55 protein-coding genes, 1 pseudogene and 1 riboswitch (2 of these 57 cut by a window edge) are annotated in these 55,226 nt (G+C 71.1%); of the genes and pseudogenes, 23 read left to right on the top strand and 33 right to left on the bottom strand.

Annotation, left to right across the window (positions count from 1 at the left end):
- Positions 1–762 carry the 3' portion of an SDR family oxidoreductase gene (locus tag ACFYV1_RS30055; RefSeq protein WP_389398759.1) on the top strand. It extends 27 nt beyond the left edge of the window, so the window shows 762 of its 789 coding nt (coding positions 28–789); its start codon lies beyond the left edge, outside the window; the stop codon is at positions 760–762.
- A gap of 481 nt (positions 763–1,243) precedes the next feature.
- Here the strand turns inward: ACFYV1_RS30055 and purB are convergent, their stop codons facing one another.
- Positions 1,244–2,686, bottom strand: coding sequence for an adenylosuccinate lyase (purB, locus tag ACFYV1_RS30050; protein WP_389398758.1), 1,443 nt, complete (start codon positions 2,684–2,686; stop codon positions 1,244–1,246).
- A gap of 70 nt (positions 2,687–2,756) precedes the next feature.
- The gene (locus ACFYV1_RS30045) at positions 2,757–3,551 is read right to left on the bottom strand and encodes an SGNH/GDSL hydrolase family protein (protein ID WP_389398757.1); all 795 of its coding nucleotides are present in this window, start codon (positions 3,549–3,551) and stop codon (positions 2,757–2,759) included.
- A 60-nt stretch (positions 3,552–3,611) separates the two neighbouring features.
- Between ACFYV1_RS30045 and ACFYV1_RS30040 the strand changes: the two genes are divergently transcribed.
- Positions 3,612–4,619, top strand: coding sequence for a maleylpyruvate isomerase family mycothiol-dependent enzyme (locus ACFYV1_RS30040; protein ID WP_389398756.1), 1,008 nt, complete (start codon positions 3,612–3,614; stop codon positions 4,617–4,619).
- 68 nt (positions 4,620–4,687) lie between these two features.
- On the opposite strand, the gene ACFYV1_RS30035 is transcribed toward ACFYV1_RS30040, so the two are convergent.
- The 3 genes from ACFYV1_RS30035 to ACFYV1_RS30025 all read right to left on the bottom strand — a co-directional run bounded on the left by ACFYV1_RS30035 (position 4,688) and on the right by ACFYV1_RS30025 (position 7,637).
- On the bottom strand, positions 4,688–5,701 hold the full coding sequence (locus ACFYV1_RS30035; protein WP_389398755.1) for a hemolysin family protein: 1,014 nt from the start codon (positions 5,699–5,701) through the stop codon (positions 4,688–4,690).
- Entirely contained in the window at positions 5,698–7,044 is a 1,347-nt protein-coding gene (locus ACFYV1_RS30030) for a hemolysin family protein (protein WP_389398754.1), read from the bottom strand. Before ACFYV1_RS30030 ends, ACFYV1_RS30035 begins: the two co-directional genes overlap by 4 nt.
- A gap of 170 nt (positions 7,045–7,214) precedes the next feature.
- Positions 7,215–7,637 (bottom strand): GNAT family N-acetyltransferase, encoded by a 423-nt coding sequence (locus ACFYV1_RS30025; protein WP_389398833.1) that lies wholly within the window; start codon positions 7,635–7,637, stop codon positions 7,215–7,217.
- A 212-nt stretch (positions 7,638–7,849) separates the two neighbouring features.
- Between ACFYV1_RS30025 and ACFYV1_RS30020 the strand changes: the two genes are divergently transcribed.
- Both ACFYV1_RS30020 and ACFYV1_RS30015 read left to right on the top strand, forming a co-directional pair.
- The gene (locus ACFYV1_RS30020) at positions 7,850–8,065 is read left to right on the top strand and encodes an antitoxin (protein WP_389398753.1); all 216 of its coding nucleotides are present in this window, start codon (positions 7,850–7,852) and stop codon (positions 8,063–8,065) included.
- On the top strand, positions 8,062–8,433 hold the full coding sequence (locus ACFYV1_RS30015; protein WP_389398752.1) for a fic family toxin-antitoxin system, toxin component: 372 nt from the start codon (positions 8,062–8,064) through the stop codon (positions 8,431–8,433). Before ACFYV1_RS30020 ends, ACFYV1_RS30015 begins: the two co-directional genes overlap by 4 nt.
- Before the next feature lies 1 nt (position 8,434).
- On the opposite strand, the gene ACFYV1_RS30010 is transcribed toward ACFYV1_RS30015, so the two are convergent.
- The 5 genes from ACFYV1_RS30010 to bioB form a co-directional block, all read right to left on the bottom strand.
- Positions 8,435–9,112 (bottom strand): class I SAM-dependent methyltransferase, encoded by a 678-nt coding sequence (locus tag ACFYV1_RS30010; protein WP_389398832.1) that lies wholly within the window; start codon positions 9,110–9,112, stop codon positions 8,435–8,437.
- Between the two features lie 67 nt (positions 9,113–9,179).
- On the bottom strand, positions 9,180–9,533 hold the full coding sequence (locus tag ACFYV1_RS30005; protein WP_389398751.1) for a VOC family protein: 354 nt from the start codon (positions 9,531–9,533) through the stop codon (positions 9,180–9,182).
- 5 nt (positions 9,534–9,538) lie between these two features.
- Positions 9,539–10,252, bottom strand: a complete 714-nt coding sequence (gene bioD, locus ACFYV1_RS30000; protein WP_389398750.1) for a dethiobiotin synthase — start codon at positions 10,250–10,252, stop codon at positions 9,539–9,541.
- A 155-nt stretch (positions 10,253–10,407) separates the two neighbouring features.
- Positions 10,408–11,697: an adenosylmethionine--8-amino-7-oxononanoate transaminase gene (locus ACFYV1_RS29995; RefSeq protein WP_389398749.1), complete on the bottom strand. Its 1,290-nt coding sequence runs from the start codon at positions 11,695–11,697 to the stop codon at positions 10,408–10,410.
- A complete protein-coding gene (gene bioB / locus ACFYV1_RS29990) occupies positions 11,690–12,865 on the bottom strand; it encodes a biotin synthase BioB (protein ID WP_389398748.1) in 1,176 nt (391 codons plus the stop codon). Before bioB ends, ACFYV1_RS29995 begins: the two co-directional genes overlap by 8 nt.
- 145 nt (positions 12,866–13,010) lie before the next feature.
- Here bioB and ACFYV1_RS29985 point away from each other — a divergent pair, with 145 nt between their 5' ends.
- On the top strand, positions 13,011–14,156 hold the full coding sequence (locus ACFYV1_RS29985; protein WP_389398747.1) for an 8-amino-7-oxononanoate synthase: 1,146 nt from the start codon (positions 13,011–13,013) through the stop codon (positions 14,154–14,156).
- A gap of 219 nt (positions 14,157–14,375) precedes the next feature.
- Positions 14,376–14,807: an ATP-binding protein gene (locus ACFYV1_RS29980; protein ID WP_389398746.1), complete on the top strand. Its 432-nt coding sequence runs from the start codon at positions 14,376–14,378 to the stop codon at positions 14,805–14,807.
- A 397-nt stretch (positions 14,808–15,204) separates the two neighbouring features.
- On the opposite strand, the gene ACFYV1_RS29975 is transcribed toward ACFYV1_RS29980, so the two are convergent.
- From ACFYV1_RS29975 to ACFYV1_RS29965, 3 genes are all read right to left on the bottom strand, one after another.
- Positions 15,205–15,681, bottom strand: a complete 477-nt coding sequence (locus tag ACFYV1_RS29975) for a C40 family peptidase (protein WP_389398745.1) — start codon at positions 15,679–15,681, stop codon at positions 15,205–15,207.
- 3 nt (positions 15,682–15,684) lie between these two features.
- Positions 15,685–15,857, bottom strand: a riboswitch (cyclic di-AMP (ydaO/yuaA leader).
- Between the two features lie 328 nt (positions 15,858–16,185).
- Entirely contained in the window at positions 16,186–16,494 is a 309-nt protein-coding gene (locus tag ACFYV1_RS29970; protein ID WP_389398744.1) for a hypothetical protein, read from the bottom strand.
- 7 nt (positions 16,495–16,501) lie between these two features.
- Positions 16,502–17,140, bottom strand: a complete 639-nt coding sequence (locus ACFYV1_RS29965) for an ATP-dependent Clp protease proteolytic subunit (RefSeq protein WP_389398743.1) — start codon at positions 17,138–17,140, stop codon at positions 16,502–16,504.
- Between the two features lie 76 nt (positions 17,141–17,216).
- On the opposite strand from ACFYV1_RS29965, the gene ACFYV1_RS29960 reads away from it, so the two are divergent.
- Positions 17,217–17,498 (top strand): type II toxin-antitoxin system Phd/YefM family antitoxin, encoded by a 282-nt coding sequence (locus tag ACFYV1_RS29960; protein WP_389398742.1) that lies wholly within the window; start codon positions 17,217–17,219, stop codon positions 17,496–17,498.
- A 126-nt stretch (positions 17,499–17,624) separates the two neighbouring features.
- Here the strand turns inward: ACFYV1_RS29960 and ACFYV1_RS29955 are convergent, their stop codons facing one another.
- Entirely contained in the window at positions 17,625–18,608 is a 984-nt protein-coding gene (locus ACFYV1_RS29955; protein ID WP_389398741.1) for an ABC transporter permease, read from the bottom strand.
- A 103-nt stretch (positions 18,609–18,711) separates the two neighbouring features.
- Between ACFYV1_RS29955 and ACFYV1_RS29950 the strand changes: the two genes are divergently transcribed.
- Together ACFYV1_RS29950 and ACFYV1_RS29945 are read left to right on the top strand one after the other, a co-directional pair.
- The gene (locus ACFYV1_RS29950; RefSeq protein ID WP_389398740.1) at positions 18,712–19,332 is read left to right on the top strand and encodes a TetR/AcrR family transcriptional regulator; all 621 of its coding nucleotides are present in this window, start codon (positions 18,712–18,714) and stop codon (positions 19,330–19,332) included.
- A 703-nt stretch (positions 19,333–20,035) separates the two neighbouring features.
- Positions 20,036–21,625, top strand: coding sequence for an alpha/beta hydrolase (locus ACFYV1_RS29945; protein WP_389398739.1), 1,590 nt, complete (start codon positions 20,036–20,038; stop codon positions 21,623–21,625).
- Between the two features lie 61 nt (positions 21,626–21,686).
- On the opposite strand, the gene ACFYV1_RS29940 is transcribed toward ACFYV1_RS29945, so the two are convergent.
- Positions 21,687–22,715: an NAD-dependent epimerase/dehydratase family protein gene (locus tag ACFYV1_RS29940; RefSeq protein WP_389398831.1), complete on the bottom strand. Its 1,029-nt coding sequence runs from the start codon at positions 22,713–22,715 to the stop codon at positions 21,687–21,689.
- 85 nt (positions 22,716–22,800) lie between these two features.
- Positions 22,801–23,526, bottom strand: coding sequence for a lysophospholipid acyltransferase family protein (locus tag ACFYV1_RS29935; RefSeq protein WP_389398738.1), 726 nt, complete (start codon positions 23,524–23,526; stop codon positions 22,801–22,803).
- Positions 23,527–24,381: 855 nt separating this feature from the next.
- On the opposite strand from ACFYV1_RS29935, the gene ACFYV1_RS29930 reads away from it, so the two are divergent.
- Both ACFYV1_RS29930 and ACFYV1_RS29925 read left to right on the top strand, forming a co-directional pair.
- The gene (locus ACFYV1_RS29930) at positions 24,382–25,233 is read left to right on the top strand and encodes a universal stress protein (RefSeq protein ID WP_389398830.1); all 852 of its coding nucleotides are present in this window, start codon (positions 24,382–24,384) and stop codon (positions 25,231–25,233) included.
- A gap of 236 nt (positions 25,234–25,469) precedes the next feature.
- On the top strand, positions 25,470–25,787 hold the full coding sequence (locus ACFYV1_RS29925; protein WP_389398737.1) for a hypothetical protein: 318 nt from the start codon (positions 25,470–25,472) through the stop codon (positions 25,785–25,787).
- A gap of 194 nt (positions 25,788–25,981) precedes the next feature.
- Here ACFYV1_RS29925 and ACFYV1_RS29920 read toward each other — a convergent pair.
- From ACFYV1_RS29920 to ACFYV1_RS29910, 3 genes and pseudogenes are all read right to left on the bottom strand, one after another.
- Positions 25,982–26,284: pseudogene (locus tag ACFYV1_RS29920) on the bottom strand (transposase); the annotation flags it as partial.
- A 245-nt stretch (positions 26,285–26,529) separates the two neighbouring features.
- The gene (locus ACFYV1_RS29915; RefSeq protein ID WP_389398736.1) at positions 26,530–27,180 is read right to left on the bottom strand and encodes a fasciclin domain-containing protein; all 651 of its coding nucleotides are present in this window, start codon (positions 27,178–27,180) and stop codon (positions 26,530–26,532) included.
- Between the two features lie 83 nt (positions 27,181–27,263).
- Complete coding sequence (locus tag ACFYV1_RS29910; RefSeq protein WP_389398735.1) at positions 27,264–28,847, bottom strand: sulfite oxidase; 1,584 nt, start codon at positions 28,845–28,847, stop codon at positions 27,264–27,266.
- 382 nt (positions 28,848–29,229) lie between these two features.
- On the opposite strand from ACFYV1_RS29910, the gene ACFYV1_RS29905 reads away from it, so the two are divergent.
- The 5 genes from ACFYV1_RS29905 to ACFYV1_RS29885 all read left to right on the top strand — a co-directional run bounded on the left by ACFYV1_RS29905 (position 29,230) and on the right by ACFYV1_RS29885 (position 33,121).
- Positions 29,230–30,054 (top strand): hypothetical protein, encoded by an 825-nt coding sequence (locus ACFYV1_RS29905; protein WP_389398734.1) that lies wholly within the window; start codon positions 29,230–29,232, stop codon positions 30,052–30,054.
- Between the two features lie 100 nt (positions 30,055–30,154).
- A complete protein-coding gene (locus tag ACFYV1_RS29900; protein WP_389398733.1) occupies positions 30,155–30,877 on the top strand; it encodes a class F sortase in 723 nt (240 codons plus the stop codon).
- A 34-nt stretch (positions 30,878–30,911) separates the two neighbouring features.
- Entirely contained in the window at positions 30,912–31,856 is a 945-nt protein-coding gene (locus tag ACFYV1_RS29895; protein WP_389398732.1) for a nucleoside hydrolase, read from the top strand.
- A gap of 86 nt (positions 31,857–31,942) precedes the next feature.
- Positions 31,943–32,641 (top strand): class F sortase, encoded by a 699-nt coding sequence (locus tag ACFYV1_RS29890; RefSeq protein ID WP_389398731.1) that lies wholly within the window; start codon positions 31,943–31,945, stop codon positions 32,639–32,641.
- A 129-nt stretch (positions 32,642–32,770) separates the two neighbouring features.
- Positions 32,771–33,121 carry a PRC-barrel domain containing protein gene (locus ACFYV1_RS29885; protein WP_389398730.1) on the top strand — a complete coding sequence of 117 codons (351 nt, stop codon included), beginning with the start codon at positions 32,771–32,773 and terminating at the stop codon, positions 33,119–33,121.
- Positions 33,122–33,137: 16 nt separating this feature from the next.
- Here ACFYV1_RS29885 and ACFYV1_RS29880 read toward each other — a convergent pair whose 3' ends face one another.
- From ACFYV1_RS29880 to ACFYV1_RS29860, 5 genes are all read right to left on the bottom strand, one after another.
- Positions 33,138–33,353, bottom strand: coding sequence for a DUF6381 family protein (locus tag ACFYV1_RS29880; RefSeq protein WP_389398729.1), 216 nt, complete (start codon positions 33,351–33,353; stop codon positions 33,138–33,140).
- Positions 33,354–33,466: 113 nt separating this feature from the next.
- Positions 33,467–34,939, bottom strand: a complete 1,473-nt coding sequence (locus tag ACFYV1_RS29875; RefSeq protein ID WP_389398728.1) for a sialate:H+ symport family MFS transporter — start codon at positions 34,937–34,939, stop codon at positions 33,467–33,469.
- Positions 34,940–34,996: 57 nt separating this feature from the next.
- Positions 34,997–35,677 carry an N-acetylmannosamine-6-phosphate 2-epimerase gene (locus ACFYV1_RS29870; RefSeq protein ID WP_389398727.1) on the bottom strand — a complete coding sequence of 227 codons (681 nt, stop codon included), beginning with the start codon at positions 35,675–35,677 and terminating at the stop codon, positions 34,997–34,999.
- Positions 35,674–36,699, bottom strand: a complete 1,026-nt coding sequence (locus ACFYV1_RS29865) for an ROK family protein (RefSeq protein WP_389398726.1) — start codon at positions 36,697–36,699, stop codon at positions 35,674–35,676. Before ACFYV1_RS29865 ends, ACFYV1_RS29870 begins: the two co-directional genes overlap by 4 nt.
- Positions 36,696–37,655, bottom strand: coding sequence for a dihydrodipicolinate synthase family protein (locus tag ACFYV1_RS29860; protein ID WP_389398725.1), 960 nt, complete (start codon positions 37,653–37,655; stop codon positions 36,696–36,698). Before ACFYV1_RS29860 ends, ACFYV1_RS29865 begins: the two co-directional genes overlap by 4 nt.
- 164 nt (positions 37,656–37,819) lie before the next feature.
- Here ACFYV1_RS29860 and ACFYV1_RS29855 point away from each other — a divergent pair, with 164 nt between their 5' ends.
- The gene (locus ACFYV1_RS29855; protein ID WP_389398724.1) at positions 37,820–38,509 is read left to right on the top strand and encodes a FadR/GntR family transcriptional regulator; all 690 of its coding nucleotides are present in this window, start codon (positions 37,820–37,822) and stop codon (positions 38,507–38,509) included.
- 153 nt (positions 38,510–38,662) lie between these two features.
- Here ACFYV1_RS29855 and ACFYV1_RS29850 read toward each other — a convergent pair whose 3' ends face one another.
- The 4 genes from ACFYV1_RS29850 to ACFYV1_RS29835 form a co-directional block, all read right to left on the bottom strand.
- Positions 38,663–40,129 carry an exo-alpha-sialidase gene (locus tag ACFYV1_RS29850; protein ID WP_389398723.1) on the bottom strand — a complete coding sequence of 489 codons (1,467 nt, stop codon included), beginning with the start codon at positions 40,127–40,129 and terminating at the stop codon, positions 38,663–38,665.
- A gap of 45 nt (positions 40,130–40,174) precedes the next feature.
- A complete protein-coding gene (locus ACFYV1_RS29845; RefSeq protein WP_389398722.1) occupies positions 40,175–41,464 on the bottom strand; it encodes a GDSL-type esterase/lipase family protein in 1,290 nt (429 codons plus the stop codon).
- A 61-nt stretch (positions 41,465–41,525) separates the two neighbouring features.
- On the bottom strand, positions 41,526–42,506 hold the full coding sequence (locus ACFYV1_RS29840) for an acetylxylan esterase (RefSeq protein ID WP_389398721.1): 981 nt from the start codon (positions 42,504–42,506) through the stop codon (positions 41,526–41,528).
- A gap of 233 nt (positions 42,507–42,739) precedes the next feature.
- On the bottom strand, positions 42,740–43,462 hold the full coding sequence (locus ACFYV1_RS29835) for a FadR/GntR family transcriptional regulator (RefSeq protein WP_389398720.1): 723 nt from the start codon (positions 43,460–43,462) through the stop codon (positions 42,740–42,742).
- A 153-nt stretch (positions 43,463–43,615) separates the two neighbouring features.
- Here ACFYV1_RS29835 and ACFYV1_RS29830 point away from each other — a divergent pair, with 153 nt between their 5' ends.
- From ACFYV1_RS29830 to ACFYV1_RS29805, 6 genes are all read left to right on the top strand, one after another.
- Entirely contained in the window at positions 43,616–45,208 is a 1,593-nt protein-coding gene (locus tag ACFYV1_RS29830) for an ABC transporter substrate-binding protein (protein ID WP_389398719.1), read from the top strand.
- A gap of 82 nt (positions 45,209–45,290) precedes the next feature.
- The gene (locus ACFYV1_RS29825) at positions 45,291–46,241 is read left to right on the top strand and encodes an ABC transporter permease (RefSeq protein ID WP_389398718.1); all 951 of its coding nucleotides are present in this window, start codon (positions 45,291–45,293) and stop codon (positions 46,239–46,241) included.
- 1 nt (position 46,242) lies between these two features.
- A complete protein-coding gene (locus ACFYV1_RS29820) occupies positions 46,243–48,219 on the top strand; it encodes a dipeptide/oligopeptide/nickel ABC transporter permease/ATP-binding protein (RefSeq protein ID WP_389398717.1) in 1,977 nt (658 codons plus the stop codon).
- On the top strand, positions 48,216–49,307 hold the full coding sequence (locus ACFYV1_RS29815) for an oligopeptide/dipeptide ABC transporter ATP-binding protein (protein WP_389398716.1): 1,092 nt from the start codon (positions 48,216–48,218) through the stop codon (positions 49,305–49,307). The genes ACFYV1_RS29820 and ACFYV1_RS29815 overlap by 4 nt, the downstream gene beginning before the upstream one ends.
- Positions 49,304–50,284, top strand: a complete 981-nt coding sequence (locus tag ACFYV1_RS29810; RefSeq protein WP_389398715.1) for a dihydrodipicolinate synthase family protein — start codon at positions 49,304–49,306, stop codon at positions 50,282–50,284. Before ACFYV1_RS29815 ends, ACFYV1_RS29810 begins: the two co-directional genes overlap by 4 nt.
- Positions 50,285–50,543: 259 nt before the next feature.
- Positions 50,544–51,011, top strand: coding sequence for an SSI family serine proteinase inhibitor (locus tag ACFYV1_RS29805; RefSeq protein ID WP_389398714.1), 468 nt, complete (start codon positions 50,544–50,546; stop codon positions 51,009–51,011).
- Positions 51,012–51,128: 117 nt separating this feature from the next.
- Here ACFYV1_RS29805 and ACFYV1_RS29800 read toward each other — a convergent pair whose 3' ends face one another.
- From ACFYV1_RS29800 to ACFYV1_RS29780, 5 genes are all read right to left on the bottom strand, one after another.
- Positions 51,129–51,287, bottom strand: coding sequence for a hypothetical protein (locus ACFYV1_RS29800; RefSeq protein ID WP_389398713.1), 159 nt, complete (start codon positions 51,285–51,287; stop codon positions 51,129–51,131).
- Positions 51,288–51,389: 102 nt separating this feature from the next.
- The gene (locus ACFYV1_RS29795) at positions 51,390–52,340 is read right to left on the bottom strand and encodes a cytochrome c oxidase assembly protein (RefSeq protein ID WP_389398712.1); all 951 of its coding nucleotides are present in this window, start codon (positions 52,338–52,340) and stop codon (positions 51,390–51,392) included.
- A 141-nt stretch (positions 52,341–52,481) separates the two neighbouring features.
- Positions 52,482–53,507: a 6-phosphofructokinase gene (locus tag ACFYV1_RS29790; RefSeq protein WP_389398710.1), complete on the bottom strand. Its 1,026-nt coding sequence runs from the start codon at positions 53,505–53,507 to the stop codon at positions 52,482–52,484.
- Positions 53,508–53,694: 187 nt separating this feature from the next.
- Positions 53,695–54,423: a type 1 glutamine amidotransferase gene (locus tag ACFYV1_RS29785; protein WP_389398709.1), complete on the bottom strand. Its 729-nt coding sequence runs from the start codon at positions 54,421–54,423 to the stop codon at positions 53,695–53,697.
- Between the two features lie 29 nt (positions 54,424–54,452).
- A protein-coding gene (locus ACFYV1_RS29780; RefSeq protein ID WP_389398708.1) for a MurT ligase domain-containing protein crosses the window boundary here: on the bottom strand, positions 54,453–55,226 show its 3' portion. It continues 465 nt past the right edge of the window; the window shows 774 of its 1,239 coding nt (coding positions 466–1,239); the start codon falls outside the window, past its right edge — the gene reads right to left on this strand; the stop codon is at positions 54,453–54,455.

Genomic DNA, 55,226 nt, shown 5'->3' with positions numbered 1-55,226 from the left:
GGCGCGACCGGTGTACTCGGCCGTGAGGTCCTGGAGCGGGCACGCCGCACCGAATCGCCGGTGCGCGCCCTCACCCGCGGTTCCGTGCCGCCGGACGACGCGGGGGTGAACTGGTTCACCGGTGACCTGGCGCGCGGCACAGGGCTGGACGAGGCGTTCGCCGGGGTCCGCACGGTCATTCACTGCGCGACCGACGTCCGGCACGTCAAGAACGACATCCCGGCCTTCCGTCATCTGCTGGAGGCCGCGAAGCGTGCCGGGGTCGAGCACGTCGTCAACATCTCCATCGTCGGCATCGACCGGATCCCGTACCCCTACTACCGGATCAAGCTCGAGGGGGAGCGGCTGCTCGCGGCCTCCGGCCTCGGCTGGACCAATCTGCGCGCCACGCAGTTCCACGGGCTGCTCGACTGGGCCTTCACCGCTGTGTCCAGGCTTCCCGTGGTCGTCGTGCCGGCCCGTACCGCCTGTCAGCCGGTCGACCCGGCCGAAGTCGCGGACCGTCTCGTGGAGCTGGCACTGGACGCACCGGCCGGCCGGGTGCCCGACATGGCGGGTCCGACGGTCCACACGGTGGACGAGCTGGCGAAAAGCTGGCTCCGGGCTACGGGCAGGCGTCGGCCGGTCCTGCCGGTGCTCCTTCCGGGGAAGGCGGGCGCGGGCTTCCGTTCCGGGGCGCTGACCGCGCCCGACCACGCGGTCGGCAGGCGCACCTGGGAGGAGTTCCTCACCGGGACCGTCGCGCCCCGGCGCCGGCGCTGAGCGACTCCTCCCACGGTCCCGGAGACATCAGGGCGGTCCGCCCAGGGGCGGGGGCCGCCGCTCTGCCCCGCTCCTGGGCCGTCGTCCGCGCCGCCCGACGCGCGTCCGACGCGCGTCCGGCCCGGGCGGGTCGGGCGGGTCGGGCAGCATCACAGCCGGGCGGTGCCGAACGTCCGTTGCCGCGGGCCGGTCCGGGCGCAGCGCTCGCCGAACGCGGTGCGGCAGGCGGTCACACCGACAACGGCCGGCCACCGGGCTCCAGCCGCTCCACCGCGGACGCCGGCAGCCGTCCGTCCTCGGGGAACCCTGGTCGCCGAGCTCGTCGGTCCGTGCCGTCGTCCGTGCCGTCGTCCGTGCCACCACGTTGGTGATGGCCGGGGCCCCGGAAGTCAGGCCCGGGTGGATGCCCGGAACAGCGCGGAAAGGCCGCCGGCGACCACGTCGTGGACGACGTGGTCGCCGGCGGCCGGAGTGGGGCGGGTCAGAGGATCGCGCCCGGGGTGTAGGCGGCGGCCGCCGGGTGCTGCTTGGCGATCTCCTCGACACGGGAGACCACCGAAGTCACCTGGTCGCCCGCGGCACCCGTGAAGGACAGCTTGTCCGCCATCAGTTCGTCGAGCTGAGCGCGGTCCAGCGGGATCCGCTCGTCGGCGGCCAGCTTGTCCAGCAGCTCGTTGCGCTCCGCGCCCTGCTCACGCATGGCCAGCGCGGAGGCGACCGCGTTCTCCTTGATGGCCTCGTGCGCGACCTCACGGCCCACACCGGCGCGGACCGCGCCCATCAGGACCTTGGTGGTGGCGAGGAACGGGAGGTAGCGGTCCAGCTCGCGGGCGACGACCGCGGGGAATGCGCCGAACTCGTCGAGCACCGTAAGGAACGTCTCCAGCAGACCGTCGAGCGCGAAGAACGCGTCCGGCAGGGCCACGCGGCGCACCACGGAGCAGGACACGTCGCCCTCGTTCCACTGGTCACCGGCGAGCTCGCCCGTCATCGAGGCGTACCCGCGCAGGATGACCATCAGGCCGTTGACGCGCTCGCAGGAGCGGGTGTTCATCTTGTGCGGCATCGCGGACGAACCGACCTGGCCCGGCTTGAAGCCCTCGGTGACCAGCTCGTGTCCGGCCATCAGACGTACGGTCTTGGCCACCGACGAGGGGGCCGCGGCGAGCTGCACCAGGGCGGAGACCACGTCGTAGTCCAGCGAACGGGGATAGACCTGACCGACCGAGGTGAACGCGTTGGCGAAGCCCAGGTGGCCCGCGATGCGCTGCTCCAGGTCCGCCAGCTTCGACGCGTCACCGCCCAGCAGGTCGAGCATGTCCTGCGCGGTGCCGACCGGGCCCTTGATGCCGCGCAGCGGGTAGCGGCCGAGGAGGTCCTCGAGGCGCCCGTAGGCGACGAGCAGCTCGTCCGCGGCGGTCGCGAACCGCTTGCCGAGGGTGGTGGCCTGCGCGGCGACGTTGTGCGAGCGGCCGGCCATGACCAGCTCCGCGTACTCGCCCGACAGCTTGCCGAGCCGCGCCAGCACCGCGACCGTACGGTCACGCATCAGCTCCAGCGACAGCCGGATCTGCAGCTGCTCCACGTTCTCCGTGAGGTCGCGGGAGGTCATGCCCTTGTGCACGTGCTCGTGGCCGGCGAGGGCGTTGAACTCCTCGATCCGTGCCTTCACGTCGTGGCGGGTCACCTTCTCCCGCTCGGCGATCGACGCGAGGTCGACCTGGTCGAGCACCCGCTCGTAGTCGGCGAGCGCCGCGTCCGGCACATCGATCCCGAGGTCCTTCTGCGCACGCAGCACGGCGAGCCAGAGCTGACGCTCCAGCCTGACCTTCTGCTCGGGGGACCAGAGCACGGCCAGCTCCGCGGAGGCGTAGCGGCCGGCAAGAACGTTGGGGATGCGAGGCTTCGCAGACACAGCAGTCACGTGAGGAGATTCTACTGTGGGTTTGCGCAGCTCAGCGCTCCGCCCGTGGTTGTAGCTTGCTACGAGGGGATCAGACGCCGGTCGGCGGGGGCTCGTAGGGCTCGTACGGCAGCAGATCCGGCCGTTTCGCGGGCCGGCCGTCCCCGGAGGACCGTCCGGTGAGCCGTCGGCCGATCCACGGTCCCAGGTGACGGCGGGCGAACTGCGCGTCGGCCACCCGCCGTGTCGCCCAGCTGGTCCGCAGGGCGGGCGGCAGCGGTGCCTGCCAGTCGTCCTCCGCGTCCAGGCCGAGCGTCTGCCAGACCGCCTCCGCCACCCTGCGGTGGCCCTCGGCCGTCAGGTGGAGCCGGTCGACGTCCCACATCCGCTGGTCGCCCAGTGCGGGGGAGCCGTACAGATCGACGACCAGCGCGCCGTGCCGGGACGCCAGCGCGTCGACGTGGGCGAAGAGCTCCTCCATACGCGGGCGGAATCGTTCCATCACCGGCCCCTGGCGACCGGGGCTGCGCATCAGCACGAGCTGCCGGCACGACGGCGCGAGCTTCTCCACCGCCTCCTCCAGGAGATCGCGCACCCGCGGCATGTCGCACTTGGGCCGCAGGGTGTCGTTCAGCCCGCCCACGAGGGTGACCAGATCGGCCCCCATCGAGGCGGCGACGTCCACCTGCTCGGAGACGATCTGGCCGATCAGCTTTCCACGCACCGCGAGGTTCGCGTACCGGAAGTCGGGACCGCGCGCCGCCAGCCGGCCTGCGAGGACGTCCGCCCAGCCGCGGTAGGAACCGTCGGGCAGCAGATCGGACATGCCCTCCGTGAACGAGTCACCGACCGCGACAAAGCTGGTGTAGTTGGCATTCATCTCCATGGCGCAGCGATGGTACCGCGCGGTAGTGTCCCTCGGTTCCGTACCCGGAGGGGAGCTTTCGTGAGTGACGCACTGCTCAACGCGCTGGCCGAAGCGCTGGCCGAAGTGGTGACCCTGATCGACACCTGCGACGACGACGTGCTCGACCCGGACACCGCGGTGAAGTGGCTGGAGTCCACCGGTTTCCTGCTGGACAGACTGCCGCCCTCCGACCGCGGCGAGCTCGCGGAACTCGTCCGCCGGGCGGCCGCCCGGACAGGCGACGGCGGCCTGCGCGACGACCTGCTCCGGGTGCCGGACGGCTTCGGACTGGACGACGACCAGCACGAACGGTACTGCGACGCCATCGAGCACCTGGTGGCGGAGTTCGTCGCGGTGGTACGGGACGCGGACTTGGCCACCCCCGTACCGACCTGCCCCGGCTGGACCGTCGCCGACCTGGTGAAGCACCACGGAACGACCCACCGGTGGGCGGAACACGTGGTGCGGACACGGGCCACGGAACGCGTCTGGGCCCGCGAGGTCGGCCTCGACCTGCCGGACGAGCCGGCGGCGTACCCGGACTGGATGGTGCGCAGCGCCGAAGCCGCGCTGCGCACCGTGCGCAAGACCGACCCGGATCTGCCGATGTGGTCCTACGGGGCGGACCAGCGGGTGGCGTTCTACCCCCGCAGGCTGCTCTTCGAAGGGGTGATCCACCTCGCGGACGCGGAGCTGGCCCTCGGGCACGCGCCCCGGATCGCGCCGGGCACGGCGGCCGACGGGATCGAGGAGTTCCTCGAGAACATGCCGTTCTACTCGTGGATCGTCGAGCCGGTCCAGGCCCTCGAGGACGGCTCGGTCGCGTTCGTCGCCGCGGACACGGGCGCCGCGTGGACGGTCACCTGCGGCGGGGCCGGCTTCTCGTGGACGAAGACGGTGACGGCCGCGCCGTCCGTCACCGTCACCGCGGACACCGCGGACCTGCTCCTGCTCCTCTACGGGCGGCGGGGCGCGGACGAGGACCGCTTCACCGTCACGGGCCGCCGCGAGTTGCTCGACGCGTGGGTGCGCGTGACCGCGTTCTGACGGGGCACGCGGGGCGCGGCACGGCACGCGGGGCACGGCGGGGCGGGTGGACACCCGCCCCGCCGGTCTCAGCCCGGCTTCCCCACGAGCTCCCGCAGGATGTCCTCCATCGTGACCAGACCCTCCGGCCTGCCGTCCTCGTCGAGGACGGCGGCCAGATGCGTACGGCTGCGGCGCATGGCCGTCAGCACGTCGTCCAGCGGAGTCGTCGCCCGCACCCGCGCGATCGGACGCATCGCCGACACGGGGAACGCCGTGTCGCGGGGCGCGGCGTCCAGCGCGTCCTTGACGTGCAGGTAGCCGAGGATGCGCCGGCCGGCGTCCACCACAGGGAAACGGGAGAATCCCGATTCCGCCGAGAGCCTCTCCAACTGTTCCGGAGTGGTGCCGGCCTGGGCGTACACCACCCTCTCGATGGGCATCACCACGTCCCGCACGGGCCTGCGCCCGAGCTCCAGCGCGTCCCGCAGCCGTTCCGCGGAGCGGTCGTCGAGGAGTCCGGCCTCGCCGGAGTCCTGCACCAAGGTCGCCAGCTCGTCGTCGGAGAAGGTCGCGGAGACCTCGTCCCTGGTCTCCACCCGCAGGAGCTTGAGCAGACCGTTGGCGAACGCGTTGATCATGAAGATCACCGGCCGCAGGGCCCGAGCCAGTGCCACCAGCGGCGGCCCGAGCCACAGCGCGCTGCGCAGCGGCTCGGCGAGCGCGATGTTCTTCGGCACCATCTCGCCCAGCAGCATGTGCAGATACGTCGCTACGGACAGGGCGATGACGAACGAGATCGGGTGGACCAGGCCGTGCGGCACGCCCACCGCGTCGAAGGCCGGCTCGAGCAGATGCGCGATGGCCGGCTCCGCGACGATGCCGAGGACCAGCGTGCACAGGGTGATGCCCAGCTGGGCGGCGGCCATCAGCGCCGAGACGTGCTTGAGGCCCCACATGACGCTGCGCGCCCGGCGGTTCCCCGCCTGGGCCTCCGGCTCGACCTGACTGCGCCGCACCGAGATCAGTGCGAACTCCGCGCCGACGAAGAAGGCGTTGAGGACCAGGGTCAGGAAGCCGATGAAGAGCTGGATCGCGATCATCGTCCTGCCTCCTCGATCTCGTCGGACTCTTCTGCGGTCACGAGCGGCGCGTGCAGCAGCACCCTCGCCGCCCGTCGTCCGGAGGCGTCGACGACGTCGAGCTGCCAGCCGGTGACGTCGATCCGGTCGCCCTCGGCCGGGATGCGCCCGAGCTCGGTGGCGACGACCCCGGCCAGCGTCTCGTAGGGCCCGTCGGGCACCTTGAGCCCGATGGCTGCCAGCTGGTCGGTGCGGGCGGCACCGTCGGCGGACCACAGGGCCCGGCCGTCGGCGTCCTCACCGGCGGGCGCCAGATCGGGCGTCTCGTGCGGGTCGTGCTCGTCGCGGACCTCGCCGACGACCTCCTCGACGATGTCCTCCATCGTGACGACACCGGCGGTGCCGCCGTACTCGTCGATGACGACCGCCATGGTGGACCTGCCCTGCAGCCGGTCGAGCAGCCGGTCCACGGTCAGCGACTCGGGCACGAGCACCGGTTCACGCAGCAGCTCCGAGACGCGCAGACGCGGCCGGCGTTCCGCGGGTACGGCCAGTACGTCCTTGATGTGGGCCACACCGACGACGGTGTCCAGGCTGCCCCGGTAGACCGGGAAGCGGGACAGGCCGGTGGCCCGGGTCGCGTTGGCGACGTCCTCTGCCGTGGCGTGCACCTCGAGGGCCGTGACCTGCACTCGCGGAGTCATCACGTTCTCCGCGGTGAGCTCGCCGAGGCCGAGGGTCCGGACGAACAGTTCGGCGGTGTCGGCCTCGAGCGCTCCCTCCTTCGCCGAGTGGCGGGCGAGCGCGACGAGCTCCTTGGGGCTGCGTGCCGAGGCCAGCTCCTCCGTGGGCTCCATGCCCAGGCGCACGACCATGCGGTTCGCCGTGTTGTTGAGGTGGGCGATCAGCGGCCGGAAGGCCGCCGTGAAGATCCGCTGCGGAGTGGCGACCACCTTGGCGACGGCCAGCGGGGAGGAGATGGCCCAGTTCTTGGGAACCAGTTCGCCGACGACCATCAGCACCACGGTCGACATCGCGGTGCCGATGACCAGCGCCGCGGACGACGCCACGGAGGGCGAGACGCCGAGGTCCTCGACGGGCCCGCGAATCAGTTTGGCGATCGAGGGCTCGGAGAGCATGCCGACGACCAGGTTGGTCACGGTGATGCCGAGCTGCGCTCCGGAGAGCTGGAACGTGAGGCTGCGCGCGGCCTTGAGCGCACCGGCCGCGCCGCGTTCGCCGCGCTCCGCGGCCCGCTCGAGATCACTGCGCTCGACCGTCGTCAGGGAGAACTCCGCCGCTACGAAGGCTCCGCAGGCGACTGAGAGCAGCACCGCCACGACGAGCAGAAGCACTTCGGTCATCGGTTCACCTCCGTCCCATGATCGGACAGGGGGAGGAGGATTGCGCGATGTCGGCTATCGGGAGGCTCGCCCATGGGCGGACGCTCACACCTTTCGATACAGAAGTGGACAGTGCATCCATGGTAAAGGACGGGCAAAGCGGCCCGTGCCCGGGCACCTGGGCACGGGTCTCATGCCAAGGGCTTGACCCAGCGCCGCCAGTGGTCCTCGCGCAGATACCCGGCGGACGCCCAGGCCCGGTGCGCCCGCTCGTTGGCCTCGAGCACCATCGCGTCCCCGCGTCGGCCGCCCACGGCGACGAACCGCTTCTCCGCCGCTTCGAGCAGCGCCGCCGAGATACCGCGCCGGCGGAGGGAGGGCAGCACGGCCAGCCGGTACAGGGAGCAGCGCCAGCCGTCGTAACCGGCGATGACGGAACCCACCAGCACGCCGTCCGACTCGGCGAGGATGAGCGCGTGCGGGTCGTGCGTGACGAGCCGTGTGACGCCTTCCACGTCGTCCGTGATGCTGATGCCCTCCGCCGCCTCCTTCCAGAAGGCGAGAACGGCCTCGGCGTCGTCCGGTGCGGCATGGCGGATCTTCAGGTCGGGCAGTTCGCCGGGCACTCGCTCTGTCATGACCACGAGCCAAGCACGCGGGCCGCGGGCTTCGCCATCGACTTCCGCCGTGCGAGACGGTGGGTCATGTCGCGAACCGGTGCCGGGCAGTGCGGCCGCGTCGGCCGGGCGGTGCCGCCTCACCAGGCGACGGGCGCCCGCCGTGCCCCCCCTTGCCGACGCTAGCAATTCTGCGCTAGCTTCGAAGTGTGGCGAAGACCCAGTTGAACGTACGCGTGGACGAGACCACCGCGGAGACCGCCCGGCAGCGGGCGCTGCAACGCGGCGTGAGCGTGAACCGCTACATCGAGGAGCTCGTCAAACAGGACGCGGGCGAGGCAGGACGTACATTCGTCGACGCGGCGGCCGACTTCATGAAGCAGTACGAGTCGGTCTTCGCCGAGGAGTTCGGCGACAAGCGTTGAGCCTGCGGATCGACCTCGCCTGGCTGCTCATGGTCGCCGAGCACAAGACCCCCGGCGACCCGCAGGTCACCGACTGGGGCGCGCTCGTCGCCGCCGTCAGCCGCCACGAGGCGGAGATATTCGGTGTTCCCGTCTACGCGGACCCGGCCTCCCGGGCCGCCGCGCTGCTGCAGCTGCTGCTCCATGTGCCGGCACTCGAACGTTCGAACGCCATGTTCGCCTCGGCCGTCGCGTACGGCTATCTCGTCGCCTGCGGCCTGAAGGTCGTCACCTCGCCCGAACAGGTACGGGACCTGGCCAGGCTGGTCAAGGACGGCAAGGCGGACATCGGACGCATCGCGGAGGAACTGCGCAACTGGAGCGCGTGACTCAGGCGGTTTCCCGCGGACGGCGGGCGACCCCCAGGACACACGGCGACGTGGGCAGCTGCGGTCCGCCGGCCGGTACCCGGAACCGGCGGCAGGGGCCGAGCTCGAAACCCGCGGCCTCGATCGCGCCCACGGTGTCCCGCGCCGTGTGGCAGCCCCCGAACAGCAGCGGCCACACCGTACGGTCCAGCGCCCGCTGGGCACCGGCGAGAGCACGGCCGTCCGCCCTGCCGTGCTCGAAGAACCGCAGCTCGCCACCCGGGCGCAGTACTCTCATGATCTCCGAGAGCGCTCGCGGCAGGTCCCTCACGGTGCACAGCACCAGCGACGCGACCGCCGCGTCGAACCCCTCGCTCTTGACCGGCAGCGCCTCGGCGACACCCGGGACCACGTCCACCGGGACCTCGGCGCGCAGCGCCGCGTCGGCCGCCAACTTCCGCAGCGAGCGCTCCGGTTCGAGCGCGACGACCTCACGGACAGCGGCCGGGTAGTGCGCGAAGTTCAGACCGTTGCCCGCGCCGATCTCGATCACCCGGCCGGACAGTCCGTCCAGCAGCTCGGCCCGGTAGGCGGCGATGCCACCCTTCACGTCCGCGCTCACGCTCATCTTCGCGTAGAAACGGGCGAAGAGAGGGTGGTGGACGGCATCCCCGCGGACCTTCGAGCCGCGCTGATCCATCGAGGCCATCGGTGCCTCCCTGTGAAGGACGGGCCGGACACCGCCATTCTCCCCCGGACGGCGGGAATCAGCCGCCGACCGGCACCACGAAGCAGAACTCGTTGCCCTCGGGATCGCGCAGCACCTGGAAACGGCCGTGGTCGTCGGTGACCGTCGCACCGACCCGCTCGGCCCCCAGCCGTACCGCTTCCCGTGCCGCCGCGTCGACGTCACCCGCGTCCAGATCCAGATGGATCCGGTTCTTGACCGTCTTCCCCTCCGGTACGCGCTGGAAGGCGATGCGTACGAACAGGGGTGGATCGACGTACGACCAGTCGTCGGAGCGGTCCACCGGGTCGCCGCCGAGAAGCTGGGCCCAGAAACGCACCAGCCGGGCCGGGTCGTGGCAGTCGAAGACGATCTCGTCGATCCTGGCGCGCATGGCCGTCAGCCTACGGCCGCGGTGAACGCCTCCGCATCCCACCGGCCGCCGAGGCCCGGCGCCAGCCACGCGGTGGCGCGCCCCCTGAACTCGACGGGCGTGAGCGCGCCGGCCCCCTCGGGCACGACCCCCAGCAGTGGCGCACCCGCCGCCTCCGGCAGATCCGCCAGATTGCAGCGCGCGGCGAGATCCGGCTCGCCCGGCCAGCTCCCGACCACGACGCCCAGCTGCGTCAAGTCCCTTGCGCGCAGGGCCTCCGCGGTGAGCGCGGTCATGTTCAGCGTGCCGAGGGCGGCCGGGGCGACGACGAGCACCGGCGCGGCCAGTTCGACGGCCACGTCGGCGAGGGTGGCACCGCTGTCGTCGAGGCGTACGAGGAGGCCTCCCGCGCCTTCGACCAGCACCAGATCGTGCCGGGCCGCCAGTTCGGCCGCGGCCTCGGCCACCTGCCTCGGCCGCACCGGAGGCAGTCCGGCCCGCCGGGCGGCGGTGGCAGGTGCCAACGGGTCGGGGAAGCGCGCGAGTTCGGCCCGTGTGACGTCGCCGGCGAGCCGCGCCACCACGTCGACGTCGCCGTCCTCACCCGGCAGGACCCCCGTCTGCGCGGGCTTCAGCACCGCGACGGACCGGCCCGCCGCGAGAGCCGCCGCGGCGACGGCCGCGGTGACGACGGTCTTGCCGATCTCGGTACCCGTCCCGGTGACGACGATCACTGCCATGTGCTTGCCCGCCCTTCGTTCGCTCCACCGGGGACGTCCGCCCCGGTCCCCGCTCCACGCGGCTCCACCCGCCGCCGGCCCTGCTCACCGGGGACTCTGCCGCCGCGCCCGCGGGCGCGGCGGCAACCTGCCGCGCCCGCGGCGCGTCCCGCGCGTCACCCCGCCGCGACGGCCGCGAGGACCGCGCGGCCCACCCGGGCCAGGTCCTCGTCGTTCGTCACGTACGGCGGCATCGTGTAGATCAGGTCGCGGAACGGGCGGAGCCAGACGCCCTCGCGGACCGCCGCCTCCGTCGCCGCGGCCATGTCGACCTCGTGGTCGAGCTGGACGACGCCGATGCCGCCGAGGACCCGGACGTCCTTCACGCCGGGCAGCTCCACCGCCTCCGCGAGGCCTTCGCGCAGTCCCCTCCCGACACGCTCGACCTCCTGCTGCCAGTCGTGCCCGAGCAGCAGGTCGATCGACGCGCAGGCGACGGCCGAGGCGAGCGGGTTCCCCATGAACGTCGGACCGTGGGCCAGCACCGGGACCTCGCCGCGCGAGATCCCCTCCGCCACCCGCGGTGTGCACAGCGTCGCCGCCATCGACAGATAGCCGCCGGTCAGGGCCTTGCCCAGGCACATCACGTCGGGCGCGATCCCGGCGTGCCCGGACGCGAACAGCTTCCCCGTCCGGCCGAAGCCGGTCGCGATCTCGTCGAGGACCAGCAGCACCCCGTGCTCGTCGCACGCCTCGCGCAGCACCCGCAGGTACTCGGGGGAGTGGAAGCGCATGCCGCCCGCCCCCTGCACCACGGGCTCCACGATCACCGCCGCGAGCTCGTCCGCGTGCCGGGCGATCAGCTCACGCAGATGGGCCGCGTACGACTCCTCGTAGTCGGCCGGTGGCGCCTCCGCGAAGATCTGCCGGGGCAGGACGCCCTGCCACAGCTGGTGCATCCCGCCGTCCGGGTCGCACACCGCCATCGGCTGCCAGGTGTCGCCGTGGTAGCCCCCGCGCCAGGTCAGCAGTCGCTGCTTGGAGGGGCGGCCCACCGAGCGCCAGTACTGCAGGCACATCTTCACCGCGACTTCGACGGACACCGAGCCCGAGTCGCACAGGAAGACGTGCCGCAGCGGCTCCGGCGTGATGTCCACCAGCCGGGTGGCCAGCCGGACGGCCGGCTCGTGGGTGAGTCCGCCGAACATCACATGGCTCATCCGCCCCAGCTGCTCGGTCACCGCCGCGTTGAGCACCGGGTGGTTGTAGCCGTGCACCGCGGACCACCACGACGACATGCCGTCGATCAGCTCGCGCTGTCCGTGGACCTCCTCGGCGAGCCGCAGGCGCACCCCGGCGGCCGACTCGACGACGAGGGGGTCCGTACGGCCCGGCATCGGGCCGTACGGGTGCCAGACATGTGCCCGGTCAAGGGCACGCAGTTCGTCGGGGGCGAACTCAGGCATTCGGCGCCACATCGGTGCCGGCGCCCCGGCGGCGCACCGCGACGAGATCGGTACGGGCGGCTGCCGGAACCGCCGGTGCCGCAGTGGCCTGGGCCGCCGTGTCGTCCGCGCAACCGCCTTCGCCGCCTTCGCCGCACACCGAACCGCAGCCGCCGCCGGCCGTCCCGCGGTGCTCGGGCAGGGTCGTGGTGTCGGTGCCCTCCACCTCGAAACCGGCGTCGGCGATCATCTCCAGGTCCGCCTTGCCGGCCTGGCCCTCACTGGTGAGGTAGTCGCCCAGGAAGATCGAGTTGGCCAGGTGCAGCGCGAGAGGCTGCATCGAGCGCAGATGCACCTCGCGCCCGCCGGCCAGCCGGACCTCCACGTCCGGGCAGACGAACCGCGTCATCGCGAGGATGCGCAGACACCGCTGCGGGGTGAGGTGCCACTCCTTGGCGAGCGGGGTGCCCTCGAAGGGAATCAGGAAGTTCACCGGGACGGAGTCCGGGTCGAGCTCGCGCAGCGCGAAGACGACGTCGACCAGGTCCTCGTCGCTCTCGCCCATGCCGGCGATCAGCCCGGAGCACGCGGACAGTCCGGCGGCGTGTGCCTTGTTGACCGTGTCCACGCGGTCCGCGTAGGTGTGGGTGGTGGTGATGTCCCCGTACGTCCCCTCGGACGTGTTCAGGTTGTGGTTGTACGCGTCGGCCCCCGCGTCGCGCAGACGCTCGGCCTGACCGTCGGAGAGCAGGCCGAGGCAGGCGCACACCTCGACGTCCTCGTTCTGGCCCTTGATCGCCTCGATGGTCTTCGAGACGCGGTCCACGTCCCGGTCCGTCGGGCCGCGCCCGCTCGCCACCAGGCAGACCCGCTTGGCACCGCCGGCCACACCCGCGGCCGCCGCCTCCGACGCCTCCTCGGGCTTCAGCCACGTGTACTTGAGGATCTCCGCCTTCGACCCGAGCCGCTGGGAGCAGTACGAGCAGTCCTCCGGACACAGGCCGGACTTCAGGTTGACGAGATAGTTGAGCTTCACCCGCCGTCCGAACCACTGCCGGCGCACCTTGCCGGCAGCGGCCACCACATCGAGCACATCGTCGTCGGAGGTCGCCAGCACGGCGAGCGCTTCTTCGCGGGTCGGCAGCTCGCGCCGCAAGCCCTTCTCCACCAGCGTGTTCAGGAGGTCCATGGCGCAGATCCTTGCGTACGGCACGTGCCTCGGCCAAGGAGGAACTCCACAACAGGGGCGTTTCAAGGTGTGTGCATGGCCACACCCGACGCTCGCCCGCATCGAGCTAGGGTCTGTCCGCTGCCTACAAAAGGAGCGGACCAGCATGCCGCAGGATCCATTCGACTGGATCGACGAGGAGTCGCGCCGCCGGGAGCGCGCCGGCCTGGTCCGCACACTGCGTCCGCGCGCCGCGGACAGCGATCTCCTCGATCTGGCGAGCAACGACTACCTCGGGCTCACCCGTCGGCCCGAGGTCACCGAGGGCGCCGTGCGGGCGGCCCGCCGCTGGGGAGCGGGGGCCACCGGGTCCCGCCTCGTCACGGGCAGCACCGAACTCCATGCCGAACTGGAGAGTGAACTCGCCGACTTCTGCGGCTTCGAGGCGGCCCTCGTGCTGTCCTCCGGCTACGCCGCCAACCTGGCCGCGGTCACCGCGCTCAGCGGCCGCGACGCCCTCGTCGTCTCCGACGCGGGCAACCACGCCTCCATCGTCGACGGCTGCCGGCTCTCGCGGGCCGAGACGGCCGTCGTCCCGCACAGCGATGTCGAAGCGGTGCGCAAGACGCTCGACGCGCATCCCGGCCGCCGTGCCGTCGCCGTCACCGACTCGGTCTTCTCCGTCGACGGAGACGCCGCACCCCTGCCGGGTCTCGCCGAGGCCTGCCGCGAGTACGGCGCGGCGCTCGTCGTCGACGACGCGCACGGACTCGGGGTCCTCGGCAGGGGCGGTCGCGGCGCGCTCGACGCCGCCGGGCTCGCCGGCGCGCGCGGCACCGTCGCCACACTGACGCTGTCCAAGTCCCTGGGCAGTCAGGGCGGCGCGGTCCTCGGCCCGGCACGCGTCATCGAGCACCTGGTCAATACCGCGCGCACGTTCATCTTCGACACCGGACTGGCACCCGCGGCGGCCGGCGCGGCGCTCGCGAGCCTGCGGATCCTGCGCCGCGAGCCCGGGCTCGCCGGGCGGGCACGCGAAGTGGCCGCGACTGTGCACCGTCGCCTGACGGACGCCGGGCTGACCGCTGCCCGGCCTGACGCCGCGGTCGTCTCCGTGCAGGCGCCCTCCGCGGACACGGCACTGCGCTGGGCGGCGGACTGCAGGGACGCGGGGCTGGTCGTCGGATGCTTCAGGCCCCCGTCGGTGCCCGACGGGATCTCGCGGATCCGGCTCACCGCCAGGGCGGATCTCACCGAGCAGCAGATCGACACGGCGGTCGCCACGATCATCGCGACCGCCCCGGCCCGTTGAGGCGACGGGCGCTCTCCGGGCCCCGTTCCAGGGGCCGTAAATACGGTCGTCCGTAGCAGAGTTCACCGCATCGAGCGACAGATATGTACGTATCTGGTGGATCACCGACCCTGAAGCACGATAAGTGGCAGTCTGACGCGGAAGCGTAATCCGTGGCCGTTCCCGCGTTTCATCCGCTACGAGTCGGAGCCGGCCCGGTGGGAAAGGGACAGCGCCGCCATGGCAGACCACCAAGAAGCGTCCATCACTCTGCCGAGTGATCCGGCGTCGGTTGCCACCGCACGGAGATACGTCACGGAGACCGTCTGTGAATGGGGGCTGGAGCCCTGTGCCGATGCCGTGGACACGGTGCGGCTGATCGTGTCCGAACTGGCCACCAACGCGGTGCAGCACACCTTCGGGCAGTCCCCGACGTTCACGGTGGACCTGCGCCTGGAGCGCGACGAGCAACTGTGCATCGGAGTCACCGACAGCCATCCGCGCTGGCCTCGGCGGCTGCCCGCCGCCGTGCGCCAGGACAACGGCAGGGGCATGGTCATCATCCGCACCCTCACGGCGGAGCGGGGCGGCCGGCTCTCCGTGACGCCCACCCCGGAGGGCGGCAAGACCGTCTGGATCGCGCTGCCCTGGTCGGTTCCGGTACAGAACTGACAACGCGCGGCCACTGCGGACGGAAACGTCGCGTGACGGCGGACGGCCACCGCATGTCCCGACCGGACGGGCGGTCGCTTCACGGCAGGGCCTTCCCTGCCCGGCACCGGCCCCTGCCGAACATGCCGCGCATCAGGGCCCGGACGGCCGGCGCGCCAGCTCGTCGCGGTGCGGGGTGACCGCCCGGTGCACGCCGCACTCCGGGGGCGCGACAGGACGCGACCGGCGCGAGCGGGCTCGACGGCGGCCTCGACCGGCTAGGGCGGTGGTTGCGCGGGCCGCGCACCCCGCGCCGTCCAAGGCGTCTTTGGAAGGCGCTGACCATGCTCGGCGCGACTCTGCTCGTCCGGTCGGCGGCGTGCTGACCGGACGTCAGCTCAGCGGCGGCGGCGGTGTGTCAGCTCACGCGGCCGTACTTGACGCTCCGCGTCCAGATCTTGGCCAACCGGACCACGTCGCCCGTCTTGGGCGAGTGCCAGATCTTTCCATGACCGGCGTAGATGCCCACGTGGTACACGGCACCGCCGGAGTGGAAGAAGACCAGGTCGCCACGTTGTCTGTTGCCGGCGGAGACATGGCGGGTCCGGTTGTACTGCTGCTGGGCCGTACGAGGCAGTATTTTGCCCGCCTTCTTGTACGAATAGAGCGTCAGCCCGGAGCAGTCGAAGCGGTTCGGTCCGGTGGCGCCGTACCGGTACGGCGCTCCCTGCTTCGACGCCGCGACCTTGAGCGCTTTGCTCGCGTAGCTGCTGATCGCGTACGCCTCGGCAGTGCTGCCCGGAGCGAGGACGGTGCCGCCGACGGCGGCGATGGTCAGTGCCGATACGGCGCCCGCCCGCGAGAACAGGAGCGGGAGATGCATCTGCGCAGTCATGCGCAACCCTTCGTCAGCCGCCTGTGAAGGATGACCTGTCGGGTTCGGACCGGCGAAGACGCCCGGCCGCCGCAGCGGCTTCACCCCGAGGCGTGTCCAAGATCGCCGGACGCGCCGTACTGCTCGGGTCCTCCACTCCTGCCGGTGCACTTCTGTCGACCAGGCATCCGGTGCGGCGGCAGGACTCAGCGTCCGCCCGGACCGCCCCGTCAAGGTGGCGGGGGCTTGTCGTCCCACGGATCGTTACCCACCCATGTCCGATTTCCGAGTTGAAACGGCTTTTGTGAAGCCGATCACGACTGGACCTTTCGGGTGGGCAGGGCTGTGGGGCCGCTTCCCGCGTGTCCCGGAAGCATCGTCGTACCAGCGACGAAGCGGCCCATTGGGCCAGATCGGTGGTTGCGCGGCGCAAGTCCTGCGACACGCAACAACTTCGGGGAAGCTCCACCGAACGGGGGACAAATACCGCTACCCCGTCGGCGGTTGACAGCCGCGGAACGACCGTCAGCTCGTCTGACCGGGAGGAATGGTCACGCGTTTCGCCCGGCGTTCACCGTCCAGGACGCGCAGTGCCTCGGTGAGCGTGTGCGTGTACACCTCGTTCTCGCCCCGTATGTGCATGAGCGTCAGGGCGTCCTTGAGGGCGGCGGCCCGCCCGACCAGCGCCTGCGCGGCGCGCAGTGCTCCATAGGTGTGGTGGCCGCGGACCGGGTTGATCCGGCCGAGCAGGTCGACGACTTCGAGGTAGGCGTCGACGAACTCGGCCTCCGCGCGGGTCAGCGCGGGCAGTGAGGGCAGTTCCGGCGGCAGCATCCGGTGCTCACCGGCCCCCGTGCGGCGGCGTGGTCGGCATCTTGCGGCTCGCGACGACGTGGTCGATCAGGCCGTACTCCCTGGCGGCGGGGGCGTCGAAGATCTTGTCCCGCTCCAGGTCGGCCGCGATGCGCTCCGGGCTCCGGCCGGTGTGGCGCGTGAGCATTCCGGCGAGTTGTTCGCGCAGTCGCAGCAACTCCGCGGCGTGGATCTCCAGATCGGAGGGTTGTCCGCGCAACGGCTCCTCGTACGCGGGCTGCTGCATGACGATGCGCGCGCCCGGAAGGGCCATGCGCTTCCCGGGCGCGCCGGCGGCGAGCAGGGTGACGGCGGTCGACACCGCCTGGCCGAGGCATGTCGTCGCCACGTCGCAGGTGACGATCTGCATCGTGTCGTAGATGGCGGACATCGCGCTGAGTGATCCGCCGGGGGAGTTGATGTAGAGGCAGATGTCCTGGTCGGGGGCCGTGTACTCGAGGTGCAGCAGCTGCGCGATGACGTCGTTCGCCGCGGTGTCGTCGACCGCGGTCCCCAGGAAGACGATTCGCTCCTCCATCAGCTTCGAGTACGGGTCGACGGTGCGCGTTCCCGAGAACGTGCGCTCGGTGAACTCCGGCAGGACATGGCGGGCGGAAGGTCGGTTCACGGCGTGCCTCTCCTCGGTCTGACGGCTCTCGCTCTGTAAAAAATGTACAGGATGTACAGGGCGTTAGAATGGGAGCATGGCCTACGAGATTCCGGTTACGCAAGCCCGCGCAGAGCTCGCCGATCTGATCAACCGTGTCGTCTACGGCGGGGAACGCGTGGTGGTGACCCGGCACGGGAAGCCCCTCGTGGCGCTGGTCTCCGCCGCCGACCTGGAGCGGCTCGAGAGCGCGGCGGAGGCGACCGAGGAGCAGGTGATCAGCTCCGTCTCCTCCTTCGGCTCGGCCTCCTCGGTCTCCGGCGCCCAGGGCCGCTTCGGCCTGGCCGCGGAGCATCGCCGCCCGGAGCGCGACGCCTAGGACCTGACCGGCGTCCGCCTCCGGGGCCATGAACGGGAGGGCCCGGAGGTGTCGGCCGCCCGCGGCATGAAAAAGGCCGTGCGCCCCCGTCCGCTACAGCGGGGGCGCACGGCCGGTTCGTGGCGGTCAGGCGACCGGTACGGGGGAGGGGCGGACGGCGTTGTCGGTGGCCGTTGCCCGGCGCCGCCCGCCGACGGCCACCGCCGCCAGGCCCAGCGCGGCCCAGGCGGAGAGGATCAGCAGTGGTGCCGCGGCGCCGTGTCCGTCGAAGTACGCCACTGAGCGAAGCAGCGTCGTGCCCGCGCCCGGCGGCAGCAACTGGCCGATGGCGCCGACCGGCTCCGGCAGCATCTCGGGCGCGGACGACGCGCCCGAGAACGGATTGCCGAGCAGCACCATGAGCAGCCCTCCGAGCCCGATCCCCGGGGTGCCTATGAGGGCGGCGAGTCCGGCCACGGCCGCGCCGAGAGCGGCGGCCGCCAGGCTCAACGCGCCGGCTTCCGCCCACCAGTCGCCGTCGAGCACTCCGAGCCAGCTGTGGGCGATGGCCGTCGCGGTGATGCCCACGAGTACGGCCGCGCCCGCGAGCGTGGCGACCGCCCGGACACCGCGCAGGCCGACCAGTGTCACCAGCGCTCCCGACGCGACCCCGGCGAGGCCGAGCGGCAGCACGCTCGCCGCCAGGGCGCTGCCCCGCGGGTCCTCCGAGGGGAGCGGCGCGATGTCGGTCACCCGGACCGGGGTTCCCGCCGGAGCCTGCGCGGTCACCGCCTGCTCCAGAAGCTGGGCGACCGCCGGGCTCGCTCCGGTCGCCTTCAGCAGTTCGGGACCCTTGGGTCCTGCCGCCACCGCGCCGTAAACGACCCGGTCCTCGATCGCGGCCCTTGCGTCGGCCTCGTTGTCGTAGTGGTGGATGTCGAACGCGCCGTCCTGCTGCTCGAAGCGCTGCTCGAGCTGGGCGACCGCGGTGGCCGGCCCTGCGAGGCCGATGGGCAGATCGCGTGGCGCCGTCCTGGCGGCCGGCCATGCGAAGGCCCACAGGGCCAGCGCCACCACCATCGGGACCAGGGCCATCACCGCGATCATGCGGCGGCCGGGTGCAGCGGACATGAGGTGCTCCTAAAGAGAAGGATCGTTCGTTTTATCGCTCGGACCCAATGTCCCGCCGCTGTCGGTCCTTGTCAAGAATGAATGTTCGTTTTAACTTTGGGCAATGGCTCGCGTATCCCAGGAACACCTCGACGCCCGCCGCCGTCAGATCCTCGACGGCGCCGCCCGCTGCGTCTCCCGCAACGGCTTCCACGCCACGTCGATGCAGGACATCCTGCGTGAGAGCGAGCTCTCGGCCGGTGCCGTGTACCGGTACTTCCGGAGCAAGGAGGAGCTGATCGCGGCCATCGCCGACGAGGCGTTCAGCAGCATCCGTGCCGCCTTCGAGGAAGCGGCCGCCACCACCCCGCCGCCCACTCCGGACGTGCTCCTCGGCAGAGTGCTGCGCCGCATGCTGATCGAGGAGGTCCCCGGCGGTGACCGGCAGGCCTTCGCCCGGCTGATCGTCCAGGCGTGGACCGAGACCCTGCGGAACGAACGCCTGGCCATGGTCCTCGGCGAGGGCTACAAAGGCATGCGGCATGCCTGGGCCCGGCTCGTCGACGCCTATCGGGCGAACGGGCAGATGGAGGCCGACGTCGACCCCGACCATGTCGCGCGCACCCTCATCGCCACGGCCCAGGGATTCATCGCGCAACAGGCCCTCTTCGGGGACGTGCGTGTCGAGGTCCTCGAGGACGGTCTGCGTGCCCTGATGTCGATGCGCGATCCCGAGATCGGTTGACGCGCCGGGAAAGCACCCGTTCCTGCCCGATGTGCGAGGCGAGGAGGGCGACGGACTCGGGGTGGTTCGGTTTCGCTCCGCGTGCCCTGCGCCTGTCGCGTACGTCGGCCTCGACCGCGAGGCGGTCGCCGCCGGGAGTGCGCGCCGCACCGTCGACTCGGCCGCCGCCGGCATCGCCCTCCCGTGCCCCGAGCGGACCCGACCCCGGTACGACATCACACAGGACGTGGGCGAGCAGGCCGAACCGCACCGGCTCCTGGCACAGTTGAACGCCGCACGCGGCGGCGACCTGCGGACGCGCACCCGTGCCCGGCTCGCCGCCACCGCACCGGCCGGTGCTGCGCGAGGAGCAGCATCTCGGCCGGTACGGGGAGCGACCGGGCGCACTCGCCGCCCGGCTCACCGTTCCCGCACCCGCGGGCCCCTGCTCGACACCGAACTCGCCTGCGGCCCCGGCGCGCTGCGGCCGGCTGGGACGACTCCGCCGGCCCCGCCGTGCTGTCACCGCGCTCGCCGAGGACGCCTCGCCCTGCGCCGCGTTCTCGACGGAGCCCGGCAGGACGTGCTCGGCCCGCCGTACCGCTGAGCGGTATGCGAAGCACCGGTATTTGTTCGGTAAAGAACACCTGTACGGACTGTTCCGCTTCTCCCGCAGACGAAAGGATCCCCCGGACAACTCGACCACATCAGGGGGAGGTTCTCTGTGAGACGCACAGCAGTGCTCGGCTCGGCCGGCACTCTGATCGCGGGCACCCTCATAGCAGGCGCGATAGCGGCCCCGGCGGCGAACGCCGACAGCCGCGACCGGGGCGGCGACCACGCCTCGTCCGAGGCCCACGGCGTGCGGCTCGCCGCCGAGCGGGCCGCCGAGAAGGGCATCGACTGGGCCGACTGCCCAAAGGACTGGGGGCTCGCCGAGCCCATCCGGTGCGGATGGGTGAGCGTACCGCTCGACTACTCGCGCCCCGACGGCAAGCAGATCAGGCTCGCCGTCGACCGCATCGGCAACACCGGCACCCCGACGGACCGTCAGGGCGCGCTGCTGTACAACCCGGGCGGCCCCGGCGGCTCCGGAATGCGCTTCCCCGTACGGGTCACCGGCAAGAACCCGATCTACGCCGACCTGGCGAAGGCGTACGACTTCGTCGGGTTCGACCCCCGCGGAGTCGGCCACTCCACGCCCATCTCCTGTGCCGACCCGCAGGAGTTCGTCAAGGCGCCCAAGCCGGACCCTGTCCCCGACAGCGAGGCGGACAAGCGCGCCCAGCGGAAGCTCGCGGCCGAGTACGCCGACGGCTGTGCCGAGCGCAGCGGCTGGATGCTGCCGCACATGACGACGCCGAACACCGCCCGCGACCTGGACGTGATCCGCGCCGCGCTCGGTGAGAAGAAGCTCAACTTCCTGGGCGTCTCCTACGGCACCTATCTCGGCGCCGTGTACGCGACACTGTTCCCCGGCCATGTCCGTCGCATGGTCGTGGACAGCGTCGTCGACCCGTCGCGGGAGAAGATCTGGTACCAGGCGAACCTGGACCAGGACGTCGCCTTCCAGACACGCTGGGACGACTGGAAGGCCTGGGTCGCGAAGAACGACGCCACCTTCCACATCGGTGACACCCCCGAGAAGGTCGAGCAGCAGTGGCTGAAGCTGCGCGCCACCGCCAAGAGGGATCCGCTCGGCGGTGTCGTCGGACCGGCCGAACTCATCGGCTTCTTCCAGAGCGCGCCGTACTACGACTCCGCCTGGGTGCCCGTCGCCCGGACATGGAGCAAGTACCTCGCGGGTGACACTCAGGCGCTGGTCGACGCCGCCGCGCCCGACCTGTCGGACACGGCGGGCAACGCGGCCGCGGAGAACGGCAACGCCGTCTACACCGCCGTCGAGTGCACGGATGCCAAGTGGCCCACGAGCTGGAAGAAGTGGGACCGCGACAACACCCGGCTGCACAGGGACCACCCGTTCATGACCTGGGCCAACGCCTGGATGAACCTTCCCTGTGCGACCTGGTCCGTCAAGCAGCGGACACCGGTCGAGGTGCGCACGCGCCGCGGCCTGCCGCCGGTGCTCATCGTGCAGTCGGAACGTGACGCCGCCACCCCGTTCCACGGTGCCGTCGAGCTGCACAAGCGGCTCAAGGGCTCACGTCTGATCGTGGAGAAGGACGCCGGCTCGCACGGCGTGACCGGTCTGGTCAACCCGTGCGTCAACGACCGGGTGGACGCCTATCTCCTCGAGGGCACGCTCGACAGCCGCGACGTGACGTGCGAGCCGCACGCCACGCCGAAGCCGTAGGGCGCACAGCGGTGACGGGGGAGGGGCGGCCGGTACCCGGCCGCCCCTCCTTCGCGTCCGGTCAGCCGGACCCGTGCTGCTCGAGCCATGCGTCCTCGGCCGCGTAGTCGAACAGGACGTCCTTCCCGTAGTTCGCCGCCATCTTGGGAAAGGCCTCGGTCCACTCCCGGCCCTGCAACCGCGCCGTGAGCCATTCCACGGTCGCCGGCAGCGACTCGGCGTACCCGGTGACGGGCCGGTATCCCAGCTCGCGTTCCGCGGCGCTCATGTCGTACACCACGGGGTGCCTGCCGGACCACGGTGTCACGCCGACCGACGGCGCCGGCGGCTCACCGTCGATCAGGACGGTCTCACTCACGCGCCCCGTCACCGCGTCGACGGCGGCACCGATCTCGGCGACCGTCGGCGCCTGCGGATCGGCGGCGTTCAGCACCCGCGACCCCGGCCTGAGCGCCGCCAGCCGGATCAGCTCGGCCACATTGGACACATGGACCGGATGGAACCTGCTGCGACCGCCGTGCGCCAGCACACTCACCGTGCGGCCGTCCAACGCCCGCTTGACGAAGTACAGTTCGCGCGGCGTGCGGCAGTACGGTCCGTGGACGGCGCCCGCCCGGAGCAGGGTGACCGGCAACTCGTCACCGGCCGCGAGCAGTTCCTGTTCCAGTGCCACCTTCCGGGTGGCGTACGTCGAGTCCCCGGCGGACACCGTGGCCTGCTCCTCCGGGATCGGCACCGGATAGCGGGGAAAGCCGTCCGGCCGGTCCTGGGTGTCGAAGCCGCGGCCCTTCCCGTCCTCGTAGACCGCGCCGCTGGAGATGACGACGGCCGATCCGACCCGGTCCGACAGCGCTCTCAACTGCCGGGCGTGTCCCCGGCCGAAGGCGACCATGTCGACGAGGACGTCGCAGCCGTCGCCGACTGCCTCCGCGAGGGCGGCGTCGTCCTCACGGTCCACCGGCACTCTTCGTACGTCCTCGGGCCAGGACCCGTCTCCCGTACCGCCGCGGGAGGCCGCGCGCACGTCCCATCCGTCCGCGGTGAGTGCGGCGACCGCGGCCCGCCCCACCTGTCCTGTCGCGCCGAGCACGAACACGTTTCCTCTGGTCATACGAGGCACGCTAGGCCGGTGGCAGGGCGCTGGACGGAAAATTAGCCGAGCGCAGATCCGCTGCTCAGCCCTGCTGCTTCCGGAACCGTTTCTTCACGCCGCGCTGCTCCTGCTCCTGCTGCTCGGCCTTGACCTCCGCCGCGTAGCGGTCGACGTACTCCTGGCCCGAGAGTTCCAGGATCGCGTACATGATCTCGTCGGTGATGGCACGGATCGCCGCCTTCTCGTTCTCCATGCCCGTGTAGCGGGAGAAGTCGAGCGGCTCACCGAAGCGCACCGTGACCTGCTTGATCTTCGGGATCACCTGTCCGGGCGGCTGGATCTCGAACGTCCCCACCATCGCGCACGGCACGACGGGCACGCCGGCCTTGAGCGCCATGACGGCGACACCCACCTTGCCCTTGTAGAGCCGGCCGTCGTGCGACCGGGTGCCCTCCGGGTAGATGCCCAGCAACTCGCCCTTCTCCAGCACCCCGAGCCCCTCACGGATCGCCGCCTGCCCGGCCTCCTTGCCCGACCGGTCGACGGGAATCTGTCCGGCACTGTGGAAGAACGCGGCCGTCAGCCTGCCCTTGAGGCCGGGCCCGGTGAAGTACTCGGCCTTGGCGAGGAAGGTGATGCGGCGCTTGATGATGGCCGGCATCAGGAAGTGGTCGGAGAACGACAGATGGTTGCCCGCGACGATCGCCGCACCCTCGGAGGGGATGTGCTCCAGTCCTTCGATCCGGGGCCGGAAGAGCAACCGCAGCAGCGGCCCGAGGAGGACGTACTTGAGCACGTAGTAGAACACGGGATCTCTCCAACTCTACCGGGGTCGGCCCGACGGCCGCGTTCTGCCAGGTCACAACACGCACTCACACGCCGTCCGATCCGCGTGCGCGGTCGGCCGCCGTCGCGGCCGACCGACTCATGGTGACCCATTCCCGGCTTCCTTGACAGGCCATCACGTCTCGCTCCCGTGAGGCGCGCGCCCGGTGCGGGGCGATGACCGATCGTAGCCTGAGGTGGTGCGGAGCCCGAGGTCCCGGCAGTGCCCCGGCCCGACCCGGCCCGCCCCCGAGCCGGTGACGGCGGCGGAGGCGGGGCCGGGCGCGGCCGGCCGACGGTCACGACCTCCGGGTGCCGGCCGCCGGCCGCGTCGGGGACGGTCCTCGTTCGCTGCCGGGTGGGGCGCGGCAGTACGACCGAGTTCCGGGAGGCGGCCACCGCCTTGCCACGACTGGCGCTCAGACCGCGGCCGAGCGCACCGGCTCCCGTGCAGGCGAGTGCCGCGGCCGAGGCGGCGACGAGGAAGCCCGCCGGTCCCAGCCGAGACCCCGTTCCGGTGAGCGTGTCGCGGCGGGCGGTGAGCCGCCCGATCAGCACCCGCAGCGGCACGGCCGCCACCGCCCTTCTGCAACGCCGGGAGGACCCCGAGCGTGATGCCCGCACGACGTGCGAGCGGTTCCACTTTCGAGCGTGCTCCACCGGCACGGGGTGTTGAAGGGACCGTGAGGCAGAGGCCAGGGGGTCGAACGGTCCTTCGAACCCGACGAGGGCTGGACGGCCCTCCGCTCTGCCCCGTCGGCCCCTCGCCCCGGCACGACGACAAGTGCGACGGTTGCCGTAGGTGAGGATTCGACACCAGCACAAGCAGGTGAAGAGCATGTGGTTGCCCTTGGTTGTGGGAGTTGACGGATCGGACTCGAGCATGCGCGCGCTCGACTGGGCCGTACGGGAAGCAGCCCGGCTTGCCCTGCCCCTGAAAATCGTGCTTGCGACGGCGGAAGGCGACTGGGCGACGGAGCCGTTCGGGAAGAACACAGCCCGGCATGCAGTGGACGCGGCGGAGCTACGAGCACGACGGCAGGCCCCGGACGTCGAGGTGACCACTGAAGTCGTCCACGAAGAGCCGGTCACCGCTCTGCTGAACGCGGGCTGCAACACCTCGGCACTTGTCACCGGGGCGCGTGGTCGCGGTGAGTTGAAGGACCTCCTGCTCGGGTCTGTGAGCATGGTCGTAGCCGCCCGCGCTCAGTGCCCCGTCGTGGTCGTCCGAAACCGGACCGGTCTGGACGATGCAGGGTTTGGAAAGATCACGGTCGGCGTCCGGGACGCGACGTCCAGCTCGGCGGCCGTCCACTTCGCCTTCGAGATCGCGGCAGCACGCGGCTGTTCCCTCGACGCGGTGATGGCCTGGCACCGTCCCGTGAGAACGCCCGTCAGCAGGGTGCTGGATCAGTCAGACCATGATGACCAGGCAGGACACAGGGCGAAGGCCCTGCTCGATGAGGCCCTTGCCGGATGTGCCGATGAATTTCCGGCAGTGGATGTCCACCGGATCGTGGTTGAAGGGCCGGCGCGGGACCTGCTCCTCAGATACTCGGAGACGACCGACCTGCTGATCGTGGGAGCCCGGCGCCGGGTCAATGGCGTCGGACTGCACCTCGGCAGGGTCAACCATGCGTTCCTGCACTACGCCGCCTGCCCGGTCACAGTCGTACCGCAGTGGCGCTGAGCGGCCCCACTGACGCTCAGGCAGTCCCATGACCGGGCCATCCGCACACAACACGGCGTCCGAGAGCTCGAACAACGCACCCGCGCGACAGGTGCTCACCCGAAGGCCGCCTGCACGCCGCGCGGTTACCGGACCAGGTGATCAACTACGAGAAGCCGTTGGGTGCCCGAAGCTGAAGACCAGGCTGGGCCCTGTTGCGAAAATGCCGGTCTCGCGCGGGTTGTTAGGGTTCAAGCATGACGCGGCTGAAGATCGAGATATCTGTCCCCGAGAGTCATGTGGAGGCTGTGGTCGAAGCTCTCCACGCGGCCGGGGCGGGACGTGTGGGCGAGTACGCACGGTGTTCCAGCATCTGGAAGGTGACCGGCAACTGGCAGGCCCTGCCTGGCGCGCAGCCGTACGACGGCGAGGTGGGCATCGTTCAGCACAGCGAAGAGTGCCGGATCGAATCGGTCTGCGACGCGGATCAGGCCGGCGCCGTCCAGCAGGCTGTCCGCGATGCCCACCCCTACGAGCAAGCGGTCATCCATTTCCTGCCCGTGTACGAGCCGTAGGCACCGTCGGCGGAGACGACCAGACCGCCCACCTCTTCCACGACGCGCATGTCTGTACCAGAAGCGGGACGGGCCTTGACCCTTGATCCTGGACACACGAGACACTGGATCCTGAGGATCTGAGAACGGACATCGTCCGCGGTCACCCACCGGAACGGAATGTTCTCCGCGATCGCGCGTCGGACTATCGCCTTGAGGACGGCATCCGGGTCGCCGAGGTGCTCGACCACGTAATCGCGCACGTCGTCCAGGACCTCGTCCGCGGCCCACTCGATCCGGTTCAGCAGCCGGTGGATCCGGTCCGGGCCGGCATGACCGGCCTCCTCGGCAAGCGTCCAGCCGTTCTTCCGCTCCAACGGAGCGACCAGCCCCCGCATATAGGCCAGCGCCGACTCACGCGGCTCAGTCCTGGCGAACCGATGCAGGAACCGCTCATGCAGCTCGACCACCCCCGCCGACCACTCCCGGACACCCGCCCGCACACTCTCCCACCCCATGACCAGCACAACACGCCAGCCGGTCTGCCGTCACGCAAACGGTGGTGGTCGGGTGGTGCTGCTCGCAAGGAAGGGAACGTGCTGGTCAGCCAGGGTTCGGGAGGGTTTCGAGTCGTGCCAGGACGGCGGTGATCACGTCGGCAAGGGAGGCCAGATGCGTTGGAGCGTCCGGCGATCTGACCGAACGATCTCGCCGGGGCCGCACAGCGGCATGTGGTGGTGCGTGGGCGGAAGCTGCCTGGTGGCTACTTCGGCATGAGGACGGTGTCGACGATGTAGACGGTGGCATTGGCGGTGGGGACGTTGCCGCAGACGACCTTGGAGTTGTCGTTGACGGTGTAGTCCTCGCCGGACCCGGCGGTGGTGAGAGTGGACTTCTGGAGCGTGTCGTAGGTTCCCTTCTCGAGCTGCTTCGGGGTCAGCTTCTCGCCGACGACGTGGTACGTGAGGATGTTGGTGAGCATCTCCTTGTCGGCGAGGACCTTGTCGAGGTCGGCCTTCGGGATCTTGGCGAAGGCGTCGTTGGTCGGCGCGAACACGGTGATGTTCTCCGCGTTGTTCAGGGTGTCGACGAGGCCGGCCGTCTTGACGGCGGTGACCAGCGTGGACAGGGCCGGGTTGTTCGAGGCGGCGGTGGCGACGGGGTCCTGGGCCATGCCGTCGAAGCTGCCGGCGCCGTCCGCGGGGACGGACGCGCAGGCCGGACCGAAGGGTCCGTCCGTCATGCCCGCGTCCTCGGCCGGGGTCGACTTGTCCATGGCCGGTGCGGACGTGGCGGCCTTGTCGGCCGCCGCGTCCGAGGAACTGTTGTCACCGCCGCAGGCGGTGAGCGCGAGAGGGAGAGCCGCCGCGGCGGCGACAGCGACAGCGGCGCGACGGAAGCGGAATGCATTCATGATCTTCTCCTGGTGTAGCTGATCGGTACTCTTTGCAGTCGTGCTCGGAATTCGAGAACGGCATGGGAACAGGCAGATGTCGGCTATTCGACGGTGATCACCACCGAGTGCCGGCCGCTGGCCCCGTCGGGGACGGTCTTGGTCCGCTGCTGCGTCTGCACCTCGCCGGTGCGGTCCGTGGCGCGGACGGTGAGGGTGTGGCTGCCGGCGGTGGCCTTCCAGGGGAACGACCACTGGCGCCAGGTGTCCCGGGTGTCCTCGGCGGCGAGATCGGCCGGCCGCCAGGGGCCGTCGTCGACACGGATCTCGACCTTGTCGATGCCGCGGTGCTGGGCCCAGGCGACGCCCGCGACGATGACCGTTCCGGCCTTCGGGCGGGCGAAGGGCTTGGGGGTGTCGATGCGGGACTGGGTCTTGATCGGCGCCTCACGGGCCCACTTCCGCTTCACCCAGTACGGGTCGTACGCGTCGAACGTGGTGAGCTCGATGTCCTCGATCCACTTGCACGCGGAAACGTACCCGTAGAGTCCCGGAACGACCATCCGGACCGGGAAGCCGTGGTCGAAGGGCAGCGGTTCGCCGTTCATGCCGACGGCGAGCAGGGCGTCGCGACCGTCCATGACGTCCTCGACGGGAGTGCCCAGCGTCATGCCGTCCACCGAGCGTGCCACGAGCTGGTCCGCCGGCCCGCCCCGTGACGGAGGCCTGACCCCGGCCTCCTTGAGCAGGTCCGCCAGGCGGACGCCGATCCAGCGGGCGTTGCCGACGTACGGTCCGCCCACCTCGTTGGAGACACATGTCAGCGTGATGGTGCGTTCGACCAGATCACGCTCCAGCAAATCCTGGAACGTCAGCGTCAGCGGGCGCTTCACCCCCGCGCCGTGGATCCGCAGCCGCCAGCTCATGGCGTCGACCTTCGGCACCACCAGGGCCGTGTCGACCCGGTAGAAGTCCTGGTTGGGGGTGACGAACGGCTTGATCCCCGGTACGCGCAACTGCGCACCGGCGGGCGTGGGAGGCGCGGGGGACGCGGGACGCGGCAGTACGACCGAGTTCCGGGAGGCGGCCGCCTCCTTGCCACGACTGCCGCTCAGACCGCGGCCGAGCGCACCGGCCCCCGCGGAGGCGAGTGCCGCGGCCGAGGCGGCGACGAGGAAGCCCCGGCGGTCCCAGCCGAGATCCTGTTCCGGTGTGAGCGCGTCGCGGCGGGCGGTGAGCCGTCCGATCAGCACCCACAGCAGCACGGCCGCCACTGCCGCCCCCACCAGGGACGGCAGGGCATCGGTGAACGACGTCGAGTCCGGTCGGCTCAGCGCGGCCGCCGCACCCACCACGCCGAAGAGCAGCACACCGGCCGAACCCGCCCGCCGGTACCGCAGGGCGACCAGGCCGAGCAGCCCCGCGAGCAGGGCCAGCGTGGCCAGGATGCCGAGCTGGAGGACCAGCTTGTCGTCGGTGCCGAAGTTGCGGATCGCCCAGTCCTTCACGGCCGCGGGCGTACGGTCGATGGCCGCGCCGCCCACCGCGGTGACCGGCCCGGCCTGCGGGCGGACCAGCGCCGCCACCAGCTCGGCCACGGCGAGTGCGGCGAAACCGGCCAGCAGGCCGCTGATGGCGGCGAGCGCGCCGCGGGTCGATGTCGTGCCGAAGATCCTCACATCCCACATTCGGACCCCGGCCGCCGCCGGATTGGTCCTTGCCCCGATCGGGGGAGGACGAATGGGCACCGGTGCAGTTCCGCCCGCGCCGGGTCCGCGGCGCCGGGGCGAGCCGCACCGCACTCACCCGCTCGTACCAGGCAACCCTCGTGGCCTGCGCCGCCGACACACGTGGACGAGGAAGACCTCCAGGGCAAGCCGGGTGGCCGACCGGCGTGGCGCGACGAACTGAGCCCGGCGCGACGAGAACTGAAGAGCGACCTCCCTCCACGCATGCACCAACCCGAGTGGTGAGGAGTGCGCGACGGGCTGACGGTGGATCATGTCGCCGCTGCGGACCGACGAGCCGACGGGATGTCAGCTGACGTAGCCGCGACGAAAGGAACTCGCAATGCGCTCTGCCCGCATTCTCCTCGCCTCGGCCACGGCAACGGCCGCCCTCGTCATCGCAGCGCCGGGCGCCTACGCCCTGACCGCCGGTGACTCGGACAAGGACGACTCGTCGTACAGCAGCGAGGACCACGGCAAGTGGGAGAAGGGTGACAAGCCGCACGGTGGGATGCACACCGGTGGCGGCGCCCTGGCCTCGCTGACGAACGACCACGAGGAAGAGGACGAGAAGAAGGACGAGGAGAAGGACCACGGCAAGTGGGAGAAGGGTGACAAGCCGCACGGTGGGATGCACACCGGCGGTGGCGCCCTGGCCTCGCTGACGAACGACCACGAGGAAGAGGACAAGGAGAAGGACGGGAAGAAGTGGGAGAAGGGTGACAAGCCGCACGGTGGGATGCACACCGGTGGCGGTGCCCTGGCGTCACTGACGAACGACCACACGGACGAGGCCAAGGACGAGGCCAAGGACGAGGCCAAGGACGAGAGCAGGCACGAGGACAAGGACGAGGAGAAGGACCACGGCAAGTGGGAGAAGGGTGACAAGCCGCACGGTGGCATGCACACCGGTGGCGGCGCCCTCGCCACGGTCACCAACGACGACTGGGACAAGGACAAGGAAGCTTCCGGCACGTCCGAGAAGGGCGACCACGAGAAGTCGGACGGCTGGAAGGGCGAGAAGCCCAGTGGCGGCATGCACACCGGCGGTGGCGGCCTCGCCTCCTCCGGTGGCGGCATGGCGGCGGGGAGCCTGCTCCTCCTCGGTGGCCTCGGCGCCGGTGCCTACATGCTGCGCCGCCGCAACGCGAACGGCTCCGCGGCCTGACCCGCTCCCAGGGTGACACGACGGCGGCCGCTGCCCGGACGGGTGGCGGCCGCTGTTTCTGACAGCAAGGTGCAACAGCAAGGTGTGGAGGCCTGGCCGCATGTTTCTTCGATCCACCGGTGCATCAGGTTCGTCGTGGACCGTCCGCGCGTCCCGTCGTGCGGTGCCGTTGCTGCTGTGGTCGCTGGCGCTGGCCGTACTGGCGTTGAGCCTGGTCAACGGCATTGGTGCGCCACCGTCCCTGGCGCCCGGCAAGGACAGCGGCGGGCATGGTGCTGTCGCTCCCGTTCCCGGCCCCGCTGATGGTCCGGCAAAGACCTCCGGGACGGCAGGGCCTTCGGCCGCACCCTCGGCCGCCGGGCTGCCGCGTTCGGCGCCGACGCGGCTGGTCATTCCGCAGATCGGGGTGGACGCGCCCTTCACGGACCTGGCCATCGGGCCGTCCGGCGCCCTGGACCCGCCGCCGGCGGACGACGTCAACCTCGTCGGCTGGTTCGCCGCCGGCGTGTCACCGGGTGAACCCGGAACCAGCATCATCGCCGGTCACGTGGACACCGCCGCATCGCCGGCCGTCTTCGCCGAGCTGAGCGAACTCAAGCCCGGCCACCGCTTCGGCGTGCGGCGTGCGGACGGCACGACGGCGAGATTCGTCGTCGACGCCGTCGAGAGCCACCACAAGGACGACTTCCCGGACGAGCGGGTCTACGCCGACACCCCGGACGCCCAGGTACGCCTCATCACCTGCAGCGGCAGCTACGACCGCAAGGCCAAGGACTACACCGAGAACCTCGTCGTCTTCGCCCACCTCGATGCGCCGAAGTGATGCGGCGCCCCCGCCGGAAGGGGCGGTGACGACCATGGCCGTACCCGTCGTCCTCGACTGCGATCCCGGGCACGACGACGCCCTCGCCATCATGCTGGCCGCCGCGGACCCGGCGGTCGACCTGCTCGCCATCACCACCGTCGCCGGCAACCAGACCCTCGAACGGACGACTCTGAACGCCCGCCGGGTCTGCACCGTCGCCGGTATCAGAGGCGTGCCGATCGCCGCGGGCTGTGCGCGCCCGCTCGTCCAGCCGCTGCTGGTCGCGGACGACGTGCACGGCGAGTCCGGGCTGGACGGGCCGCGGTTTCCCGAACCGACCGTGGACATCGTGCCGGAGCACGCCGTCGACCTCCTGCACAGGATCCTGTCGGAGCATCCCGAGCCGGTCACCCTCGTGCCCACCGGGCCGCTCACCAACGTGGCGCTTCTCCTGGCCCGCCACCCCGACAGCGCCCGCCGCATCCGGGAGATCGTCCTCATGGGCGGCTCCACCGGGCGCGGGAACAGGACACCGGCCGCCGAGTTCAACATCCATGTCGACCCCGAGGCCGCCGCCGTCGTCTTCGGGAGCGGGCTCCCCGTCACCATGTGCGGTCTCGACGTCACCCACCAGGCGCTCGTCACGCCTGACGTGCTGGCCCGACTCGAACGCCTCGACACCCGGCTCTCACGCACCTGCGCGGAGCTGATGACGTACTTCGCGGCTGCCTACCGACGGCTGTGGGGGTTCGCCGCGCCTCCGCTGCACGATCCGGTCGCCGTGGCCCGTGTCATCGACCCGGAGATCGTGCGCTGCGTCGAGGCGAACGTGGCCGTCGAACTGCACGGCCGGTTCACGCGCGGCGCGACCGTGGTGGACCTGCACCAGTACCTGGACCGCCCGGTCAACGCGAACGTCGCCGTCGAGCTGGACGTCGAAAGATTCTGGGACCGGATGATCGCGGCTGTCGAGTCGCTCGGCGGACGTGCCCCATGACGTCCCGTCGGACACGCCACCACGTCGGCCCGTGGGCTCCCACGGGCCGACCCGTCGTTCCCGCCGTCGCAGTGAAAGGTGATCCCATGGTCCATCAGCAGACGTCCGACGAGTCGCCCGCCGAACGTTCGCCGGGGCGTGCCCTGCTCTGGCCCCTTGCCGCGGTGGGCCTGGGCATCCTGCTCATCTACAACTCCTTCGGTACGACGTCGGACGCCAAGCCCGCTGCACCGCTGGTGGCCGCGGCCCCCGCGTCACCCGCGTCCCCCGTTCCCGATGCCGCCGGTCCCGGCCGGACTTCCGGCGCGGGCGTGACACTGCCGCGCGCCGCACCGACCCGCCTGAAGATCCGGGCGATCGCCGTGGACGCGCCGTTCACCCCGCTGTCCATCGGCGCGTCCGGTCAGCTCGACGTCCCCCCGCCGGACGAGAGCAACCTGGTCGGCTGGTTCCGGGAGGGCGTCACGCCGGGGGAGCGGGGCACGGCGATCGTCGCCGGCCACGTCGACACCAAAACCGGCCCCGGCGTGTTCCTGTACCTCGGTTCGGTCAGGCCAGGAACCCTGGTGGACATCGCGCGGGAGGACGGCTCCACGGTCACCTTCGTGGTCGACTCCGTCGAGAGCTTCAGCAAGACGGCCTTCCCCGACGACCGGGTGTACGCGGACACCGCGGACGCGCAACTGCGCCTGATCACCTGCGGCGGCGAGTACGACAAGAAGACGAAGGACTACAAGGAGAACGTGGTCGTCTTCGCCCACATGGTGTCGGCGAACCGGCCGTGAGCGGACCCGTCGTCGGGGGCGGCGCACCACCGTCCAGCGGCCGGGCGCGCCGGGGTGTGTCGCCGTCACAAGCCCGGGTACCCGCGCCCGGCGCCGCGGGGGACCGTGCGCAGACGACAGGAGGCGACGATGGCAGGCGACATCTGGGGCTACCCGGAGACCGCCCAGTACGTTCCGGGGGCGCAGCTCGTCGGCTACTCGGTGGAGGCGTCCGACGGGCCGATCGGCAAGGTCGACAAGCACACGGAGGAGGTCGGCCGGTCCTACCTCGTCGTCGACACCGGGCCGTGGATCCTCGGGAGGCGGGTCCTGCTGCCGGCGGGTCTCGTCTCCCGGATCGACACCGGGGAGGAAACGGTGCGGGTCGCATGCACCAAGGCCGAGGTCAAGGACTCCCCCGGCTTCGAGAGCGGCAGGCACGAGGACGACGCCGGATACATCCGGCTCATCGGCGACTACTACACCGACCGCGACGCGTGAGGCCGGTGGGTCACCGTCACTGCGGACCCTCCTCGTCCATGTCGTCGGCGTCGAATCCCGCACCGGAGTTCCGGCGCAGCTCCGCCTCGCTGCGCGCCCGCAGCCGCTCGGCCCGGTACCGGAGCCGTTCCGACTGCTCCGGGTCCTCGACGCGCCGGGCCTGCTGGAGCAGCTGCTCCGCCTTGTCCCTGTCGTGCTCCGCGTGCGTGCGGTGACTGTCCTGCTCCGGCATGACGTCCTCCTCCGGTCCGCGACCCGCTGCCGCCCGAGGGCGTACGGGCAAGTCCCCCGGCAAGGGCCGACTGCCCGTACGGCACCGGGGCAAACCGGACATCGAGGTGCAGCTCAGAGCCGCGCTGTGGCCGCCTTCGCGTCGTCGGCCGTGTCATGCGCAGCGGTTCCGGCGAGGTGGTCGGCGGGACTGTGCGGATCGGTCAGCCGGTTCAGCCGGCCGGGCACGTCGAATCCGACGAGCAGCACGACGATGACGGTTCCGGAGAAGGTGAGCACCGCGAGGGAGCGTCCGAGGTCCATGCCGGACGCGAGATGCGCGCCGAGCACCGGCGCGACGGCACCGCCGAGCGCGCCGACGTTGTACGTGAAGCCGAGAGCCGCGCCGCGGCTCTCGGTCGGGAAGTGACCGCCGATCCAGCGGGGCAGCAGGCCGGAGATGCCGAAGCTGGTGGCCTGCAGCACGAACAGCAGCGAGCCGAGCAGCAGCAGGTTGTCCTCGACGGCGAAGACCGGGAAGACGAGGGCGAGCGACGCGAGAAGGGTGATCGCGTACGCCTTCCTGGCACCGATCCGGTCGCCGAGGAAGCCGGCCGCCCAGCAGCCCACCATGGTGCCGAAGCCGGCGAAGTAGAGAACGTCGGTGACCTGGTCGGCCGTGTAACCGAGTTCCGTCTTGAGGTAGGTGGGCAACAGGGCCTGGATGGGCCACGAGTAGAGGAACGCGAAGAAGATCGTCACGATCATCGACACGTACAGCACCCAGTTGCGACGGCCGCCGAGCTGTACCGCGAAAGCGGCCAGGCACAGACCGGCGGCCACGGAGAGCACCGGGACCAGGCCGTCGCCGAGCGGGGTGAAGACCGCGAAGAGGGCGACGGAGGCGACGGCCGCCAGGGCGACGTTGGACGTGGCGCGGGCCGGGGTGAGGAACAGCGGGCGGAACGGGTTGGGCCGTGCGCCCCGCGCCTCGACGGTCTCGCTCCACTCGGCCGCCTCTGGCAGCGCCCGCCGCATCCACAGGGCGATGACGATCGGCACCAGTCCGATGTAGAACATCCAGCGCCAGCCCATCGCGGGCACGACCCAGCTGTAGACCTGGGCGGCGAGTACGGATCCGATCGAGAAGCCGGAGATGAGGAAACCGCTCGCCCGGCCGCGGACGCGGGCCGGCCAGCTCTCCATCACATAGGTGGCACTCGCGCTGTACTCGCCGGCCATGCCCATGCCGATGGCGAGGCGGGCGACGAACAGGCTGGTGTAGTCCCATGCGAAGCCGCAGGCGAAGGTGCCCAGCGAGTACAGCAGGATGCTCAGCACCATGGAGAGCTTGCGACCGTAGCGGTCACCGACCGCGCCGAGTACCGCGCCGCCGAGCCAGCGGGTGATGAAGGCGCCGGAGACCAGGCCGGCGGCCTGCACCGTACTCAGGCCGAACTCGTCACTGATCTCGGTCAGCACCAGAGTGATCAGCACGAAGTCGAAGCCGTCGAGGACGTAGCCGATCCAGGCGGCGGTGAAGGACTTCCACTGTGTGGGTGTGACCTCGCGGTACCAGGGGAGCGAGGGCTTTGCGGTGTTGTGCACGGTCTCTCCAGAGTGCGAAGCGGGGCTCGACAATGAGCCGCGCCCGCGGGCAGTACGTTACGGCCGAGTCATGCCTTTGGCGAAGTGCCTGGTCAGGGCGGTAGGGGCGGTGATGGCGGTCCCGACTACGACGCTGTGGGCACCGCGGGCGAGGGCCTGGGCGGCCTCCTCCGGCGTGGCGACACGGCCCTCGGCGACGACGGGCACGCTGATCGCCGCGGCGAGCGCCTCGACCAGTTCGAGGTCTGGACCCTGCTGGGCGGGAGAGCCGGGGACGTAGCCGGACAGCGTGCTGGAGACGAAGTCGGCGCCGTCCTCCGCCGCCTTGACCCCTTCCGCGAGGGTGGCCACGTCCGCCATGACGAGGGCACCGGCACCGTGGACCGCGGCGACCAGCTCCGCGAAGGAACTGCCGTCGGGGCGGGGGCGGTCGGTCGCGTCGGCCGCCACGACCGCCGCGCCGGCCTCGGCGACCGCGAGGGCGTGCCGGACGGTGGGCGTGATGTAGACGCCGGTGTCACCGTCCTTCCAGAGCCCGATCACCGGCAGGCCGACCTCGGCCCGGATCGCGGCGACGACCTCCGGTTCGTTCGCACGGATCGCGGCGGCGCCGCCGGCCTCCGCGGCGCGGGCGAGGCGCACCAGGGTCGCGGTGTGCCGCATGGGATCACCGGGCGGCGCCTGGCAGGACACGATCAGCCGGCCTTCGAGTGCCGTGGTGAGAGCGTTCGTGGTCATCGCGGGGCTCCGGGGGAGTGGAGGGGCAGTGTACGGGTGAGGGTGGCGGCGCCGACCACGGCCGCGTCGTGGCCGAAGCGCGGTGGCTCCGGGCGCAGGCCGTGCAGCGGCGCCATCAGTTCCGCCGTGAACGCGGCGGTCAGGGCCGACCAGTACAGCCGGCCGATGCGGGTCACACCGCCGGCGACGACGACCCGGTCGGGGCCCAGGGCGTTGGCGAGTCCGCCGAGGGCGCGGCCGGCTGCCGTCGCGCCGGTGGTGACGGCGCGAACCGCCGGTTCGTCGCCGTCGGCGGCGAGCGCCGCCACGTCCTCGAGCCGGCCGGCGTGCCGGCCGCTGAGCCGTTCGTAGTGCGCGGTGATCGCCGGACCGGAGGCGATGACCTCCAGATGTCCTGCCGAGCCGCAGGTGCAGGGCAGGCCCTCCGCCTCGGGGCTGGGCATGTGCCCCAGGTGCCCCGCGATGCCGGCGGCGCCGTGCAGCATCCGGCCGTCGGCCGCGACCGCGCCCCCGACGCCGGTACCGATGGCGGCGAACAGCAGCGACGCGTGCGGCGATCCGAGTGCCTCGAGCTCAGGTCCGGCCGTGGCGCGTACGTCGTTGTCGCAGGCGACGGGCAGCCCGCACCTGTCGGCGAGGCCGGGGCCCAGGGCCGTACCGGCCCAGCCTCGGAGCGAATCGGTCGCGCTGGTCACCGTCCCGGTGAGCGGGTCGATGACTCCTGCGGCGGCCACTCCCACGGCGACCGGCGCATGGCCCTCGGCCACGGTCCGGGCGGCGTCGGCGAGCGCGTCGAGCACGGCGTCGGCTCCGGCGGTCGCGGGCGTGGGCCGGGTGTGCCGGGCGAGGATCTCCCCGCCCTGCCCGACGAGCGCCGAGGCGATCTTGGTCCCGCCGAGGTCGAGCGCGACGACGGGACCGGCGACCGGACCTGACGCCACCCGGGCGGCCGTCCCGGAGCCGGGCGTGGTGGCCGCCCGGCCGCCCGCATCCCCGCCCGAGGAGCGGGTCCGCGGGGTCATCGGACCGGCCGGAGGCCGGCCGCGCGCAGGTGCCGGGAGACGACGGCGACGGACTCCGCGCTCAGCTGGATCTGGGGGAACGCGGTGTCGCCGTGCTGGATGACGCCCAGCAGCTGCAGCGCGTGCTTGAAGGCGCCCAGCGCCGACGAGCTGCGGCCCATGTCGCTCTCCGGACCGGCGTCCACCATGCCGAACAGGTCGATCAGCCGCTCCTGCTCCTTGGCCGCCGTCTCCCAGTCGCCGGCGCGCGCCGCGTCGTAGAGACGCACGTACGCCGCCGGGTCGACGTTGCCGATGCCCGGTACGACACCGTCCGCGCCGGCGAGCAGCGCCGCGTCCACGGTGAGTTCGGAGCCGGTCAGGATCGAGAACTCCGGGGCCGGGCCGCCGTCGCGGCCCTCACGGCCGCCGAGCGCCACGATCAGGCGGCGCAGGCCGCCCTCGTCACCGCTGCTGTCCTTGAGGCCGGCGAGTGTGCCGTCCTCCGCCAGCTCGCGGACCAGCGCGGCGGAGAGCTTGGTGTGCACGGACACCGGCAGGTCGTACGCGAAGAGCGGGAGGTCCACGGCGGCCCTGATGCGACGGAAGTGGCGCGCGATCTCCGTCGGGTGCGTGCGGGTGTAGAAGGGCGCGGTCGCGACCGCGGCGTCCGCGCCCAACTCGGCAGCCGCCCGGGCGTGCTCCACCACGCGGGCCGTGGTGGTGTCGATGACGCCCGCCAGCACCGGGACGCGACCGTCCGCGGCATTGACCACGACCTCGAGGGCGGTGGCCCGCTGCTCGTCGGTCAGGTATGCGATCTCGCTGGTCGAGCCGAGCGCGAACAGGCCGTGCACGCCTCCTGCGACGAGGTGCTCCACCAGACGGGCGAGGGAGGCGGTGTCGACCTCTCCGGAGGGTGCCAGCGGGGTGCAGACGGGCGGCACGACGCCACGGAGGGGGGCGGTCAGAGGCATGGGAGCAACTCCAGAGGGACGGGGCATGGACTTCAGCCATGACATGAGACGTAAGATGTCTTACGTCGAGGCCACCTTACGCAGGACCCCGCGCGTCCGGTCAAGAGGCAACAGCCCTCTTGGCCCGCTTCTGGCCAGGTCCCGCCCCCGGAAGGAGTTCCACATTGGTGCGAAGCACGGTCAGCGAGGACGTTCAGGCGTGGATCAGACAGCTGATTGTCGATCAGGGACTCGGCCCCGGCAGCCCGTTGCCCACCGAGTCGGAGCTGATGGAGCTCTTCGAGGTGAGCCGGGTCTCGGTACGCGAGGCGCTGAAGGCGCTCCAGGCCCTCCATGTGGTCGAGATCAGGCGGGGGTTCGGCATGTTCGTCGGATCGCTCTCGCTCGCCCCGTTCGTCGAGGGGCTCGCCTTCCGCGCGGCCGTACGGCATCGCAACGGTGAACCGAGCCTGTACGAACTGATGCGTGTGCGCGAGGCGTTGGAGACGGGTCTCATCGACAGCGTGGCCGCCCGCGTGCCGCGGGAGGACCTCGACGTGCTGCGCGGCCTCGTCGACACCATGGAGGTGGAGGCGGCCGGAGGGGAGATCGACCGCGCGACGGACCGCGCCTTCCACCTCGCCCTGTACCGCTCCCTGGAGAACCATCTGCTCAGCGAGGTGCTCGACGCCTTCTGGGCGGCGATGGACCAGGTGCGGGGCGTACTCGGCGACACCCACGAGGACCCGGCGGAGACCTGTGCCCACCACAGGGAGATCGTCGAAGCGGTCGCGGCAGGTGACAGGGCCCGTGCGACGCTCGCGATGAGCACCCACTTCGACGCCCTGCGCACACGGCTCGAGCCCGGCCGGTAGCCCGTGACCCCGCGGCTATGACCACGCGGCCACAGCTCGTGGCCCGTGGCCGGCAGCCCGTGGTCCGTGGTCCTCGGTCCGTGGGCGGTCAGGGACGGCACGACCCGGCCGGGACGTGGAGTCGGCCGGCCGGGTCGTGGTGTGGGGGGTGCGCTACGGAGCGGTGACCGTCAGGGAGGTCTCCCCGTACGAGCGCTGCCAGCCGCGCACCAGATAGGTCGCCGTCGAGGGGACCTTGCCCGCGGCGGCGTTCGCCGGGACCGTGACCGGGATCTTCATGTTCGCGCCCTGGCCGGGGTTCAGCGCGGGCACGGCCACCGTCGGCGCGCTCCAGCCCGCCGGCAGACTGAGCGACACCGAGCCGCCGGGCAGCGCCACATCGTTCTGGCTGACGACGCGCACGGTGACCTCGGTCGTCCTCCCCGCCGGGAGCGAGGCCGGCGGCGTGACGGTGACCGGGGCACACACGCCGCCGAGCCACTGGAGGTCGAACGACGAGTACGTGATGTGGCGGTAGTTGTCCCGCTCCCACAGCATGCCCGTCCGGGGATTGCTGCTGGTGCCGTCGCTGAGCGGCGTGAGCGTCGAGTACGCGGCGGAGCCCGCCTCGACGACCTTCTTGACCGGCCAGTTCACGCCGTTGTCGCAGGACAGCCGGACGGTGAGTCTGCTGCGGCTGTCGGTGGTGGCCGTGTTGCTGAACATCAGCCACTTCGCCCGCGGATGACTCGCGTCCACGTTCGGCGCGAAGCGCATGACGGAGCCGTTGTTCGCCGGGTCCGGCAGCTCCGTGTCCTGCTGGAAGGGGGTGTAGTTGACGCCGCCGTCCGTCGAGTGGGCGACCGTACGGTACGGCCTGGAGCGGTTGTTGAGCATGATCCGCCCGTCGGACAGCTCCACGGTCTTGTTCTCGTCACCGCCGGGACCGACCGGGTTGCCCATCTTCCAGGTGGCGCCGTGATCGTCGCTGTAGGCACTGACCGCGTAGTTGGCGCCGTTGTTGCGGATGGCGTACTGCTGGATCAGCCGGCCCTTGTACGTGCCGTGCCGCAGCTGGATGCCCTCGCCGGAGGCGGCGAACATCCCCGCCCATGCCGGGTTCTTGATCTCCGCGGTGATCCGCTCGTGCTTCCAGGTGAGCCCGTCGTCGTCCGAGTAGCTGTAGTCGGCCTGGAGGACGTCCGGGTCGCTCTCGTCGTTGCCGGTCGCGGAGCCGAAGAAGCCCTGGTTCACGGAGGCCGCGTAGAAGACGAAGACGCGGCCGGTCTCCCGGTCCACGAGCAGGCTCGGGTCGCCGAAGCCCTTGGGCGCGGCCTCCTTGCGGACGACCTGCTGCGCCTGCCAGGTCACGCCGTTGTCGGTGCTGCGCCGCACCACGACGGAGAGGTCGCCGGGCAGGTCGGCGAGTGTGGGCCGGGCATCGTACGCGGCGAGGAGGGTGCCCGCGTTCGTCTTCGTCAGGGCCGGGATGCGGTAGTAGGGCGAGCCGGCGCCCTGGGTGGCGATGTCCTGGGAGTACAGCACGCCCGGTGCGGGCTGTTCCGCTCCGTGGGCCACACCGGTGGTGCTCAGTACGACCATCGCGGTGGACAGCACGGCCAACGGCATTCTGCGCTGCATGAACGGGTCCTCGTTTCGGAAGTGGGGGGTGGGAGGGCGGCGCGGTTACGGGATGACGAGCGAGCAGACCTTGCTGTCGGCGTCGAAGACGCGCAGATCCCGGATCATCTTGTGCACGAGGTGGAGATGGCCCTGCTCGTCGGGGTGCAGCCCGTCGGCAAGGAGTTCGAGGGGCACTTGGCCGCCGGCCGTCCAGTGCCGGTAGTGGTCGACGAAGACGGTCCGCTCCTGTTCGGCCACTTCCCCCATGACCTGCGCGTAGCGGTCGAGGCCCACCCGGCCCGGCCAGCGGGCGGGGTCCACCGGGTTGGGTGACTGGAGCACCACGGGCGGCGTGCCGGGGAGCGTGCGGATGGAGCGGACCAGCCGCAGCAGGTTCTGCCGGTAGGTCTCCGGGTCGAGACCGGCTGTGGCGATGTCGTTGGTGCCGATCATGACGGAGACCACCTGTGGCGAGAACGCCCTGATCCGGCGGTCGAACTCGCTGATCAGATCGGCACTGGTGGCTCCGCTGACCCCGGTGTCGATCACGAAGTCGCGGTTCTTCGGTTTGCCCAGCTCCCAGCGGACCCGCTCCGTCCAGTGCTCCGGGTAGGAGCGCCATCCGTGGGTGTGCAGGGCTCCGTGGGTGATGCTGTCGCCGGTGAAGAGCCAGGTGGCGGGAGTGTCGCTGTTCAGGATCGTGGCGATGCGGCCCATGTCCGGGACGTCCACGCGGACGCTCTGCGCGCCCAGTTCCGCCTCGCCCAGCGACCGGTCCCACACGGCCGCCCGCTCGATCCTGCCGGTGTAGAACCACTCGCCGCCGGGATGGTCGCTGTCGACGTTGCGCCCTATTCCGAGGGCGTCCAGTCCGCCCACGGCGCTGAAGAAGTACCGCTGCTGCGTGGTGAACACGGCCCGTCCTTCGACCCACAGGGTGGTGCGGGTGCCGTCGACGGTGACGGCGGCGGTGTGGAGGGCACCGTCGTCGTACCGGGTGCGGGTCCTGACGTCGATCAGTACGGCACCGTTCTCGCGCACCGACCACTGGACGCAGCCCGCACTGAGGTTCAGCGTGATGTTGCTCGACGGCTCTGCCGGGTTGGAGGCGCTGAGCAGGGTCATCGCCTGACGGTGGCTGGTGGTGCGGAAGGTGACGAGAATCGTCCCGGTGTTGAGGCGGGCGACCCGGGCGGCGTCGGCGGACAGGTCCACGTAGCCGGTGCCGTCCAGGTCCACGGGTGTGGTGTGGTCCACCAGGGGCGGGGAGCCGGCGGCGGCCGCGGCCCGGCCGCCCAGTGCTGCGGCCAGTGCCGTGGTGCCGGTGGCGAGGAGCAGGGAACGTCTGCGCACAGGATGCCTCCGAAGGGGAGCGGCGAGCCAGGGATGGCCGGCGGCGCGCGCCGGGGCACCCCTAGACGGACGGTGTGCCGCCGAACAGCTCGCGCAGCCACGCCAGTTGTGCCCGCTGCTGGTGACCGCCGCCGCCCTCGTGCCCGTTGAACTCGTAGACACGTACGTCCTTCGGCCCCGCGTACTGGTGGTACGCCGCGAAGCAGGTGGACGGAGGGCAGATGTCGTCCATCATGGCGATCGAGAACAGCGCGGGAGCGGTGGCGCGTGTGGCGAGCAGTGCGGCGTCGAAGTACGAGAGGGTCGTGAAGACGGTCTCGGTGCGATCGCGGTGCAGCTTCAGGTACTCCGCGATCTCGGTGTACGGCGGGCTCGGCGCGACCTCCGCACCGCGCCGGACGTCGCACAGGAACGGGACGTCGGGCATCACGCCCGCGAGGCCCGGCACCAGGCCGGCGACGGCGAGGGCGGTGCCGCCGCCCTGGCTGATCCCGGTGACGACGATCCGGTCCGGATCGACCGCCGGGTGCGACCGTGCGGCCTCGGCGAAGCGCACCGCGTCGGTGAACAGCCGCCGGTAGTAGTAGTCCTCCGGGCTCTCGACGCCGCGGGTCAGGAATCCGGGTACGGCGCCGGTGACCGCGCAGGGGTCGGGGGTGTCGCCCCCGGCCGTCGACCAGCCCTGGCCGCGGGTGTCCATGACGAGATGGGCGTACCCGGCGGTCGACCACAGGAGTTGCTCGTGCGGCAGGCCGCGCCCGCGGCCGTACCCGAGGAACTCCACCACGCAGGGGAGGGGCTGCGCCGTGCCGGCGGGCAGGTGGAGCCACCCGCGTACGGGCTGGCCGGCGTAGCCCTGAATTGTCACGTCGTAGGTGTCCACGTGGGCCAGGCCGTTGTCGATCCGGTTGAAGACCGGGTCACCCGCCGCGGCGGCCGCCTCCCGCAGCGTCTTCGCCCAGAAGGCGTCGAGGTCCGCGGGCTCGGGAAGTTCCGGCCGCATCGCCAGGCAGTCGGCGAGTGAGAGGTCGGTCAACGGCATGAAAGAAGCCCCAGGGACGAAGAGGAAAGTGCAACGAGAGGATGACCTGACAGCAGACGTCAGATGTCCTGTTGTGACACGGACCCTAAGGACCACCGTGGGCGGTCGTCAAGGGTCGCGGTCGGGTTCCCCTCCCGGAGTGGGCCGGTGCCGGGCCGGCCGGGGTCCGCCAGGGCGTGTCGCGAAAGCGGCCCCGTCCGCCCGCGGGCCGGGCGGGACGTTCGCCACGGACCCTAGGTCCGGCGGGCCTGCGCCTCCGCGATGCGGCGTCGCACCGGGGCGTAGTGGTCGCCGAGAGCCTTGGTGAAGCCGGGGACGTCGTTCGACCTGGCGGCGTCGACGATGCGCTGGTGTGCGGCGATCGTGGCCGTCTCGTCGGCGTGTGTGAAGCCGTCGAGGTGCGGGGCGACGATCGAGTAGACGTCCCAGAAGGCCAGCGAGAGCTGCCCGATCAGCTGGTTGCCGAGCGGTGCGACCAGCAGTGCGTGGAAGGCGCGGTCGGCCTCGACGAAGCTCTCGCTCTCGCCCGCGCCGACCTGCCGCATCCGCTCGACGAGGTCGTCGAGGGTGTCGAGCTGGGACGAGCTCAGTGAGGAGACGATCCGGTCGGCCATGCCGCGCTCGAAGAGTTCGCGCACGTCCACCAGGTCCGCCAGCACCTGGAAGTCGTCGTCGGGGCTGAGCAGTCCACGGAAGGTGAGGCTCTCCACCAGGGCGGACAGGCTGAGCCGGCCGACGTAGGTGCCGTGCCCGTGGCGTACTTCGACGATGTCGAGCGCGTTGAGGATCTTGACCGCCTCGCGGACGCTCGACCGGCTCGCGCCGAGAGCCTCGCAGAGGGCGGGTTCGGTGGGCAACGGGTCGCCCGGGCGGAGCTTGTTCTCCAGTATGTACCGCTTGATCCCGTCGACGACTTCCTGCCGAAGCAGCTGCCGGCCGACCCGTGCGCCCGGCATGTCTGAACTCCCCACCTCTTGACCCCTCTCGTTTGTCAAGCTACGTTCCAACGCTATCAAGGCATCGGACATCTGACGTCTGATGGATGCTCGTCACAGAGCGACCAGTTTCCCGCATCCCGCCCCTCATTCTCTTTCCTGCCTGGAGGACCCGTGTCCGAGCGGAGACCAGCCGGCGTCGAGCGCCGCACCTTCCTGCGATACACCAGCGCCATCGGTGTCGCGACGGCGATCACGGCGGGCCTGTCCGCCTGCGGAGGGCCGGCGTCGACCGGCGGCGGCGCGGCGCAGGCCGACGGCAACGGCACCATCGAGGCGGGCCTCTCCTACGCCCTGTCCACCGGTTTCGACCCGATGATCACATCCGGTGCCACCCCCTACGCCGCCAATATGCACATCTTCGAGGGCCTGGTGGACCTCGACCCGGCCACCCTCGTGGCCCGGCCGGCGCTCGCCACCGAGATGCCGAAGAAGATCAACGCGACCACCTACCGTGCCACCCTGCGCAAGGGTGCCACCTTCCACGACGGCTCGGCGGTCACCGCCGACGACGTCGTCTTCAGTTTCGAGCGCGTCCTCGATCCCGCGAACGCCTCCCTCATGGCGCAGTTCGTGCCGTTCGTCGACAAGGTCACGGCCGTGGACCCGGCCACTGTCGAATTCAAGCTCAAGTACCCCTTCGCGCTCTTCCCCTCGCGCATATCCGTGGTCCGGATCGTGCCCAGGAAGATCGCCGGCGCCGACGCCAAGGCCTTCGACGCCAAGCCGGTCGGCACCGGCCCGTACCGCTTCGTCTCCGCCACCCGCGAGGACAAGATCGTTTTCGAGGCGTACGACAAGTACAACGGTCCGCGGCCCGCCAAGGCCAAGAAGATGATCTGGCGTCTGATGTCGGACCCCTCGGCCCGGGTCAGCGCCATGCAGTCCGGCCGAGTCCAGGCCATCGAGGACGTGCCGTACATCGACATCAAGGGCCTCGCCGCCAAGCACCGGGTCGAGTCGGTCCAGTCCTTCGGACTGCTCTTCCTGATGTTCAACACCGCCGACAAGCGGTTCGCCGACAAGCGGGTGCGCCAGGCGCTGCACTACGCCCTGGACACCGAGAAGATCATCTCGACCGCGCTGGTCGGCAACGCGGCCCCCGCCACCGGCTATGTGCCGTCCACCCACCCGGACTACCACAAGGCCGCCACCGTCTACACGCGCGACGTGGCCAAGGCGAAGAAGCTCCTCGCCGACGCCGGCGTGAAGGGCCTCTCCTTCACCGTGCTCACCACGGACACCGGCTGGGTGAAGGACATCGCCCCGCTGATCCAGGAGAGCTGGGAGGAGATCGGCGTCAAGGTGAAGCTCAACATCGCCCAGTCCCCGGCCCAGTACGCCAAGGTCGACCAGGGCGACTTCGAGGTCCTCGTCGCCCCCGGCGACCCGTCCGTCTTCGGCAACGACGCCGACCTGCTGCTGCGCTGGTTCTACTACGGCTTCTGGCCGGAGAAGCGCTACGGCTGGAGCGGCTCCGCCGCCTACAAGCAGGTGAAGACGCTGCTCGACAAGGCCGCCCAGGCCGCCGACGAGGGCGTCCGCAAGCAGCTGTGGGGCCAGATCACCGACCTCGTCGCCGACGAGGCCGCCCTCTACCCGATCCTGCACCGCAAGCTGCCCACCGCCTGGGACGAGAAGGCCCTGCCCGGATTCAAGCCGCTGCCGACCACCGGCCTGTCGTTCGTCGACGTCGGCCGCGCCTGAACCGGCTCCATGACCGGCCGGGGTGCCCGCCTCCTGACGGGCGGGCACCCGGTCCGGCCGACCAACTCCTAGGAACCCGACCATGGTTGCTTTCCTCCGGCTCGCGTTGCGGCGTCTCGCGATGATGCCGGTGATGATCCTCGGTATCGCCCTGCTCGTCTTCGTCGTCATGCAGTTCTCGCCGGTCGACCCGGCGTACAACGCACTCGGCGACAGTGCGAGCCCCGAGGCCCGCGCCGCCTTCGCGGCCGCGCACGGCCTCGACGATCCGCTGCCCCTGCGCTACATCAACTTCCTCGGGCAGCTGCTCCAGGGCGACCTCGGCGTCACCGTGCCGCCCGGCCAGCCGGTCGCCGACCGGATAGCCGCCGCCTTCCCGCTCACCCTCCAGCTGACGATCCTCGGACTCGCCCTCGCCGTGATCCTGGCCGTCGTGCTCGGCGTGACCGGCGCGATGTACCGGGACCGCTGGCCCGACCAGGTGTTCCGCGTGCTCTCCATGGCCGGGGTCGCCATTCCGTCCTTCTGGCTCGGTGTGCTGCTCATCCAGCAGTTCGCGCTCAACATGCCGGTCTTCCCGACCGGCGGCTACACCAACCCCGCGGACTCGTTCACCGGCTGGCTGCGGACCATGGCCCTGCCCGCCGTCTCCCTCGCCGTACCGGTCGCGGCGTCCCTCGCCCGCCTCGTACGCACCTCGATGGTCGCCGAACTCGACCGCGACTACGTGCGCACCGCCCGCGGAAACGGCCTGCCGCCGTTCCTGGTGGTGCGCTCCGTGCTGCGCAACGCCCTCGTCACCCCGCTCACCGTGCTCGGCATCAAGGTCGGCTACCTGCTCAGTGGCGCCGTCGTCATCGAAGCGATCTTCGACCTGCCCGGCATGGGGAAGCTGATCCTCGAAGGCGTCACGGGCGGCGACACCGCGCTCGTCCAGGGAACCGTGCTGATGATCGCCATCGCCTTCCTCGTCGTCAACGTCATCGTCGACCTGCTCTACCTGCTCGTCAATCCGCGCATCAGGACGGTGTGAGATGTTCGCCCCCGGCCGACTCGCCAAGAAACTCTCCCGCCCCGGCGTCCACTTCAGGACACTGCCCACCACCTCCAAGGTCGCATTCGCGGTCCTGCTCGTCGTCGTCCTCGGTGCGGTACTCGCCCCGCTCCTCACCCAGAGCCCGCTCGCCACCGGAACTCCGGTACAGGGCCCCAGCGCCGAGCACTGGTTCGGCACCGACCGGGCAGGCCGCGACGTCTTCGCCCGCGTGGTGCACGGCGCCCGCTACTCACTGATCATCGGACTCGGCGCGACGGCCGTGGCCCTCGTCGTGGGCGCGGTGCTCGGCTCGCTGGCCGCCACCTCGCGCAAGCTCGGTGACGAGTCGGTGATGCGCACCCTCGACATCGTGATGTCCTTCCCGCCGATCGCGCTCGCCGCGGTGCTGGTGGCCGTGTTCGGCACCAGCATCCCGGTCATCATCTTCACGATCGCCTTCGTCTACACCCCGTCGCTCGCCCGCGTCGTACGCGCCAACGTCCTCTCCCAGTACGGCGAGGACTACGTCGCCGCGGAGAAGGTCATCGGCGCCCGCCGCGGCTACATCGTCGCGCGCCACGTCGCGATCAACTGCGCCGCGCCCGTCATGGTGTTCAGCACCGTCATGGTCGCCGACGCGATCATCTTCGAGGCCAGTCTCTCCTTCATCGGAGCGGGAGTTCAGGATCCCGACCCCAGCTGGGGCAGCGTGCTCGCCTACGGCCGGCAGATTCTGCTGGCCGGCGGCTGGTGGGCCACGTTCTTCCCGGGATTCGCGCTGCTGGTCACGGTCCTGGCGCTCAACATCCTCTCCGAGGGCATGACCGACGCCTCCGCCGCACCCGACAAGCCCCGCGACGGCGGCCAGGGCACGCCGGCCGCCGCCCCGGCCACGAAGACCGTCGCGGTCGCCGAGGACACCGCCGCCGTCGACGCGTCGCTCGCGCAACTCGCCGCCCGCATCGAGGCCACCGAGCCCACCATCACCCCGGTACGGGAGGACGCGACCGAACTCCTCGTCGTACGCGACCTCGCCATTCGCTTCCCCGACCGCTACGGCGACACCCAGGTCGTCGGCGGCATCTCCTTCACCGTCCGCGAGGGCGAGACGCTCGGCCTCGTCGGCGAGTCGGGCTGCGGCAAGTCCATCACCAGCCTCGCCGTCATGGGCCTGCTCGCCCGCAACGCCGAGGTGAGCGGCGAGATCCTCTACCGCGGCCGTGACCTGCTGTCCCTGAACCCGCGGCAGCGGCGGGAACTGATGGGCCCCGAGATCGCCATGGTCTACCAGGACGCGCTCTCCTCCCTGAACCCGTCCGTGCTCGTCGGCACCCAGCTGCGGCAGCTCACCTCGCGCGGCGGTACGAAGACCCCGGCCGAACTCCTCGAGCTGGTCGGCCTGTCACCCGAGCGCACCCTGCGCAGCTACCCGCACGAACTCTCCGGCGGCCAGCGCCAGCGCGTCCTGATCGCCATGGCGCTGTCCCGCGACCCCCGGCTGCTCATCGCCGACGAGCCGACGACCGCCCTCGACGTCACCGTCCAGGCCCAGGTCGTCGAACTCCTGGTGAAACTGCGCGACGAGCTCGGCTTCGCCATGGTCCTGGTCTCGCACGACCTGGCCCTCGTCGGTGACCTGTCGCACCGTGTCGCCGTCATGTACGCGGGCCAGATCGCCGAGATCGGCGGCACCCGCTCCGTACTCGGCGACCCCGCCCACCACTACAGCCGAGGACTCCTCGGCTCGGTCGTCTCGCTGGAGGCCGGCGCCCAGCGGCTGCACCAGATCCGCGGCGTCGTCCCCGCACCCAGGGGCTTCGGTGCGGGCTGCCGGTTCGCGTCCCGCTGCCCGGCGGCGACCGAGCTCTGCGAGACCACCAGGCCGGCCCTCACCGGGCGCGGCGAACGAGACGACCACGGCTTCGCCTGCCATCACCCGGCGGCCGCCGCCCAGTTGGAGAGGAGTGCCCTGTGATCCGGCTCGACCATGTGCACGTACGTCACAAGGCCCGCAGCGGCGGCATCTGGCGCAGGGACTCGGTCCACGCCCTCACCGACGCCTCGCTGCACGTCGACCGCGGTGAGATCGTCGGCCTCGTCGGCGAGTCCGGCTGCGGCAAGTCGACCCTCGCCCGCGTCCTGACCGGCCTGCAGCGCCCCACCGAGGGGGAAGTCGTCTTCCGCGGGCGCGACCTGTGGGGGATGTCCGCCGCCGAACGGCGCACCGACTTCGGCTCCGCCGTCGGTGTCGTCTTCCAGGACCCGTCCACCGCGCTCAACCCGCGGCTGTCCGTACGCCAGATCCTGCGCGACCCGCTCGACGTCCACCGCCGCGGCACGCGGCAGGAGCGCGAGGAGCGCGTCGAGGAACTGCTCGATCTGGTCGGCCTGCCGGGCCACACCCTCGGCGCGCTGCCGGGCCAGCTCTCCGGCGGCCAGCGCCAGCGGGTCGCCATCGCCCGGGCCCTGGCTCTCGAACCCGAGCTGATCGTCGCCGACGAACCCACCAGCGCTCTCGACGTGTCCGTACGGGCCCAGGTGCTCAACCTCCTGGTCGAGCTGCGCGAACGGCTCGGCCTCGGCATGGTCTTCATCTCGCACGACATCCAGACCATGCGCTACATCGCCGACCGGCTCGCCGTTCTGTACCTCGGCCGGATCGTCGAGGAGGGCCGCGCCGCCCAGGTCACCCGGGCGCCCAGGCACCCGTACACGGAGGCCCTGCTCTCCGCGACGCCGAGCCTGCTCGAGACGACCGAGCGGATCGTGCTGACGGGGGCGGTGCCCTCCGCGACGAATCCGCCCACCGGGTGTCCCTTCCGCACCCGGTGCTGGAAGGCCGACGACGAGTGCGCCGCCGTCTTCCCGGCCCAGACCCTGGGATCGGGCGAACACCGTTGGCACTGCGTCCACCCCCAGCCGTCCGAGAACCAGCCGTCCGAGAACCAGCCGTCCCAGAACGATCCGTCCGAGAACCGGCCGTCCCGGAACGATCCGTCGGAGAGCCGGCCGGCCGAGAGCCGGTCGTCCGCGCGGACGACGGCAGCAGGGAGCACCACGTGAACGACCGACAGGCGCAGCCGGCCCGCCAGGGGAACGACCGCCACCCCAGCTTCTCCGGTGTGATCCCGCCCGTGGTCACCCCGCTCACCGACGACGGCGACATCGACCGGGCCTCGCTCGAGCGACTGGTCGGCCACTTGCTGGGTGCCGGCGTCAGCGGCCTCTTCACACTGGGCAGTTCGGGGGAGACGGCCTATCTCACCCCCGACCGGCAGGACGAGGTGGTACGGATCGTCACCGGCACCGCCGGAGGCCAGGTCCCCGTCGTCGTCGGGGCGATCGAGACGACCACGGACCGTGCGGTCGAGCGGGCCCGGAGCGTCGAGAAACTCGGCGCGGACGCAGTGGTGGCCACCGCGCCGTACTACACCCGCACCGACGCCGCCGAGATCGAACGGCACTTCCGGCACGTCGCGGCAGCCGTCGACCTGCCCCTCCTCGCCTACGACGTGCCGGTCTGCGTGCACAGCAAGCTCGAACCGGAGATGCTCCTCCGGCTCGCGGCGGACGGGGTGCTCGCCGGAGTGAAGGACTCCAGCGGTGACGACGGTTCGTTCCGCCGGCTCGTCCTCGGTGCGCGGGAGCTGCCCGGCTTCTCCGCCCTGACCGGACACGAACTGGTCGTTGACGCCGTGATGCTCGGCGGCGCGGACGGCGCGGTGCCCGGCCTCGGCAACGTCGACCCGCACGGGTACGTACGGCTCCACGAGGCGGCCGTGCGCGGCGACTGGGCGGCCGCGAAGGCGGAGCAGGACCGGCTGGTGGCCCTCTTCGACATCGTGCGGGCGGCACGGCCGGGAACGGCCTCGGCGAGCGCGGCCGGTATCGGCGCCTTCAAGACGGCGCTGACCCTGCTCGGCGTGATCGCCACCAACGCGGTCAGCGCCCCGATGCGGCGTCTGGACGACGGCGAGGCCGCGGTGATCGCGGACTGCCTCGAGCGTGCGGGGCTGACCCTCGCCCTGTCCGGCAGCTGAAGCGGCGCGATCCCTGCCGTCCGACGGCGCGGGGTAGGCGGCGCCCACGCTCGGCGCCGCCGTACGGGGCGACCACGGCGGGGCGCCGCCCGGCGACGCCGTACGGCGCAACACGGCGCACCCGTACGTGCTAACCGACGGCGCGGCGCACTGCGCCGCGCCGTCGCCGGAGAGTGCTCTATGGGCGTGTCCGACCCTGATCCGCCGGACAGGACCAGCCGTGCCGGCCGCGAGTCGGCTTCCCCGCCAGGAGCACCGGATGCACCGCAGTGCCGCCTTCGCCGCAGCCTCTCTAGTCGCCGTCGCCGTGGCCTTCCCCGCCACGGCGTCGTCCGCGTCCCCCGCGCCCGACGCCGTGCCGTCCAGTTCGGCGTCGGCGGCGGCCGGTCCCGAAAACGAGGGCGGGCCGGGGAAGCCGTCGCCGTCGCGGGGCCTGTTCCTGACCGTGTCGGGTTCCGAGAACACCTGGATCCGCGGAGTGCTGCTGCACTGCAGCCCCGTGCCCGCAGGTCCGCATCCGGAGGCCGCTGCCGCCTGTGCCGCACTGGACGCCGCCAGGGGTGACATGGACCGGCTGACCGGCGAGCGCCACCCGTGCACCAAGCAGTACGACCCGGTCACGGTCAGCGCCACCGGCGCGTTCCGGGGGCGGCCGACCGCCTGGCACAAGACCTTCCCGAACGCCTGCGAGCTCGCGGTGGCGACCGGAGCCGTCTTCCGCTTCTGACCGGACGGGGCCGGACGGCCCGGACGGGCTCGGACGGGCCCCGTCCGGACGGACCCCTGAGACCCGAGGGACCCGGGCCTGGCGGGCCGGTCGAGGCACCGGCCGCGGGCGTGGGCCTCAGGTGCCCTTGGAGGCGACCAGGCCGATGGTCACCATCCCGAGCACCACCCAGCCGAACCAGAGCCAGCCGCTGCCGCCGAGTGCCGCCGTGTACGCCGTCACGACCACCAGGGCCCCGACGGTCAGCACACCCATCGTCTTCGTCGAACCGGACATGTGCGCCCTCCTTCGACGGCGGGGGCCGTCGAGGACAATCGTCCCCCCGGACCGGGGCCCGGCGCTACTGCCCGGTGACGAGTCGCGAGTGTTTCGCGAGTACTACCTGCTGCGGGCCTGCAGCGACGCGAGGTACGCGTTGTACGCCTCGAGCTCCTTGTCGCCGTCCCGGTCCGCGGCCCGGTCCCTGCGCTTGGCCAGCCTCTGGTCGGAGCGGTACCACTGGAAGACCAGGGCGAGCAGCACCACCACGGACGGGATCTCGCTGAACGCCCAGGCGATCCCGCCCGCCGCGTTCTGATCGGAGAGCGCGTCGATGCCGAGCGAGGCCGGCGGATTGCGGTAGGCACCGACCATCGGTTCCGTCGCCATCATCAGCGCGATGCCGAAGAAGGCGTGGAACGGCATACCGGCGAACAGCTCCAGCATCCGCATCACATAGCCGGGCCGGTGCGGCCCCGGGTCCACACCCATGATCGGCCAGAAGAACACCAGGCCGACCGCGAGGAAGTGGACCATCATCGCGATGTGGCCGGTCCTCGAACTCATCAGGAAGTCGAACAGGGGCGTGAAGTACAACCCGTACAGACTGGCGATGAAGAGCGGGATCGTGAACGCCGGATGGGTGACGATCCGCATGTAGCGGCTGTGCAGCAGCATCAGCAGCACCTCGCGCGGCCCCTTGCGGCCGCGGCCCGCGACCGGCAGTGCCCGCAGGGCGAGGGTGATCGGGGCGCCCAGCAGCAGCACGATCGGCGACAGCATGCTGATCACCATGTGCTGCACCATGTGCACACTGAACATGACCATGCCGTAGTCGTTGAGCTTGGTGCACATCATCAGCGCGACGCTCAGCACACCGGCGGTGAACCACACGGTCCGGCTCACCGGCCACTCGTCACCCCGGCGGCGCAGCCGCACGACGCCCCAGCCGTAGAGACCGAGCGCCACCAGGCAGCCGACGAGGAAGAAGAGGTCCGGTGAGAACTCCAGCCCCCGCCCCAGCGTGAACGGCGGCAGGTCCGTCGTCATGCCGTGCCCGCTGTGATCCATCTGTCCACTCCCGGAGGGCTTCCCGATCCGCACTGGTGATTCGTACGGGTTGTCCGCTTGCTCGCACCAGAGTAGAACCGCCCCCGGCCGACGCTGCGACCGGGGGCGGTTCGTTTTGATCCGTACCGTTGACGGGCCGGGTCAGAGGACCGTCTCGGCCTCGTCGTAGCGCTCGGCGGGCACCGTCTTGAGCGTCTGGGTGGCCTCGGCCAGTGGCACCATCACGATGTCCGTGCCGCGCAGCGCCGTCAGCATGCCGAACTCGCCGCGGTGCGCGGCCTCGACCGCGTGCCAGCCGAACCGGGTCGCGAGGACGCGGTCGTAGGCGGTGGGCGTACCGCCGCGCTGGACGTGTCCGAGGATCACCGGACGGGCCTCCTTGCCGAGCCGCTCCTCCAGCTCCACCGAGAGCTGACGGGCCACGCCCGCGAAGCGCTCGTGGCCGTAGATGTCCTTGCCGCCCTCGTCCCAGCGCATCGAACCCTCGCGGGGCTTCGCGCCCTCCGCGACGACCACGATCGCGAACCGCTTGCCCGCCTCGAACCGGGCGCCGACGCGCTTCGTCAGCTCCTCTATGTCGAAGGGACGCTCAGGCACCACGATCGCGTGCGCGCCGGCCGCCATGCCCGAGTGCAGCGCGATCCAGCCGGTGTGCCGGCCCATGACCTCGACGATCAGAACCCGCTGGTGCGACTCGGCGGTGGTCTTCAGCCGGTCGAGGGCCTCGGTGGCGACACCGACGGCGGTGTCGAATCCGAAGGTGACGTCGGTCGAGGCGATGTCGTTGTCGATGGTCTTGGGCACGCCCACGATCGGCAGCCCCGCATCGGACAGCAGAGTGGCGGCCTTGAGGGTGCCCTCACCGCCGATCGGGATGATGGCGTCGAGACCCAGGTCGGCCACATGGCCCTTGGCCCGCTCGACACCGTCGCGCAGATGCGCGGGCTGTACCCGGGAGGAGCCGAGAATGGTGCCGCCGCGGGCGAGGATGCCGCCCACCGCGTCCAGATCGAGCTTGCGGTAGTCGCACTCCAGGAGGCCCTTCCAGCCGTCGTGGAAGCCGATGACCTCATCACCGTGGTCGACTACGGCACGGTGCACGACGGAACGGATGACAGCGTTCAGACCGGGGCAGTCGCCGCCGGAGGTGAGCACACCAATGCGCATTGCCCGAAAACCTTTACAACGTGGGCGGACTCCCGGACCACGTCGTCCGGTTGATTCCGGGCCACCCTACCGGCGTACGACGGCGGCTGGCGAAACGGGCGTCCGCCTGGTGGGACCGCCTCCACGGCCCTCCGCTCAGCTGAGCGAAGGGGCCGCAGAATGGGTGCTCGGGTGAGCGGAAGGGCCGTCAGGCGGGCTGTGTCGCGGCCGCGATCCGCTCCGCGCGCAGCGCCTCGTACCACCGGTCGTCGGTCGGCGGCAGCGCGTTCACGTCGAGGGCCAGCTTCAGCAGCAGATCGGCGATCTGCGGGTTGCGGGCCATGACGGGGCCGTGCATGTAGGTGCCGAAGACGGTGTCGTTGTACGCGCCCTCCGTGCCGTCACCCGTGCCGTTGCCCCGGCCGAAGACGGTCCGGGCGAACGGGCGGGCCGTCGGGCCGAGATGGGTGATCCCCTGGTGGTTCTCGAAGCCCGTCAGCTGGGGCAGCCCCAGCCTCGGGTCGATGTCGGCCAGTACGTCGCCGACACAGCGCTCGCCCTCTCCGCGGGTGGAGACCACGTCGATCAGGCCGAGGCCGGGCTCGCGCTCGCCGAGGTCGTTGATGAACTCGTGGCCGAGGATCTGGTAACCGGCGCACACCGAGAAGATGATGGCGCCGTTGGAGGCCGCCCGGCTCAGACCGCCGTCGCGGCGCAGCCGCTCGGCCGCGAGCCGCTGCGGACGGTCCTCGCCGCCGCCGATCAGGTAGATGTCGCCGGACGTCGGCACCGGCTGGTCGCTGCGCACGTCGATGCGCATCACGTCGAGACCGCGCTGCCGGGCACGGCGCTCCACGACGAGGGCGTTGCCCTGGTCGCCGTAGGTGCTGAGCAGATCCGGGTAGACCCACACCAGACGCAGGCTGCTGTCACTCATTCTCATCAGTCCTCTCCGTCCGTCCGCGGTCAGTTGCCGACGCGGCGGCGCACGTCCTGGAAGGCCGTGTAGTTGGCGATCAGCTCGATACGGCCGGGCGGGGCGCTCTGCACCGCCTCGTCGACCGACTCGCACACCCGGAAGTCCAGACCCGCGACCTCGAGCCGGACCGCGAGGTCGAGCCTGCGGTCGCCGATCACGAAGATCGGATGGCCTGCGAGCCGGGTGTAGTCGACGTCCCACAGCCACGAGGTGTCCGTGCCGTCCGCCCCGCGGGCGTTGACGGAGAGGATCACCGGCGTCGGCGGCGGGTCGATCAGCGAGAACGTCTCGAGCCAGCCGGCCGGGTTCTTCGCCAGCAGCAGCCGTACGTCACGGTCGAGGAAGGAGACCACGTCGTACCGGCCGGCGACGGCCTGCACCTGGTACATGCGCTCCAGGGCGACCTGCGGCGGCACACCGAAGCAGGCGGCGACGGCGGCGGAGGTGGCGGCGTTGGCCTTGTTGGCACGGCCGGGCAGCTGGAGGTGGATCGGCCAGGCGCTGCCGTGCGGGTCGATGACGTGGTCGCCGCTCAGCACCCAGCTCGGGGCGGGGCGGCGGAAACCGCACTCGCCGCAGAACCAGTCGTCCCCGGGGCGCTGCATCACACCGCCGCAGGACGGGCAGGACCAGGCGTCGTCCTTCCACTCCTGGCCGGCGGCCACCCAGACGACGTTGGGGGAGGAGGAGGCGGCCCACACGACCAGCGGGTCGTCGGCGTTGGCGATGACCATGGCCTTCGAGCCGGAAAGCCCCTCACG

The organism is Streptomyces sp. NPDC003023 (assembly GCF_042888225.1).
Taxonomy (GTDB): Bacteria; Actinomycetota; Actinomycetes; order Streptomycetales; family Streptomycetaceae; genus Streptomyces.
Note: the sequence above shows the minus strand (reverse complement) of the source record. Positions and strands in the feature narration are given on the sequence as shown.

Excerpts from the sequence above, each read along its gene's own strand:
- bioB (WP_389398748.1), bottom strand. The coding sequence starts at position 12,865 with ATGGACCTCCTGAACACGCTGGTGGAGAAGGGCTTGCGGCGCGAGCTG.
- ACFYV1_RS29785 (WP_389398709.1), bottom strand. The coding sequence starts at position 54,423 with ATGAGTGACAGCAGCCTGCGTCTGGTGTGGGTCTACCCGGATCTGCTC.
- ACFYV1_RS30035 (WP_389398755.1), bottom strand. The coding sequence starts at position 5,701 with ATGATCGCGATCCAGCTCTTCATCGGCTTCCTGACCCTGGTCCTCAAC.
- ACFYV1_RS29885 (WP_389398730.1), top strand. The coding sequence starts at position 32,771 with ATGGCAGGCGACATCTGGGGCTACCCGGAGACCGCCCAGTACGTTCCG.
- ACFYV1_RS29955 (WP_389398741.1), bottom strand. The coding sequence starts at position 18,608 with ATGTCCGCTGCACCCGGCCGCCGCATGATCGCGGTGATGGCCCTGGTC.
- ACFYV1_RS29890 (WP_389398731.1), top strand. The coding sequence starts at position 31,943 with ATGGTCCATCAGCAGACGTCCGACGAGTCGCCCGCCGAACGTTCGCCG.
- ACFYV1_RS30005 (WP_389398751.1), bottom strand. The coding sequence starts at position 9,533 with ATGCGCGCCAGGATCGACGAGATCGTCTTCGACTGCCACGACCCGGCC.
- ACFYV1_RS29970 (WP_389398744.1), bottom strand. The coding sequence starts at position 16,494 with ATGCTGCCGCCGGAACTGCCCTCACTGCCCGCGCTGACCCGCGCGGAG.
- ACFYV1_RS29930 (WP_389398830.1), top strand. The coding sequence starts at position 24,382 with ATGTGGTTGCCCTTGGTTGTGGGAGTTGACGGATCGGACTCGAGCATG.
- ACFYV1_RS29980 (WP_389398746.1), top strand. The coding sequence starts at position 14,376 with ATGGCAGACCACCAAGAAGCGTCCATCACTCTGCCGAGTGATCCGGCG.
- ACFYV1_RS30045 (WP_389398757.1), bottom strand. The coding sequence starts at position 3,551 with ATGGAGATGAATGCCAACTACACCAGCTTTGTCGCGGTCGGTGACTCG.
- ACFYV1_RS30030 (WP_389398754.1), bottom strand. The coding sequence starts at position 7,044 with ATGACCGAAGTGCTTCTGCTCGTCGTGGCGGTGCTGCTCTCAGTCGCC.
- ACFYV1_RS29870 (WP_389398727.1), bottom strand. The coding sequence starts at position 35,677 with ATGACCACGAACGCTCTCACCACGGCACTCGAAGGCCGGCTGATCGTG.
- ACFYV1_RS29880 (WP_389398729.1), bottom strand. The coding sequence starts at position 33,353 with ATGCCGGAGCAGGACAGTCACCGCACGCACGCGGAGCACGACAGGGAC.
- ACFYV1_RS29910 (WP_389398735.1), bottom strand. The coding sequence starts at position 28,847 with ATGTGGGATGTGAGGATCTTCGGCACGACATCGACCCGCGGCGCGCTC.
- bioD (WP_389398750.1), bottom strand. The coding sequence starts at position 10,252 with ATGGCAGTGATCGTCGTCACCGGGACGGGTACCGAGATCGGCAAGACC.
- ACFYV1_RS29865 (WP_389398726.1), bottom strand. The coding sequence starts at position 36,699 with ATGACCCCGCGGACCCGCTCCTCGGGCGGGGATGCGGGCGGCCGGGCG.
- ACFYV1_RS29790 (WP_389398710.1), bottom strand. The coding sequence starts at position 53,507 with ATGCGCATTGGTGTGCTCACCTCCGGCGGCGACTGCCCCGGTCTGAAC.
- ACFYV1_RS29925 (WP_389398737.1), top strand. The coding sequence starts at position 25,470 with ATGACGCGGCTGAAGATCGAGATATCTGTCCCCGAGAGTCATGTGGAG.
- ACFYV1_RS29825 (WP_389398718.1), top strand. The coding sequence starts at position 45,291 with ATGGTTGCTTTCCTCCGGCTCGCGTTGCGGCGTCTCGCGATGATGCCG.
- ACFYV1_RS29960 (WP_389398742.1), top strand. The coding sequence starts at position 17,217 with ATGGCCTACGAGATTCCGGTTACGCAAGCCCGCGCAGAGCTCGCCGAT.
- ACFYV1_RS29950 (WP_389398740.1), top strand. The coding sequence starts at position 18,712 with ATGGCTCGCGTATCCCAGGAACACCTCGACGCCCGCCGCCGTCAGATC.
- ACFYV1_RS29805 (WP_389398714.1), top strand. The coding sequence starts at position 50,544 with ATGCACCGCAGTGCCGCCTTCGCCGCAGCCTCTCTAGTCGCCGTCGCC.
- ACFYV1_RS29900 (WP_389398733.1), top strand. The coding sequence starts at position 30,155 with ATGTTTCTTCGATCCACCGGTGCATCAGGTTCGTCGTGGACCGTCCGC.
- ACFYV1_RS29835 (WP_389398720.1), bottom strand. The coding sequence starts at position 43,462 with ATGCCGGGCGCACGGGTCGGCCGGCAGCTGCTTCGGCAGGAAGTCGTC.
- ACFYV1_RS30010 (WP_389398832.1), bottom strand. The coding sequence starts at position 9,112 with ATGGATCAGCGCGGCTCGAAGGTCCGCGGGGATGCCGTCCACCACCCT.
- ACFYV1_RS29905 (WP_389398734.1), top strand. The coding sequence starts at position 29,230 with ATGCGCTCTGCCCGCATTCTCCTCGCCTCGGCCACGGCAACGGCCGCC.
- ACFYV1_RS29915 (WP_389398736.1), bottom strand. The coding sequence starts at position 27,180 with ATGAATGCATTCCGCTTCCGTCGCGCCGCTGTCGCTGTCGCCGCCGCG.
- ACFYV1_RS29850 (WP_389398723.1), bottom strand. The coding sequence starts at position 40,129 with ATGCAGCGCAGAATGCCGTTGGCCGTGCTGTCCACCGCGATGGTCGTA.
- ACFYV1_RS29860 (WP_389398725.1), bottom strand. The coding sequence starts at position 37,655 with ATGCCTCTGACCGCCCCCCTCCGTGGCGTCGTGCCGCCCGTCTGCACC.
- ACFYV1_RS29985 (WP_389398747.1), top strand. The coding sequence starts at position 13,011 with ATGCCGCAGGATCCATTCGACTGGATCGACGAGGAGTCGCGCCGCCGG.
- ACFYV1_RS29795 (WP_389398712.1), bottom strand. The coding sequence starts at position 52,340 with ATGGATCACAGCGGGCACGGCATGACGACGGACCTGCCGCCGTTCACG.
- ACFYV1_RS29820 (WP_389398717.1), top strand. The coding sequence starts at position 46,243 with ATGTTCGCCCCCGGCCGACTCGCCAAGAAACTCTCCCGCCCCGGCGTC.
- ACFYV1_RS29995 (WP_389398749.1), bottom strand. The coding sequence starts at position 11,697 with ATGCCTGAGTTCGCCCCCGACGAACTGCGTGCCCTTGACCGGGCACAT.
- ACFYV1_RS29800 (WP_389398713.1), bottom strand. The coding sequence starts at position 51,287 with ATGTCCGGTTCGACGAAGACGATGGGTGTGCTGACCGTCGGGGCCCTG.
- ACFYV1_RS29975 (WP_389398745.1), bottom strand. The coding sequence starts at position 15,681 with ATGACTGCGCAGATGCATCTCCCGCTCCTGTTCTCGCGGGCGGGCGCC.
- ACFYV1_RS29895 (WP_389398732.1), top strand. The coding sequence starts at position 30,912 with ATGGCCGTACCCGTCGTCCTCGACTGCGATCCCGGGCACGACGACGCC.
- ACFYV1_RS29840 (WP_389398721.1), bottom strand. The coding sequence starts at position 42,506 with ATGCCGTTGACCGACCTCTCACTCGCCGACTGCCTGGCGATGCGGCCG.